Source organism: Methylobacterium sp. E-041 (assembly GCF_022829665.1).
In the GTDB taxonomy this organism is placed as follows: Bacteria; Pseudomonadota; Alphaproteobacteria; order Rhizobiales; family Beijerinckiaceae; genus Methylobacterium.
The window spans coordinates 1-57,671 of record NZ_JAKSYQ010000239.1; the positions used below are offsets into that span (position 1 = coordinate 1).

Sequence of the window (57,671 nt, forward strand, 5' to 3'; positions counted from 1 at the left end):
AGCGTCATAGATATCTCCAAAAGCTTCGAGACCCGAGGATCGTGTGGTCGCGGGGCCGGGGCCGATCGCGTCACACCTTGTTTTGCGGCCCGCTTTTTGGTGCGGGCTCATCGGGCCCGCTTTTGCGATGCCCCCAGTGCCCGAGCACTGTGTGCGAACCGGTCCACCCGAGCAATGTCGAATCCTCCCCGAAGACCTCGTGCGACGCCGCTGTTGCATCACGGCAACGAATCGAGTGACCTTTAGCCAGCTTGCATACGGATGTAGCGATCTGGCCCGCGCAACCGACCACGGAAGCCGTCGAAACACAGATCCTGCCGGCACTTCGCACATGGATTGTGCGCAATGTCGTCAATTCGATCTGCGGCGTGCTTTCGATCGCGGCTTCGCGCATCGCCCTTCGCCTCCGGCGAATCCTGTCTCGCGGTGCGAAGGAGCGAATACCGACTTCCAGCGCGATAGACATCAAAGCTTTAGAATTCACCGATTATTAAGTTAACTTTATTGAAGAGTAAGAATTGACGACGACAGTCCAAGGCTTCAGGTTCGCGATGGATCAGATGGTGTTGCGTGCAATGATTTCCTCTCACGACATTCGCGAAACGCTCGGTGGAATCGAGTCCCTGTCCGGGCAAGTCGACCGGCTCTCGGACGACGACGATCTGTTCGACAAGGGCCTGTGCTCCTTCGGGTCCGTGCAGCTGATGCTCGCGCTCGAGGAGCGGTTCAACATCGAGTTCCCCGATCATCTCTTGAACCGGGCGTCGTTCGCGACGATCCGCGCGATCCGCAGCACCGTCGCGACGATCGCCCAGCCGGTGGACGCATGAGCGCGCTCGCCAAGCGGGTGCCCCCCGAACCGGTTCTCGCCCCGCCGACCTTCGCGGAGCGCATCCGCCGGGTCGCGCAGGTCGCCGCGCTCCATGCGGACGCCGTCGATCGCGAGGGGCGCTTCCCCGCGGAAGCCGTCGCCGCGCTCCGCGAGGAGCGGCTCCTCGGGATCCAGATCCCGGAGGCGTTCGGCGGCGAGGGGGCCGACATGAGCCGGCTGGCCGAGGCCTGCTTCGGCCTGGGGCAGGCCTGCGCCGCGACCGGGATGGTGTTCGCGATGCACCAGATCAAGGTCGCGAGCCTCGTCACCCATGGCGGGGAGAGCGCCTGGCACCGCGCGCTGATGCAGCGGGTGGCGGAGCGGCAGCTGCTCGTCGCCTCGGCGACCACCGAGGGCGGCATCGGCGGCGACCTGCGCAACAGCCTCTGCGCGGTCGAGGCCGAGGGCGACGCGTTCGCCTTCCGCAAGGACGCCACCGTGATCTCCTACGGCGCCCACGCCGACGTGATCCTCGCCACCGGCCGGCGCCATCCGGACGCCGCCTCCTCCGACCAGGTCCTCGTCGCGCTGACGGCCGACCAGATCACCCTGGAGCGGACCAGCCGCTGGGACACGCTCGGCATGCGCGGCACCTGCAGCGACGGCTTCCTGCTCGCCGCCCGCGACGTGCCGATCGCCCAGATCCTGCCGAAGCCCTTCGCCGAGATCGCGGCCCAGTCGATGCTGGCCTCCTCGCACCTGCTGTGGAGCAGCGTCTGGTTCGGGATCGCGAGCCATGCGGTCGACCGGGCGCGGACCTTCGTCCAGGCCGAGGCCCGCCGCCGGCCGGGCACGGTGCCGCCGGGCGCCCTGCGTCTCGCCGAGGCGACGAGCGCGCTGCAGGCGATGAAGGGGACCATCCAGGGCGGGCTGCGCCACTACGCGGAAGCCCAGGGCGCGCCCGATCTGCTCGGCTCGATCGGCTTCGCGGTGGCCCTGAACAACGTGAAGACCACCGCCTCGACCGCGGCCGTCGCCATCGTCCAGCTGGCGCTGGGGATCGTCGGCATCGCCGGCTACAAGAACGGAACCCCGTTCAGCCTCGGCCGGGCGCTGCGCGACGTGATGTCGGCGCCGCTGATGATCAGCAACGACCGTATCCACAGCAACACCGCCAACCTTCTGCTGGTGCAGAAGGGCAACGGCCAATTCCTGAGCGCGTGATGGACAGCTTGGCCACCCCGACCCTCGCCGCGCCGCTCGAGACGAGCCCGTCCCAGGCGGATGCGGCGGAACCGCGCTCGTTCCTCGACCGCCTGTTCGACCGCGGCCACCTGGTGCGCACCGGGATCGACGGGCTGTACGGGCGCGGCGGCGACTTCGAGAGCGTGGTCGAGGCGCTCGACGCCCTCGTCTCGCGCCTCGGCGCGGCCGACGGCGCCGAGCGGATGCGCTTCCCGCCGGGCATGAGCCGCCCGGCCTTCGAGCGCAGCGGCTACCTCAAGGGCTTCCCCAACCTCGCCGGCAGCGTGCACAGCTTCTGCGGCGACGAGGCCGCCCACGCGCGCCTCCTCGCCTGCGTCGAGGCGGGGCGGGACTGGACCCAGGACCAGGCCTGCACCGACATCGTGCTGACGCCGGCCGCCTGCTACCCGCTCTACCCGGTCGCCGCCGCGCGCGGTCCCCTGCCGGCCGGCGGCCTGCTGTTCGACCTGCAATCCTACTGCTTCCGCCACGAGCCCTCGGTCGAGCCGACCCGGATGCAGATGTTCCGCATGCGCGAGTACGTGCGCATGGGCAGCCCCGAGCAGGTGCTGGCCTTCCGCGAGGTCTGGCTGGAGCGCGGCACCGCGATGATGCGCGCCCTCGGCCTGCCCCTGGCGGTCGACCCGGCCAACGACCCGTTCTTCGGCCGCGCCGGGCGGATGCTCGCCAACAACCAGCGCATGCAGGGGCTCAAGTTCGAGCTCAACGTGCCGGTCAACAGCGAGGCCCCACCGACCGCCTGCCTGAGCTTCAACTACCACCAGGACCACTTCGGCAGCACCTGGGAGATCGGCCAGGCGGACGGCGCCGTCGCCCACACCGCCTGCGTCGGGTTCGGCCTGGAGCGGATCACGCTCGCGCTGCTGCGCCACCACGGCCTCGACCTCGCCGCCTGGCCGGCGGACGTGCGCACGCAGCTCTGGGGCTAGGACGGTGCCGGCCGCCCTCGCCCTCGCCCGTGCCCCGGACGCCGCCCCCGAGCCGGCGCCCCACCCGCTCCACGCCCCGGCCCGCGCCTGGCCGGAGACGAACTGCTACGTCGACCTCTGGATCGAGCTGCTGCACGCCCGCGGGCTCGAACCGGAGGGGATGCTCGGCTTCACCCTGCGCCAGGATTTCGAGGGTGACCAGTTCACCTTCTTCAAGCCGGCGATGGCCGACATCGAGGCGCTCTACGGCCTGCGCCTGGAGGAGCTCGCCGTCTACGACGGGCTCGAGCGCCACGCGAGCGTCCAGGTCGCCCGCGGCTGCCCGGTGCTCGTCGAGGTCGACGCGATCCACCTGCCCGACACCGCCGGCACCACCTACGGGCGCGAGCACGCCAAGACGACGATCGCGATCCTCGGGCTCGACCCGCGGCGGCGCACCCTCGACTACCTGCACAATGCCGGCCGCTTCCAGCTCGCCGCCGACGACTACGACGGCATCTTCGCGCCTGCCCTGCTGGCGCCCTACGCCGAGTTCGTGAAGGTGGTCGCCCCGCCCCTGCCGCCCCGCGCGCTGCGGGCGGCGGCCCGCACGCTGCTGTGCGGGCATCGCACCCGCGCCCCGCGGACGAACCCCGTGCGCGCCTTCCAGGCGGCGCTGGAGCAGACCGGCGAGGCCCTCGTGCTGCGGCCGCTCTCGGTCTTCCACCGCTACGCCTTCAACACCACACGCCAGCTCGGGGCCAACTTCGAGCTTCTCGGCAGCCACCTCGCCTGGCTCGACGCCGCGGGGCTGGCCGATCTCGCCACCGCGGCGGAGGCGGCGACGCGGCTGGCACAGGAGACCAAGGCGTTCCAGTTCCAGCTCGCCCGCGCCTTCGGCCGGCGCAACGCCGCGCCGCTGGCGGCCGCGCTCGAGCGCCCCGCCGCGAGCTACGACGCGGTCTTCTCCGCCCTCGACCGCGCCCTGCGCTGAGGGACGGCGCCGTGGCCCGCCTCCACGCCGTCGACGGCATCCCGGCCCGCACGATCGAAGGGCCGTGGTCCCTCGTGGTGACGGCGCCCGGTGCCTGCGCCGGGCCGGGCGAGGCGGCGAGCCTGCCGGGCTGGATCCCGGCGGAGGTCCCCGGCACCGCGGCCGCCGCGCTCCGTGCGGCCGGCCTCTGGTCGGAGGCCGAGCCGACGCCGCTCCACGGGGCGGACGTCTGGTACCGCACCGCGCTGACCCTGCAGGGCCGCGAATCCCTCCGCTTCGAGGGGCTGGCGACGCTCGCCGAGATCTGGGTCGACGGCGTGCTCCGCCTCGAGACGCGCTCGATGTTCCTCGCCCACGCCATCGCGGTCGAGGGGACGGGCACGGTCGAGCTCGCCCTGTGCTTCCGCGCCCTGCAGGCCGAGCTCGCCCGGCCCAACCGGCGCGGGCGCTGGCGCCCTCGCCTGGCGACGCCCGGAGCGCTGCGCCACGTCCGCACCAGCCTGCTCGGCTTCATGCCCGGCTGGTGCCCGCCGATCGACACGGTCGGCCCGTACCGGCCCGTCACCCGGACCGCGATCGGTCCCGGGCGTCCGCACGTGCTGTCGGTCGACCTGCGCGCCGCGCTCGACGGCGGCACCGGCCGCCTGCGCCTCCGCCTCGCCCTCGCCGATGCCGGAGGCTCCCGGCTGACGCTCCGCTGCGCCGGGGCAGAGGCGGTGATCGAGGCCGACGCGGCGGGCGGCTTCGCCGGCGAGGTGCTGATTCCCGAGGTCGCCTTGTGGTGGCCGCACACCCACGGCGAGCCGCGGCTCCACGCGGTCGAGGCCGAGATCGACGGCCATGTGCTGGCGCTCGGTCGCGTCGGCTTCCGCACGATCGCGCTGGAACGGCCGTTCGCCGAGGGCCTGAGCCTGACGATCAACGGCGTGCCGGTGTTCTGCCGCGGCGCGTGCTGGACGCCGGCCGACCTCGTCGGCCATTCGGCCGAGGCGTGCCGCCCGCTGCTGGCGCTCGCGCACGAGGCCGGCATGAACATGCTGCGGGTCTCCGGCATCACGCTCTACGAATCCGACGCCTTCCACGACCTGTGCGACGAGCTCGGCATCCTGGTCTTCCAGGACCTGATGCTCGCCAACTTCGACTATCCCGTCGACGATCCGGCCTTTCGGGAGCTGCTGCTCGCCGAGATCGACGGCTTCCTCGACCGCACCCAGGCCTCGCCCTCGCTCTGCGTCCTGTGCGGCGGCAGCGAGGTCGCGCAGCAGGCGGCGATGCTCGGGTTCCCCCGAGACGCCTGGACCAGGGGCCTCGCCGAGGACGTCCTCGCCGCCCGCGTCGCCCGCCTGCGGCCGGACCTCGTGGTGGTGCCGAACTCGCCCTTCGGCGGGGACCTGCCGTTCTCGACCGAGGCCGGGCTCGCCCACTATTACGGCGTCGGCGCCTACCGCCGGCCGCTGGAGGATGCGCGCCGCGCCGAGGTCGGCTTCGCCTCGGAATGCCTGGCCTTCGCCAACGTGCCCGAGGACGCGACGCTGCGGGAGGCTGACCTCCTGGACCCCGCCGGCCCGGCCTGGGCCGCGGCGATCCCGCGCGACCGCGGCGCGGATTGGGATTTCGAGCAGGTCCGCGACCACTATCTCCGGACGCTGTTCGGGCTCGACCCCGAGACCCTGCGTCGCGACGACCCGGACCGCTACCGCGCGCTCGCCCGCGCGACGAGCGCCGAGGTGATGGAGGCGGTGTTCGGCGAGTGGCGCCGGGCGCGCTCGCCCACCGCCGGCGGGCTCGTGTGGAACTTCCGCGACCTCGCCCCCGGGCTCGGATGGGGCGTCGTCGATGCGGCCGGCCGCCCGAAATCGGCGTGGTACGCCCTCAAGCGCGCCTTCCGGCCCATCCAGCTGACGATCTCGGACGAGGGCCTGAACGGCCTGCACCTCCACGTCCACAACGACGCGGCCACGCCGCTGTCCGCAACGTTGCGGCTCGTCTTCAGCGATGCCGAGGGGCGCGTGGTGCAGCAGGCCGAGCGCGCGATCGCGTGCGATCCGCGCAGCTCGGGAACCTGGTCGAGCGCGACGCTGCTCGGGCGGTTCTTCGATGCCACCGGAAGCTACCGCTTCGGCCCCCCCGCGCACAGCCTCGCCCATGCGAGCCTGATCGGCCCGGACCGCGACGGCGTCCTCGCCGAGAGCTTCCACTTCCCGCAAGGGCGCGATCCGGCACCGCGCCCGATCGGGCTCGCCGCCGCGATCGAGGCCGGCGCGGCCGGTCCCGTCCTCCGGGTCGCGGCGGACCGCTTCGCGCTCTGCGTGCGGATCGAGACCGAGACGGACGCGCGTCCCGCCGACGACGGCTTCCATCTCGCGCCCGGCACGCGGCGGCGCATCGCCCTCGTCGGGGACGGCCGTCCGCGCGGGATCGTCCGGGCCGTCAACACAAACGAGATCGTGAGGTTCTAAAACCTTGATGATGCACGCTCCCTTGCCGCAGCGCCTGTCGCCCCTCGAAGCGGAACCGGTCGTGATCGACGGCCTGTTCGGATGGTTCAGCCCGGGCATCGGCCGGCGCGGCGTGATCCTGTGCGGTGCGACCGGCTTCGAGCAGCTCTCGGCGCATCGCCCGTGGCGGGCACTGGCCGGACGGATCGCCGCCACCGGCTGCGCGACCCTGCGCTTCGACTATCCGGGCGAGGGCGATTCGGCGGATGCGGGCGCCGGGACGCTGGCGGCGTGGCGCGATGCGGTCCGCAGGGCGGTGCGCTTCCTGCGCGAGGAACCGGGGGTGACGGAGGTCGTCCTCGTCGGCCTGCGGCTCGGGGCGACGCTGGCGGCGCTCGTGGCCGAGGAGGGCGGCGTCGACCGGCTCGTGCTGATGGCGCCGTGCCGGACCGGGCGCGGGTACCTGCGCGAGATGAAGCTGCGGGCCCCGGCGGTGAACCAGCTGTCGGACGGCACCGCGCCGGCCGAGATGCCCGGTCGCCTCTCGGTCGGCGGCTTTCCGATCGGCCCGGAGCTCGCGGCCGACCTTGCGCGGATCGACCTCGCTTCGGCGACGGTCCGGCCGGCGCCCGAGATCCTGATCCTCGGCGCGGAGACCGACGCCCTCGCCAAGCGCTACGCCGCGCTCGGCGCCGCGGTGACGGCGGGCGCCCTGCCCGGCCTCGCCCAGCTCGTCGGCAACCCTTTGTTCTCGGAGGCACCCGAGGCGGCCTTCGCCGAGGTGGTCGCCTTCGCGACCGCAGGCGCCCTGCCCCGGCCGAATTCGGCGCGCGCCGTCGCGGCGCCCGCCCATCTTGCCGGAGACGGCTGGCGGGAGGAGGCGGCCCGGTTCGGGCCGGGGCTGTTCGGCATCCACGCCCGGCCGACCGGCCCGTCGACGGGGGCGCCGACGGTCCTGTTCATCGCCGCCGGCCTCAGCGCGCATTCCGGCTGGGGCCGGCAGGCGACGCGGATGGCCCGCGTTCTCGCGGCCGAGGGCGTGCCGTCGCTGCGGATGGATCTGGCCGGGGTCGGCGACAGCGCGGATCGGCCGGGCGGTGCCTCGCCGATGTTCTCGGCCGACACCCTCGACGATTTCCGTCACGCCCTGGACCACCTCGAGGCGCAGGGCGCGAGCCGGGTCGTCCTCGTCGGCAATTGCAGCGGCGCCTACGCGGCGTTCCAGGCGGCGTGGCGCGACCGCCGGGTCGCGGGCGCGCTGCTGGCCAACCTCTACTGCTTCGACTGGCACCCGGACGACGACGTCGACGCCGTCGTGCGCCGGACGGTGGGAAGCGCCGCGACCTATGCCGCCCTGCTCCGGCGCGGCAGCACGTGGCGCCGCCTGCTCAAGGGCGAGGTCGGCGTCCGGGCGATCGGCAGCGTGCTCCTGCGCCGCGGCCTGTGCATGGCCGAACGCCGGTGGAAGGCGCTGTTCCGTCCGGCGCCCGAGGGCGGCAGCGTCGCGCGCCGGATCGCGGCGATGCGCCGGCGCGGCGCGCCTCTGCGCCTCGTCTACGCGGTCGGCGATCCCGGGATCCCCGCCCTGCGCAGGCATGTCGGCCGCACGCCGGAGCGGGCCGCCCGGCGCCTCGGCGCGCCGGTCGCGATCATCGCGGGCACCAACCACAACCTCGCGACGCCCGCCGCGCAGGCCGAGCTGGCCACGATCCTGCGGGACCTCGTCGCCACCGTCGTCGCGAGTCGCCCCTGACGCCCCGCCGGCTGCGCGGCCGCGGGGGCGGCGAGACAACGCAGGCGAGGGGCTTCACAGGGCGGGTCCCACCGCCTACCTTCGGAGTCCCAGCAACGAACGAAAGGAGGTGATCCAGTGTCTCATTGTCATCAGCCGCTGTCTTCGGCTTACCGGACCTGGACCGTCGCCTCCGGCGCCTCCTTCTAAGGGCGCTCGAGCCGCACACTCGGGACAGTTTCGGCCGGACCGCGGTTCGGCAATGGAAGGGCCGCCCTCACGGGCGGCCCTTCGGCTTTTCGGGGGCACGGCGATCGCGTCGCCGTGCCGATGCGAAGCTGGTTCAGCGCTTCTGGAACAGCGGCTGCGCCAGCGCCTCGGTGCGGGCGCGCCAGAGGTCGCGCTCCTCGCGCATCGCGTCGAGCTCGTCGCGGATCTGATCGCGCTCCGCCCGGAAGTGATCGCGCTCGGCGCGGATTTCCTGGAGGGCGTTCATCTCGATCTGCACGTGGTTGCGCAACTCGCGGATCTCCTGGGCGAGCAGGGTCTGCAGCTCGCCGTGGCGGTCGGCCTCGAGCCGAAGCTTGGCCTTCAGCATCAGGTTCTCGGCCATCAGCTCCGAGACGTCCTCGGCGTCCGAGTTCGAGCGCGGGGCCTCGGCCGGCTGCTGCACGATCCGGGGCGACCAGGCCTGCTCGGCGGCGCGGGCCTCGGGGCGCGGCGCCGGGCGCGCCTCGGAATGGCGCGCCTCGACTTGGGGCTGTGCCGGGGCCTGGGCGGCGGGCGCCTGGGCCTTCATGGCGGCGAGCCAGTCGCGCAGCGGGCCCGGGGCCGGGCGTCCGCCGGACTCGTAGGGTGGCAGGTTGCGGGCGGGGTCCGACATCGGCATGTCCTCAACGATCGAGGCCATTCAGCGCCGAACATGCTTAACGATCGGTAAAGGTTAACGCCGTCTCGCCGTCCGATCACGGGAATGTGGGCCGAATCCCGCCCTGCCCCTCAGCCCGCGCCCTTCTCGATCTCCTGGTCGCTCTCCTGGTCGACGTTCTGCTCGCGCTCGTCGAAGGTGTAGCCTTCGAGCCAGTCCGCGCTGTCCTGCGAGCCGGCCGGGTAGGGGTCGGCCGAGAGCGGCGCGCCCTGCTTCTTGGCCGCCCTGCCCTCTTCCACGATCTTGGCCGATACGTATGCCATGCGGGTCTCCTCCTTGGCGCCTTGGTCTTCCGAAGGTGGGAGGACCGTGCGAAAAGGCGAGCCCGGCCGTCGGCGGGGACGACGGACCGCTGCAGATCCGTCGCGAAATTGACTTTTCGCGTGAGCTTCCGTATCGCCCGGCGCATCCGACGTTCTTCGTCGACTCCGAAGCCGACCGGTCCACCGAGACCGGAGGTCAACGCCCGACAGCGCGTCCGCGCCCTCGGGCGTGCTCGGCGTTGGCGGCAGCGTCCTCACGAAGGCCGTCCTTGACCCACGCCATGACCCCATCCGCCGCCCTGCGCATCGAGGATGCCGTGAACGAGGTCTGCCCCTGGTCGGGCAAGCCGATCGCGGCCGATTCGCTGACGCTGTACAACGGCGCCGTGGTTGGCTTCTGCAATCCAGACTGCCGGGACAAGTTCGCCCGCGCGGTCGGCGCCTTCGAGGATGCGTTCCAGGCGCGTCGCGCCGCCGCGTCTGGGCTGGACCAGTAGCGCCATGTTCGAGGGCCTTTCCGACCGCCTGTCCGGCATCCTCTCCGGCCTCACCCGCCGGGGTGTGCTGACCGAGGCCGACGTCACCGCCGCGATGCGCGAGGTCCGCCGCGCCCTGCTCGAGGCTGACGTGGCGCTCGAGGTGGTGCGCGGCTTCACCGACGCGGTGCGCGAGAAGGCCGTCGGCGCCGTCGTGCTGAAGTCGGTGACGCCCGGCCAGATGGTCGTGAAGATCGTCAACGACGAGCTCGTGGCGATGCTCGGCACCGACGCCGCGGTGATCGACCTGAACGCGCCCGCCCCCGTGCCGATCCTGATGGTCGGACTGCAGGGCTCGGGCAAGACCACCACGACGGCCAAGATCGCCCGCCGCCTGTCGGACCGCGAGAAGCGCAAGGTGCTGCTCGCCTCGCTCGACACCCGCCGTCCGGCGGCGATGGAGCAGCTCGCCGTCCTCGCTGGCCAGGTCGGCGTCGCCTGCCTGCCGATCGTCGCCGGCCAGTCGGCGGTGCAGATCGCCAAGCGCGCGATGGATGCCGCCCGGCTCGGCGGCTTCGACGTGGTGATGCTCGACACCGCCGGCCGCACCACGGTCGACGAGGCCCTGATGCAGGAAGCCGCCGAGGTGAAGGCGGCGACGAAACCCCACGAGGTCCTGCTCGTCGCCGACGCGCTCACCGGCCAGGACGCGGTCAACACCGCCCGCGCCTTCGACCAGCGCCTCGGCGTCACCGGCATCGTGCTCACCCGCATGGACGGCGATTCGCGCGGCGGTGCGGCGCTCTCGATGCGCGCCGTCACCGGCAAGCCGATCAAGCTCGTCGGCACCGGCGAGAAGGTCGACGCGCTGGAGGAGTTCCACCCCTCCCGCGTCGCCAACCGCATCCTCGGCATGGGCGACATCGTCTCGCTCGTCGAGAAGGCGGCCGAGACCATCGACCACGAGCAGGCGCTCCGCACCGCGGAGAAGATGCGCAAGGGCAAGTTCGACCTCGACGACCTGTCGATGCAGCTCGCCCAGATGGAGAAGATGGGCGGCATCGGCGGCCTGATGGGCATGCTGCCCGGCATGGGCGCGATGAAGAAGCAGGTCGAGGGCGCCAACCTCGACGAGAAGATGTTCAAGCGCCAGCGCGCGATCATCTCCTCGATGACGGCGCAGGAGCGCAAGAACCCCGATCTCCTCAAGAACTCCCGCAAGAAGCGCATCGCGGCCGGCTCGGGCACCAAGGTCGAGGAGCTGAACAAGCTCCTGAAGATGCACCGGACCATGGCCGACATGATGAAGGCGATGGGCTCAGGCAAGCGCGGCATCGGCCAGGCGCTGGGCTCGATGTTCGGCCTCGGCGGCGGCGGGATGCCGGGCGGCATGGGCGGGATGCCCGGGCTTCCCCCGGGGATGCCCGAGCCGACGCCGGAGCAGATCGAGGCGATGCAGAAGCAGTTCGGCGGCAAGCTGCCGCCGATGCCCCCCGGCCTCGGGGGCGGCGGCAAGATGCCAGGCCTTCCGGGTCTCGGCGCGCCGAAGATGCCGGGCCTCGGCGGCTTCCCGTTCGGGAAGAAGAAGTAGGGCGAATGGGGAGTAGCGAATAGCGAACGGGGCTTTCGGCCATCTGTTCGCTACTCACTACCCACGATTCGCCGATCGATCGAAGCAAATCAGGAGCTGAAGACATGTCCCTCAAGATCCGCCTCACCCGTGGCGGCGCCAAGAAGCGCCCGTACTACCGCATCGTCGTCGCCGACGCCCGCGCGCCCCGCGACGGCCGCTTCATCGAGAAGGTCGGCGCCTACGACCCGATGAAGGCCAAGGACGACCCGGCCCGCATCGTGCTCGAGGCCGAGAAGATCACGGCGTGGCTCGCCAAGGGCGCGCAGCCGACCGACCGCGTCCTGCGCTTCCTCGACGCCGCCGGCCTCGCCAAGCGCCCCACCCGCAACAACCCGCAGAAGGCCGAGCCGGGCGAGAAGGCCAAGGAGCGCGCCGCCAAGCGCGCCGAGAAGGCCGCCAAGCCCGCCGAGGACGCGGCCGCTTAAGGAGCGCCAGCATGCGTCGTCCCGCAGGCCCATCCCGCGGCGACGGCGCGCGCCGCGGCGCCATCGCGCCCGGCACTCAGACCTCGCCGCGGCCCACGCCCGCGGCGAAGCCGGCTCCCGCCGCGATCGATCCGAGCCTCGTCGTGATGGGCGAGTTCGGGCGGGCGCAGGGGCTGAACGGCGAGATCCGCCTGAAATCCTATACCGGCGACCCGCAGGCGATCGCCGGCTACGGCCCCCTCGTCGCGGCCGACGGCCGGACGTTCGAGCTGACGAGCGTGCGCCCGGCGCCCGGCTCCTCGCCCGACCTGCTGATCGCGCGGGTGCGCGGCGTCTCCGACCGGACCGGCGCGGAGGCGCTGAACCGGACCCTCCTCCACGTCCCCCGCGAGCGCCTCGGCGACCCCGATGAGGACGAGGTCTTCACCGCCGACCTCGTCGGGCTGCCGGCGATCGATGCCGCCGGCACCGTGCTCGGCACCATCGTCGCCGTGCCGAACTACGGCGGCGGCGATCTCCTCGAGATCAAGCCCGCGCAGGGTGGCGCCACCGCGCTGCTGCCCTTCACCAAGGCCTTCGTTCCCGAGCTCGACGTGGCGGCCGGGCGCGTCGTCGTCGCTCCACCGGAGGATTTCTTCGCGCCGCCCGGCCCGAAGCCCGCGGACGATCCGGGCTGAGCGGAGCCTCGGCGTGCCCGGCGGCGATCCGCCCTACGCTTCCATCAATCCGCTGAGCGGCGCCGTGACCGTGCAGGTGACGCCGGTTTCCGGGTAGGCCAGCGCCACCGCGCCGCCGATCGCGCCGACGAGGCCGCGCTCGATCAGCCGGGTGCCGAAACCCTTGCGGCGCGGCTCGATCACCGGCGGACCGCCCTGCTCGCGCCAGAGCAGGTGGATCGCCGCGCCGGGCCCCTCGCCCGCGACGTGCCAGCCCAGGGCCACGCTGCCGCCCGGCACCGAGAGCGCGCCGTACTTGACCGCGTTGGTGGCGAGCTCGTGCGCCATCAGCGCCAGCGACAGCGCCGCCTTCGGGCCGACCGCGAGGTCGGGGCCGGACAGCCGGAACCGCTGCGGCCCGCCGTCGTCGTGGATGCTCAGCGCGCCGCTGAGCACCGCCTCCATCCCGGCGCTCTCGCTCTCGCCGGAGAGCAGGATGTCGTGCGCCTTGCCCATGGCCACGAGACGGGCCGACAGGGCCTCGCGCGCCGCGTCCAGATCGGTGACGTTGCGCAGGGTCTGCGTCGCGATCGCCTGGACCAGCGCCAGCGTGTTCTTCAGGCGATGGCCGAGCTCGTGGTGGAGGATGTCCTGCTGCGCCGCGGCGCGCTTGCGGTCCTCGATGTCGCTGATCGCCACCACGGCGCCGATCGTGGCGCCGGACGGGTCCTTCACCGCCTCGCCGACGATCTCGATCCAGCGGCGCGACCCGTCCGGCCGCTGGTAGTGCGCTTCCAGCTCGGCGTGGTCGACCTCGCCCGCGGTGAGGCGGGCGAGCGGGTAGTCCTCCGGCGCCACCGGCGCCCCGTCCGAGCGGAAGGCGCGGTAGGCGCCGTAGCCGGCACGGTCTTCGGCGTAGAGGGTGGCGTGGCCGAGGATGCGCTCCAGGCGCGAGTTGCCGAACACGATCCGGCCGCTCGGGGCCTCGGCCAGCAGGATGCCCACCGGCATGGTCTGGAGCACGGTGTCGAGCTGCGCCTGGTTCTGGCGCAGGCGGCGCTCGGTCTCGTTGCGCCGGGTGATGTCGAGCATCGCCCCGATCATCCGCACCGCCCGGCCCGCGCCGTCGCGGATGATGTAGCCGCGGTCGATCACCGCGGCGTAGCTGCCGTCGCCCCGCCGGAAGCGGTACTCGTCGGTCCAGGTCTCGGTCGCGCCGTCGATCGCCGCATGGATGCTGTGGGCGATCCGGTCGCGGTCCTCCGGATGGATCTGGGCGAGCCACCAGGCGCCCTGCGGCGCGACGTCGGCGAGGTCATGGCCGTGGGCCAGCATCAGCGCCTCGTTCCACCGGACCTGGTCCGCGACGAGGTCCCAGTCCCAGATCGCGTCGGTGGTGGCCCGCGCCGCCAGGCGATAGCGCTCCTCGGTCGCCTTCAGGGCGAGGTCGGCGGATTTGTGCTCGGTGATGTCGCGGACGGTGCCGATGAAGCGGACCGCAACGCCGTCCTCGAGGATCGCCCGCCCGCGGGCGGCGATCCAGCGCTGCGCGCCGGTGTCGGCCGCGATCACCCGGTAGTCGATGTCGAGCGCGCCGGTGCCGGCCGGGTCCATGGCCGCCCGGACCGCCGCGTCCGCGCGCTCCCGGTCGTCGGGGTGCAGGCCGCCGAGATAGGTCTCGGCGTAGGTGACCGGGCCGCGGGCCGGCACGCCGAACAGGGCGCGCACCCGCGCGTCCCAGCGCAGCTCGCCGCTCGCGAGGTCGAAGTCGAAGATGCCGATGCCGGTGGCTTCGACCGCGAGCCGCAGCTGCTCCTCGGCCAGCGCGCGGGCGGCGAGCGCCTGCTCGCGGTTCTCGATCGCCCGGCGCAGCTCGAGCTGGACCATCACCTGGCGCGCGAGGGCGGCGAGCGTCGCCATCTGCCGGTCGGTCAGCCCTTCGGGGCGCGGGACGGAGTCGATGACGCAGAGCGTGCCGAGGGCGAAACCCTCCTGCGTGTGCAGCGGCGCGCCGGCATAGAACCGGATCTGCGGATCGCCCGTGACCAGGGCGTTGTCGCGGGTCCGCGGATCGCGGGTCAGGTCGGGGATGACCAGGATGCCGTCCCGGCCCAGCGCGTGCGCGCAGACCGATTGCGACAGCGGCGTCTCGCACGGGTCGAAGCCGATGCGGGCCTTGAACCATTGCCGGTCCTTGGCGACGAAGCTGACGAGCGCGGTCGGGGTCTTGCAGGCCTGCGAGGCCAGCAGGACGATGTCCTCGAAGCCGGCCTCGGCGGGCGTGTCGAGGATGTCGTAGGTGTCGAGGGCGGCGAGACGCGCGTCGTCCAGCGGGTCGTCCGGCGTCGGTGCGGCGGTCATGGCGCTCAGGCCGCCCTTCCCTGCGAGGGCTGGCCGGCCGCGGACCCGCCGGCCGCGGCCGGGTCGACGGCCACCAGCGTGCCGTCGTCGCGATAGACCGCGCCGAGCACCTCCTCGAAATGACGGCGCACCCGGTCGTGGCACTCGCAGGCCGCCCGCTCCAGGGCCGCCCGGTCGCGGATGGCGATGCGGCCGCGCGACACCGCGATCATCCCGCGGTCGTGCAGGCCGCGCAGGACGCCGGACAGGTAGGTGCGGCGGACGCCGAGCATCTCGGCGAGCACGTCCTGGGTGATCGGCAGCACGTCGGTCGAGAGCCGGTCGTGCAGGGTCAGCAGCCACTTGGCGGCGCGCTGCTCGATCGGGTGCAGGGCGTTGCAGGCCACCGATTGCAGGAGCTGGGCGATCAGGCAGTCGGAGTAGCGCGTGAACAGGTTGCGCAGCGTGCTCGACGCGTGCTTGGCCGCCTGAAGGCGCCCCGCCTCCACGCGCAGCCCCGGGCCGCCGATCTGGACCACGGCGCGGCTGAAGGCCGGCAGGTAGCCCTGGCTGACCACGCCGCCGACCGCGCCCTCCCAGCCGACCGTCGCGGTCTCGGTCATGCGGCCGTCGAGCATGGTGATCGCCAGGGTGACCACGGTGTGGTCGCACGGGAAGGTGACGTGCGAGACCGGATCGCCCGATTCGAACACGATGTCGCCGCGCGCGAACTCGGCCGGCTCGGCGTAGGGCGCGATCAGCGCCCGGTCGGCGGGCTGGAGGGCGCGCAGCAGGAGGTTCCTGCCGAAGGACGTGGCGGCGGTGACGGCCATGGCGGGGCGGTTCGTTTCCCAGGTGCAACAAGGCCATAGCGCAGCGCGAGGCCGCCGTCTGTTCACAAGTCGAAGTTCGCGCAAGTTTTCGATGACGGACGGGCCGGCATCGGCATCCGCTTGATTCCGGGGCGCCGCCGGCCATGTGATCACGGCATGAAACGGCGAAGCCTGCTCACGGCCGCGAGCGCGGCCACGGTGATGACCCTGGGCGGCGTCGGCTACGCCGTGCACAGGCGCGGGCGCAACCCGTACTACCGCGGGCCGGAAAGCGACCACTTCGACGGGGTGCGGTTCTTCGCGCCCGGCCAGGTCGCCGACAAGGCCCTGGCCGACATCCTCCGCTGGAAGGCCGAGCGCGGCGGAACGGCGTGGCCCAAGGCCTATCCGAGCCCCTTCCCGGCCGACCGTCCGCCGGAGCGCGTCACGGGCCTGCGCATCGTGCTGATCGGGCATGCCAGCTACCTGGTGCAGGTCGCCGGCCGCAACATCCTGATCGACCCGGTCTTCGCCACGCGCGCGAGCCCGACGCGCTTCGCGGGCCCGAAGCGGGTCAACCCCCCCGGCATCGCCATGGCCGACCTGCCGCCGATCGACGCCGTGCTGATCACCCACAACCACTACGACCATCTCGACGGGCCGAGCCTCGCGCGGATCTGGCAGGCGCACCAGCCGCTGGTCGTCGCGCCGCTCGGCAACGACACGATCCTGCGCGGCTACGACGACACGATGCATGTCGAGACCGCCGACTGGGGCGGCTCGGTCGATCTCGGCGACGGGGTGGCCGTCCACCTGACGCCGGCCTACCACTGGTCGGCCCGCGGGCTGAACGACCGGCGCATGGCCCTGTGGTGCGCCTTCGTGCTGACCACGCCCTGGGGCGTCCACTACCATGTCGGCGATACCGGCTTCGGCGACGGCGCGATCTTCCGGGACGTGCGTGCCCGCTTCGGGCCGCCGCGGCTGGCGACCCTGCCGATCGGCGCCTACGAGCCGCGCTGGTTCATGCAGGCGCAGCACATGAACCCGGCCGACGCGGTCGCCGCCCTCGACCTGCTCGGGGCGACCCAGGCGCTCGGCCACCATTGGGGCACCTTCCGGCTCACCGACGAGGGCATCGCGCAGCCGGCCGAGGCGTTGGACGCGGCGATGGACCAGGCCGGGCAGCCGCGCGCGCGCTTCCTCGCGTTGCGGCCGGGGCAGGTGTGGAAAGGCTGACCGCGGACGAACCACCCGCGTCGGTCACGGTGGAGACGCACTCCCGATCGTTCGTCAGGCGGTCCGCTCTGTCGCGCTCGCCTTCCGGCCACCGGCGGTGATGCCGGCGGAGGTCGCGATGACGCAGCCGATCGCCAGCCATTGCAGCAGGGACAGGCGCTCGCCGAGCAGGATCAACGCCGCGAGCGCCGCGACCGCCGGCTCCAGGCTCATCATCACCCCGAAGGCCTGCCGCGTCAGCCGGCGCAGGGCCACCATCTCCAGCGAGTACGGCAGCGCGCTCGACAGCACCGCGATCCCGAAGCCGAGCGCCAGCGTCTCGGGATCGAGCAGGGTCGCGCCGGAGCTCGCCAAGCCGAACGGCGCTACCACGATGGCCGCCGCGAGCATGCCGAGCGACACCGCCTGCCCGCCGTCGACCCGGCCCGCGCGCTGCCCGAACACGATATAGAGCGCCCAGGCTAAAGCCGCGACGAGGGCGTAGGCCACACCCGCCGGGTCCAGGCCGCCGGCCTCGCGCATCGGCAGCAGCAACCCGAGCCCGAGCACCGCGAGGCCGATCCAGGCGAAGTCGGCGGTTCGGCGCGAGGCCGAGAGCGCGACCGCGAGCGGCCCGAGGAACTCGATCGCCACCGCGGGCCCGAGCGGGATCGTGCGAAGCGCCAGGTAGAAGGTGAGGTTCATCATCCCGAGCGCGGCGCCGTAGAGCGCGATGATCCCGGCCTCGCGTAAGCTCAGGCTCCGCCGCCACGGCCGCCACACCGCGAGCAGGATCAGGCTCGAGAAGCCGACGCGCAGGCTCGACACGCCGGCCGCGCCGACGATCGGGAACAGGCTTTTGGCCAGGGCCGCTCCGCTCTGGAGCGAGACCATGCCGGCGACGAGCGCAACGACGGGCAGGAGCGTTGCCGACGCGCCCGGCCGTTCGAGGCCGCGCACGGCGCTACAGGATGAACCGGCTGAGGTCGGCGTTGGCTGCCAGGCTCTCGACCCGGTCGCGGACATAGGCCGCGTCGATCGCCACCGTCTCGCCCGAGCGGTCGGTGGCGGTGAACGAGACCTCGTCGATGACGCGCTCGAGCACGGTCGAGAGACGCCGCGCGCCGATGTTTTCGACCGAGCCGTTCACCTCCACCGCGACGCGGGCCAGCGCGTCCACCGCGTCGTCCGAGAAGGCCAGCGTCACGCCTTCCGTCTGCATCAGCGCCACCGTCTGCTTGAGCAGGCTCGCCTCGGTGGAGGTCAGGATCTGCTTGAAGTCCTCGACGGTGAGCGGCTGCAGCTCGACGCGGATCGGCAGGCGTCCCTGCAGCTCCGGCAGCAGGTCGGCGGGCTTCGAGACGTGGAAGGCGCCCGAGGCGATGAACAGCACGTGGTCGGTCTTCACCGGCCCGTGCTTCGTCGTCACCGTCGTGCCCTCGATCAGCGGCAGCAGGTCGCGCTGCACGCCCTCGCGGGAGACGTCGGCCGAGGACCGCCCCTCGCGGGCGCAGATCTTGTCGATCTCGTCGAGGAAGACGATGCCGTTGTCCTCGACCTCGCGGATCGCCTCGCGGATCAGCGCGTCGTCGTCGACGAGCTTGTCGGATTCCTCGGCGAGCAGGGGCGCGTAGGCGTCGCGCACGCTCATCCGGCGCGGCTTGCCCTTGGCGGCGCCGAACGCCTTGCCGAACATGTCGCCGAGGTTGACCGCGCCCATGGAGGCGCCCGGCATCCCGGGGATCTCGAACATCGGCAGGCCGGAGGACGGATTGCCGGCGAGCTCGATCTCGACCTCCTTGTCGTCGAGCTGGCTGTCCCGCAGCTTCTTGCGGAAGCTGTCGCGCGTCGACTGGCTCGCGGTCGGGCCGACCAGGGCGTCGAGGATGCGGTTCTCGGCCGCCGCCTCCGCCTTGGCCTTGACCGCCTTGCGCTTCTCCTCGCGCACGAGCCCGATCGCCACCTCGACGAGGTCGCGCACGATCTGCTCGACGTCGCGGCCGACATAGCCGACCTCGGTGAACTTGGTCGCCTCGATCTTGAGGAACGGCGCGCCGGCGAGCCGCGCGAGCCGGCGGGCGATCTCGGTCTTGCCGCAGCCGGTCGGGCCGATCATCAGGATGTTCTTCGGCGCAACCTCCTCGCGCAGCGGCCCGGTGAGCTGCTGCCGGCGCCAGCGGTTGCGCAGCGCGATGGCGACGGCGCGCTTGGCGTCGTGCTGGCCGACGATGAAGCGGTCGAGTTCCGAGACGATCTCGCGGGGGGAAAACGTGGTCATCGGGCTCCGATCGGGTGCGGCAGCTGGTCTGCCAGGCGCGCGGGCAGGCCGCGCAGGACGACGCCCCGCATCGCGTGCCAGCCGGCGCTGAGCAGCAGGACGAAGGCGCCGAGCGCCAGGAAGCTCAAGGGAGCGGCCCGGTTGCTGAAGCCGGCGTCCCGGATCAGGGTTCCGAACGCGATCCCGGCATAGGTCAGGCCGGCCACGAGGATGGCGCGCCGGTCGGTGACCAGCGCCACCAGCGCCAGCAGCAGCACGACGCCGAGCACCAGGATCGCCGAGACCGTCGACGGCGCCTCGCCGTTCCGGAGGACCGTGGCGAGCATCGGATGCACGATCAGCGGGGCGGCGAGCAGGTGCAGCCAGAACGCGATGTCCGTGCGCCGGGTCTGGCGCTGGCGGTCGCCGAGGTCGAAACGCATCGCCAGGGCGAAGACGGCGAGGCCCGCCGTGACCAGCAGCGCGCTGAAGGCGCCGGCATCGAGGGTCGGGACGAGGGCGAAGGCCAGCGCGAGCAGCGTGCCGGCGAGCGCGGCTGCGCCCGCCGCGATGGTGATCGGCACGGCAAAGCGCCGGTAATGCAGGGCGCAGAGCGCCAGGGTCGCGAGCGCCGCCCCGGCATAGGGAAGCGGTGCCGGCGCGCCCGATCCGCTCGGTCCCGGCAGGGCGCTGCTCCAGCCGATCGCGAGGCCGGCCATCGACGTGAGCGCCAGGAAGGACTCGACCGCGAAGATCGCCAGCAGGGCGATGCTCGGCAGCGCCATCCTGCGGCGGCGGGTAAAGAACTCCGCGAGCGCCCAGGCCAGGGCCGCGACGAGCACCCGGCTGTCCGTCTCGCCGAGGGTGTCGCCGGCCAGGAGCCAGGCCGCGCCCAGGAACAGGCCGATGCCGAGGGTGACGAAGATGTCGGCGAAGCCGGTGATGAAGCGCAGGCGCTCGTCGTCGTCCACGCGCTCGGGCACTGGCACCGCCTCCTCGCGGGCCAGCCGGTCCAGGGCCTCCACCTGCGCGGCGGTGAGGATGCCGCGGGCGACCGCGCGCGACAGGAGCGCGGGGTCGATCACCGGAGGGCCGGCGGGCACGGGGAGGGACGTCGCATCGCCCCGATCTAAGCGCGAAGCGGGACGCTTACCAGGGTCGAACGCGCGGCCGAACGCGCGGCCGATCCGGCGTGCGATCCCCCGGCCGGCGTCAGGCGGCGCGGATCTCGCCGACGAAGCCGGCGACCTCGCCGCCGAGGCCCTCGGAGCGGCGCGCGAGCTCGCCGGCCGCGGCCAGCACCTGCGCCGCGGCGGCGCCCGCCTGCAGGGCGGCGGCCTGGACCTCGGCCATGGTCTCGCTCACCGCCCGGGTGCCCTCGGCGGCGTCGCTCACGCTGCGTGCGATCTCCTGGGTGGCGAGCTGCTGTTCCTCCACCGCCGCGGAGACGCCCATCGCGATCTCGTGGACCGAGCCGATGGTGCCGCCGATCTCCTCGATCGCCGCCACCGCGTCGGCGGTGGCCTCGCGGATCGTGGCGATCTCGGCGGTGATCCGGTCGGTCGCCAGCGCGGTCTGGCCGGCGAGGCTCTTCACCTCGGCGGCCACCACCGCGAAGCCGCGTCCCGCCTCGCCGGCCCGCGCCGCCTCGATCGTGGCGTTGAGCGCCAGCAGGTTGGTCTGGCCGGCGATGCCCGAGATCAGCGAGACGACCTCGCCGATGCTGGCGGCACTGCGGGCAAGCCGCTGCACGGACTGCTCGGTGCGTCGCGCGTTCTCGACGGCGCCGGCGGCGGCGACCGAGGTCTGCGAGACCTGCGCGCCGATCTCGTTGGCGGTCGCGGCCAGCTCCTCGGTGGCGGCCGCCACCGCCTGGACGTTCATCGAGGCCGCGCCGGCGGCGTCCATGACGGCCTGCGACTGCAGGCTGGTGCGCTCGGCGTTGCGCGCCATCGCGCGGGCCGTCTCCTCCATCGTCCCGGCGGACGCGGCCAGGTGGCCGACGAGGCCGCCGACGCTGCCCTGGAATCGGTCGGCGAGGGTGTCCATCTCGGCGCGCTTGACGGCGCCGGCTTCCAGGCCGGCCTGCGCCTGGCTGCGGCGCAGGGCGTCCGCCTCGCCCATCGCGTCGGCGAAGGTGCGCATGCTCGCCCAGATCGCGCCGATCTCGTCGCGCGAGGGCTTCACCATCGGCAGGTCGCGGTCGCCCTCCGCGAGGCGGCGGATCGCGGTCGACACGGCCCACAGCGGCCTCGCGATCATGCGATGGCCGAACAGCCCGCCGATGAGCAGGCCGCCGAGGGCGCCACCGAAGGCCAGCGCCAGGAGCAGGCGCAGGCGCCCCGTGTAGAGCGCGTCGGCACCGGCGTTCAGGCTCTCGATGCGGTCGCGGTTGCGCATCACGAGGGCCTCGATCCCGGCCTGGAAGGCGATGCGGTTGTTGCGGTTCTCCTCAGTGAAGCCCTGCTCGGCGGCGGCCTTCGGCGAGACCTCGGTGCCGAGACGGGCCGTCTCGGTGCGGTGCCGTCGGAAATCCGCGGCGTCCTTCGCCACGCGGTCGAACAGCGCCCGGTCCTCCGCCGGCACCGCCGGGAGCCACTCGGTCAGCAGCGCATCGATCGCCGAGAGATCGCGGACGATGCCGCCGGCGTAGGTCCGCGCGGCCTGCGTGCTGGCGGCGGCGTAGATGCCGCGGGATTCGAGCGCGGTGTCGGTGGTGAGCCGGGTGAGCTCGGCCGCGAACAGCGCGTTCTCGGTGGCGTTCCGCGCGGCCCCGACCGACGCGTTGAAGGTCCGCAGGGTGTCGAGCCCGACGCCCGCGACCACGAGGGTCACGAGGCTGGAGGCGCCGACCAGTCCGATGAGTTTGCCGCCGATCGTCATCGCGTCCACGCCCCGTGCTTGCGTGGTCGAACCTACCCAGAGGTTGTCAAGGACCCGTTAAGCTTGCAACCCGTTCACCCCTGCACGGCCTCGGGGCGCGAAGCCGACATCCTCGATGCTTCGCCACCCTGCGGTCGAAGCTGCGAGAACGACAGCATAAACCCGCGGACCCGGCGGGCATAACCTTGACCGTTCCTTCGTCAGCCCGGATGAGTGGACCCTGCCGGGATCGATGATCGAGCCCGGTCCGGGGGACGTCAGATGAAGCGATGGATCGTGGGGGCCGCCCTGCTCGCCGGGCTGGCCGCGCCGGCTTGCGCCAAGGATATCGTCCTGCCGGCGAAGGAACCCGCCGTCACCGCGACGATGCCGGACGACTGGGACACCAGCGTCTACGAGACCGAGATCGCCTCCGTCTCGGTCGACGGCGACATCGTGGTCAACATCGCCACCGACAGCAAGGCGCGCCTCGACGCGCTGATCAAGGACAGCAAGGCCTACTTGACCAAGAACAAGGTCAAGCTCGTCGGCAAGCCGACCGAGCAGACCATCGACTTCAACGGCACCCCGGGCCAGGTGCAGCGCTACCAGGCGACGGACAAGAACGGCAAGGCGATCATCGACTTCGTCACCCTCGACGCGAGCCGGAACCGGGTGGTCCTGCTGACCGTGTGGGGCTCCGAGGACGACCGCCAGACCAACGGGACCGCCCTGGACGCGATCATGAAGAGCGTGACGGTCCCGGCCGGCGGCGGAGGCGGCGGGTTCTGGTCCGGTGCCGCCGTCCCGTCCGGCAAGGCCGGGACGGGCAAGACGGAAGCCACCGCGCCCGAGGCGGTCAAGCCGCCGCCGGGGGCCGCCGCGGCGGCGCCCCAAGCGCCCGCTCAAGCCCCCGCTCAAGCACCCCCTGCCGCAGCGCCGGCCGCCACCCAGACCCTCGGGGTCCGGCGCGTGCTGTTCGTCACGCGGCCCTCGGACGGCTTCGGCGACGCCGACCCGCGCGCCGCGAGCCCCTTCCTGCCGAGCGAGAAGGTCATTACCTACATGGAGCCGATCGGCGAGACGCTGGTGCCGGTCGCCGGAGGCGACGTGCGGTTCGGCTTGGTCGTCGACTACGCGCTGCAGACCAGGGGCGGCGCGATCCTCGCCGGCCAGAAGGCCGTGATCGACCGGGAGTTCACCGCCGGGAAGGACGCCCTGCTGGACGGCTCCCCGAAGTTCTCCTTCCACGTCACCCTGGGCATCACCGGCGTCGACCCGGGCGAGTACGTCCTCGCCTTCACGCTGCGCGACAAGTTCAGCGACCGCACGACCCAGATCGAGCGGCCGTTCACGGTGGCGGCGGCCCCGGCCGCGCCCGTCCCCTCGGCTCCGCCCTCGCCTGCGGGTGGGCTCTGCGCGCAGGACGCGGTGCGCACGGATCTGATGGCCTCGGTCAACGGCGCCCCCGACTTCAAGGACGGCAAGCGCCGGCTCAAGGCGCTGGTCGAGCCCGAGACGGTCTTCGAGGATCGCAAGGCCAAGCGGATGACCTGCCGCTACACCTCGGTATGGGACGAGACCCAGGACACGGGCACGACCGAGACGCGCATGAAGATGACCTTCAAGGCCAGCGACGACGGCAAGAACGGCATCGACCTCGATTACAGCTTCGACAAGTAGCAGCCGCGCAGCCTCCCGGCGGCCCCAGGGCCGTCGGGACGGAGCCGGTGAGGGCCGGACCTAGCCCGCGTCGAGAGCCTCGAGGACGAGGCTCTCGTTGGTGTAGACGCAGATCTCGGCGGCGATCCGCATGGCCTTGCGCACGATCGCCTCGGCGTCGAGGTCGGTGTCCTCCAGGGCGCGCGCGGCCGACAGCGCGTAGTTGCCGCCGGAGCCGATCGCCATCACCCCGCCCTCCGGCTCGAGCACGTCGCCCGCGCCCGACAGCAGCAGGCTGACGTCCTTGTCGGCCACCAGCATCATCGCCTCCAGGCGGCGGAGATAGCGGTCGGTGCGCCAGTCCTTGGTCAGCTCGACGCAGGCGCGGGTGAGCTGCCCGGGATACTGCTCGAGCTTGGCCTCCAGGCGCTCGAACAGGGTGAAGGCGTCGGCCGTCGCGCCGGCGAACCCGCCGATCACCGCGCCCTTGGCGAGCTTCCGGACCTTCCGGGCATTGCCCTTGACGATGGTCTGGCCGAGGCTGACCTGGCCGTCGCCGCCGATGACGACGCGGCCCCCCTTGCGCACCATCAGGATGGTGGTGGCGTGCATCTGGGCCGGGCCTGAATCGTCGTGTGCCAAGGGTGTCTCCGGGTATCGCTCGGCGTCAGGTAGGGGCTCGCGCCCCGGATTGCCAAGCGGCGCCGCGAAGACCCGCGGTCAGTGGTCGCCGCCGAGATAGGCCGCGCGTACCGCCGGATCGCTCTTGAGCCGGGCCGCCGGCCCCTGGAAGCGGATGCGGCCGTTCTCGAGGACGTAGGCGTAGTCGGCCACTCCGAGCGCCGCCATGGCGAACTGCTCGACGAGCAGCATCGTCACCTGCTCCTCCTTGAGCTGGCGGATGATGCGGAACACCTCCTCGACGAGCTTCGGCGCCAGCCCCATCGACGGCTCGTCCAGCAGCAGGATGTCGGGGCGCAGCATCAGGGCGCGGCCCATGGCGAGCATCTGCTGCTCGCCGCCCGAGAGCGTACCGGCGAGCTGCAGCCGGCGCTCCTTGAGGCGCGGGAACAGCGCGTAGGCGCGCTCGCGGTCGGCGGAAACGTCGCCCTTGGGTCGCGAGCCGGTCAGCCGCGGGAAGGCGCCGAGCGTCAGGTTGTCCTCCACCGACAGGGTCGGGAACACCCGCCGCCCCTCCGGCGAGTGGGCGAGGCCGGCGCGGGCCACGTCGTGGCTGTCGAGCCCCGAGATCTCACGCCCTGCGAGCCGGATCGAGCCGGCGCGCGGCTGGATCATCCCCGAGAGGGCCCGCATCGTCGTGGTCTTGCCGGCCCCGTTGGAGCCGATCAGCGTCACGACCTTGCCCTTCGGCACCTGGAACGAGAGCCCGTGCAGGACCTCGATCTGGCCGTACCCGGCCGACAGGTTGGCGACCTCAAGCATGGGCTGGCTCCGGAGCGGCCGAGCCGCCCATGTCGTCGGGGGCGCCGAGATAGGCCTCGATCACCTTCGGGTCGGCCTGCACCTCGCGGGCCCCGCCCTCGGCGATCTTGTGCCCGAAATCGAGCACGCTGACCCGGTCGCACAGCCCCATCACCACGTCCATGTGGTGCTCGATCAGGATCACGGTGATGCCCGCGTCGCGGATCTTGCGGATGATCGCGGTCAGGTCCGCGATGTCGGGCGCGGTCAGGCCGGCGGCCGGCTCGTCCAGCAGCAGCAGCACGGGGTCGAGCGCCAGCGCGCGGCCGATCTCCAGGAGGCGCTGCTTGCCGTAGGGCAGGTTGCGGGCCTCCACCTGGGCGAGGCTCGACAGGCCCATGAAGTCGAGGATCGCCATCGCCCGGGCGCGGGCCTCGCGCTCCTCGCGGCGGCGCCGCGGCGTGCCGAGGATCGCGTCGACGATGGTGCCGTGGAAGGCGTGGTGCAGGCCGACGAGCACGTTCTCCAGGGCCGTCATCTCGCGAAAGAGCTGCACGTTCTGGAAGGTGCGGGCGACGCCGGCGAGCGCGATCTCGGAGGGCGTGCGCCCGTCGAGGCGCTTCGGCGCGCTGCCGGCCGCGGCCAGCGTCACTGCGCCGGCGGTGGGTTTGTAGATGCCGGTGAGCACGTTCATCATCGTGCTCTTGCCCGATCCGTTCGGGCCGATGAGCCCGTGGATCGTGCCGGGCCTCACCGACAGGTCGACGCCGGCCAGCGCCTTCAGGCCGCCGAACTGCATCAGCGCCTGCTCGACCTGCAGCAGCGGCTCGGTGCCGGCGGCCTTGCCGCGCTGCGCGATCAGCGCGTCGCCGTCGGCCGAGAGCGCCTTGCCCTCCGCCGTGTGGGCCGGGCGGAGCGCCGGGATCTTCTCGCGCAGGAAGCCGACGATGCCGTCGGGCAGGTAGTAGACCACGAACAGGATCAGCAGGCCGAACACGCTGAGCCGGAAGTCGGTGACCGATTGCAGCGCCAGCGTCGCGGGCAGGAACAGGATGCAGAGCACCACCGGCACGAGGATCGCGAAGCGGTTCTCGCGCCGGCGCAGGAAGGCCTGGATGCCGACGACGAGCGCCACGGCGGCGATGAGGCCGGCCATGATCCGCACGAGGTCGATGTCGGCCAGGATGTTGGGCATCATCACGATGATCGCCGAGCCGATCAGCGGGCCGGCCCGCGACTTCCGGCCGCCCATCGTCACCGCGAGCAGGAACAGCACGGTGAGCTCGAAGCCGTAGGAATTCGGGGCGACGTAGCGCTCCGACCAGGCGAACAGCGCGCCCGCGAGCCCCGCCAGCGCCGCCGAGACCACGAAGGCGTAGACCTTGTAGCGGTAGACGCTGACGCCCATGCAGTCGCAGGCGATCGGCGAGTCGCGCAGCGCCTCGAAGGCGCGCCCGAACTGCGAGCGCACGATGCGGTTCACCACCACGATCGTCAGCAGGAGGCAGGCGCAGACGAGGTAGTAGAATTCGAGCTTGCGGCCGGCCGCGCCCCAGGGCGGGCTGATGCCGAAGCTCGCGAAGTCGATGACGCGGGCCGGCGGCAGGGTGATGCCGAGCGGCCCGTTGGTGATCGGGGTCAGCTCGTTGATGAAGATCTGCACGATGGTGCCGAAGGCCAGCGTCACCATCGCGAGGTACGGGCCGGTGACCCGCAGCGCCGGCACCGCGAGCAGCAGGCCGAAGGCGGAGGTGACGCCGATCCCGGCGAGCAGGCCCCACCAGATCCCGAGCTTGAAGTGCAGGAACAGCACGGCCGCCGCGTAGGCGCCGACGCCGAACAGCCCGGCATGGCCGAGGCTGACCTGGCCGGTATAGCCGACGACGATGTCGAGCCCGAGGATCAGGATCGCGTAGATCGCGATCACCAGGAGGAGGTGGATGTAGTAGCTGCTGGTGACCACGTGCGGGAAAGCGGCGAGGAACACCACGAGCAGCACCGCGCCCGCCGCGCCGATATGCCGGCCGAGACCGGCGGAGGCCGAGGGCGCCGGGGCGGCGGCCGGCGCGAAGGTGGAGTGCGCCATCGGCTCAGACTTTCTTGATCACGGCCTTGCCGAACAGCCCCACGGGGCGGATCGACAGCACGACGAGGAGCAGGATCAGGCCCGGCACGTCCTTGTAGCCGGTGGAGATGTAGAAGCCGGTCAGCGTCTCGGCGATGCCGAGGATCAGCCCGCCGACGATGACGCCGAGGCCGGATTCGAGGCCGCCGATGATCGCCACCGCGAAGGCCTTCAGCGCCAGCACCGCGCCCATCGTGGCGCCCGTCAGCGTGACCGGGGCGACGAGCACGCCGGCGAACGCCGCCGTCATCGCGCTGATCGAGTAGGACAGGGTGATGACGCGCTTGGTGTTGATGCCCATCAGGCCGGCGGCATCGATGTCGTTCGAGGTGGCGATCACCGCCTTGCCCCAGATCGACTTGCGATTGAAGATCTCGACCGCGAGCATCATCAGCAACGCCCCGGCGATGATCAGCAGCTCCATCGGCAGCATGCGGATGCCGCCGAGCTGCAGCGCCTCCTCGGGCAGCGGCGACGGGAACTTCAGGTCGTCGCGGCCCCAGATGTTCTCGGCGAGATTGCGAAAGATGATCCCGAGCGCGATGGTGGCCATGATCCACCCGTACTCGGACTTGATCTTCACAGCCGGGCGCACGCCGAGGCGCTCGACCACGGCGCCCAGCGCGAAGCCGAAGACCAGCACCAGCGGGATCATCAGCCAGTAGCCGGTGAACGGCGCCAGCGTCAGGCCGAACAGGGCGCCCAGCGCCAGCGCCTCGCCCTGCCCGAAGTTCAGCGTCTTCGAGGTGGCGAAGGTGAGCTGGTAGCCGAAGGCGATGGCGGCGTAGATCATGCCGACCGCGACGCCGGACGCGACGAGCTGCAGGAAGATGGTCATCGTGTCACCGGCGCCCGTGCGTGAGGGTTTGGTCGTTCATGACGTCCGGTCCCGACTCGATCCGTCGAGGCGCGGGCTCCCGTCCCGCTCGGGATCGGGCCGCGCGACGGGCGACCGGACGGCGTCGGGCCGGCCGTGCCGCCCCGGCACGCGGGCGGTTGCGGGACCTCGCGCGCCGCCGGACGCTCGATAAGCGTTCCGGCGGCGGTGGATCATCCCGCCCGACCGACGAAAATCGTCAGTTGGAGGTCTTTTCCTTGACGCGCACCACGCCGGCGTTCTTGGCGTCCGTGTCCTTGGCGTAGACGATCTTGCCGTCCTGCACCTTCCCGAACACGACCATGTTGCGCGAGATCGCGTTGTGGTCGGCGGCGGTGAAGGGCTTGTCGTAGGTCGTCACCACGCCCTCGACCTTCTCCTTGAGGTTCTCGAGCGCCTCGCGGATCTTCGGCCCGTCGGTCGAGCCGGCCTGCTTGATCGCGGCGGCGATCAGGAACACCGAGTCGTAGCCCTGCGCGCCGGCGACCGGGGTCGGGATCTTGGTCACGCCGTAGGTCTTGTAGTAGTCCTCCAGGAAGGCCTTGCGCTTCGGCAGCGTCTTGTCCTCGATGAAGGTCTGCGGCATCACCACACCGTTGCCGTTGGCGCCGGCGATGTCGATGAAGCTCTGCATCGAGGCCGGCCACGAGGTGATCATCGGCACCTTCCAGCCGAGCTTGGCCATGCCGTTGGCGATCTGCGCCAGCTCCGGCCCGATGCCGTAGGCCAGGATCACGTCGGCGCCGGCCTGCTGGGCCTTCAGCAGCTGGGCCGTCATGTCGACGTCCTTGATGTTGAACTTCTCGACCACCACCGGCTTCACGCCCTTGGTGCCGAGGTACTTCTCGATGTCCTCGCGGCCGAGCTGGCCGTAATTGGTCGAGTCGGCGAGGATGGCGATCTTCTTGTGGCCCTGCGCGACGGCCTCGTCGACCATCATGCCGGCCTGCAGCACGTCGTAGGCCGAGTTCCGGAAGACGTAGTTGCTGTCGTAGTCCGGCGCCTTGAACTGGTTGGTGATGACGGTGCCGGTGGCGACGTTGTTGAACACCGGGATCTCGGCTTCCTGGTAGAAGCGCTGCGCGGCCAATGCCACGCCGGTGTTGATGAAGCCCAGCGTCGCGACGACCTTCTCCTTGCTGATGAGCTCCTGCGCCACCTGGGCGCCGACCTCGTTCTTGGCCTCGTCGTCGCGCTCGACGAGCTGGATCTGACGCCCGAGCACGCCGCCGGCCTTGTTGATCTCGGCGGCCGCCAGCCGTGCGCCGTCGCGCATCGACACCCCCATGGCGGAGGAGCCGCCGGTATAGGGGCCGGTGACGCCGATCTTGATCGGGTCCGCGGCCTGGGACGGCAGGGCGCCGAGCGTGGCCAGTGCCGTCGCGCCGAGCAGGGCGCCGACGAACGCGCGCGTCGTCAGTGTCATGGCTGTTTCCTCCGTGTCCCGATCCGGGCGTTTTTTGTGTCGCGGTGCCTTGAGGCACCGTCGCGGGTTCTGCGGCCCGAAGTCTCGGACCCCTGCCCGGGCGCTGGAATATTGTCGAACGTGCACGCGAACGCAACGCAGGACGCGAGGTCCGGCCTACAAATCCAAAGGGTTGTGGGTTTTACGGCGCGAACCTCGGGCCGCCGCGGCGAGGGTCGGCCAGGCGGCGTCCGTCGCGGCCTCCGCGGGGACCATGCTCCGGCCGATGCGCCCGGGCGTTCCGGAAGCGCCGGGCCGGCCCGGAAATGCGCCGGCGCGGGCAAAGCCTGTTGACCGATCCGCGCTTTCCCCTTAACGGAAGCGCTCCCGAACGACGGACCCCTTCCGAGCGGTCGCCGGCTTCCAGCCGTGCCCGGATCGCGAGCGGTACCCGTCCCTTCGGTGGGGGATAGTTTAACGGTAGAACGGTGGACTCTGACTCCTCTGGTCCTGGTTCGAATCCAGGTCCCCCAGCCACTTAAAGACCTAAACCATTGCAGGCGTGAAACTTTTCGCTGAGTCGCCCTGCGGTCTGAGCCCCTTGCTACACACCGCTGCTACACAGGCCGTCCGCGCGGACGGCGGGAGCGCGGTTTGGGTTCGGTCGCCAATGTCGTCCAGCGCGGACGCACTTTCTACTTTAGACGCCGGGTTCCGGTTGACCTGCGGCAGCGCCTTGGCCGCTACGAACTCGTGTGCAGCCTCGGTACGAGCGACATCCGCACTGCCAAGGTCGTAGCCTGTCGGCTATACGTGGCGGCGGAAGAGCTGTTCTCTACCCTACGCGCCATGCCGATGCTGACCGACGACCAGCTTGCTCATCTCGTCCGTGACTTCTACGACACCATGCTGTCGGACGAGAACGCGGGCCGGCTGCCCCGTGGACCGCTACCCGACGGCGTACGAGAAGCCCGGATCACGCAGTACGCGACAATGGCCGCCAGGGGTCGCGAGGCCCTGGCTGGCAACCGTCTCGACGAGGCGGCATTCGTGGCCGAAATGATGCTAAAGCGTCAGGGGATCGCCATCCGGGACTTGGCACCTGCGGAAGCGGCCAAAGCCAAACAGGCGATGCTGCGCGCCGGTATCGATCTCTCGGAGGCGCTGAAAGCTCGCTACGAGGGCGACTTCAACTACGAGCCGCGCGACAAGCTCCTGAAGGCGACGCTCGCCGACCCGCACGCGAAGCATTGGCCAACGCCCGCGGCTGCCCCGACAACTGCAACCGCCCCCGTCGCCCCACCGGCACCACCGCCGTCTAAGATGGACGAGCCCGCTCCCGCGTCCGAAGTCCGCTTCGAGGACCGTGGAAGAGCCTTTCGCGACCAGCAGGTTCAGACAAAGCGCTGGGACAATCAGACCGCGGCACAGGCTGGCGCCACCTATCGTCTCTTCGCAGACGTATGCGGCGACAAACCCCTCGGCGCCTACACGCGCAAGGATGCCGGACGCTTCCGTGAGCGTGTCGAGCGGCTGCCCAGCGACTACGGCAAGCACCCGCGCTATCGCGGCCTGAACGTTGAGGCGATTCTAGCCACCTACACGGCTTTGTCGAAGGGTTCAGGTGTCAGCGTCATCACGCAGAAGACCATCAAACGGCACTTCTCAGCCCTTTCCACCCTTTGGACGGCAGCGGTGGCGGAGGGTGACGCAGGCGAAAACATTTTCTCCGGCCATCGCTTCGCAGCCACTCGTAAGGCGAGCGAGCAGCGCGACATGTGGGAGCGGGCCGAGCTCGTTCGCCTGTTCGCAACGCCGGTCTGGACGGGCTGTGTGTCACCGACCCGGCGCACCACGCCCGGCAGTCTCGTTGTGCGGGACGAAAAGTTCTGGCTTCCCCTGATCGCTGTGTTCTCCGGCATGCGTCAGGAGGAAATTTGCCAGCTGCACGTCGAGGATATTCGGCAGGACGAGGACGTCTGGTTCATCGACATCAACGACCGGCCTCCGCGCAAGGTAAAGAACGCGACCGCCGTGCGCCGTGTCCCAATCCACTCGGAACTGATCCGCCTCGGCTTACTCGCCCACGTCGACAAGCAGCGGCGCATTCGACAGCCACGGGCTTTCCCCGGCCTGGAACGTGGCGGTGCGGACGAACGGCTCGGCCATGCCTTCACCAAGTGGTTCACACGCTACCGCCGTGACGTCGGGGTCTACCGGGTTGGGCTCGACTTCCACTCGTTCCGCCACACCGCGACAACGCTGATGCATCAAGCTGGCGTGGTGCCATCGGTGATCGACCACGTCACAGGCCACGCGACGGCGGGCGAGACGGCGCGTTACACCAAACGCTCGACCCTGCCGCAACTGCGCGCCGCTATCGAGACGATCGCAATTGGGGTGGATCTGTCCAAACTTCACACCACAGTGCCGAAGTAAGCCCGGCGGGCGTATGGCCGCGGCGTTCCGCCGCCCGGCCGACGCAGTTGCCGACCCAACACCCGACGCTGCCTGCCCCCCCCATCGGGTCGCGTGCGACCGCCGGCCGCGGCAGGAATATGCGTCCGGCGGTAAATCTCCGGGGTGGGCAACGGGAATCCCTCTCCTCGGCCCAACTGGGCCTTCCGCGAGACCCCTTCGTCATGCTCCGCTCGTCCACCGCGGTTCGCTCCCCCGCTGATATCCAGCTGGGCGAACGCCCGACCCTGAGACCGCTAATGACCGCTCTGGTCCATGCGGGCCTCTGGGCTGCTCTCAGCCTCGCCGCTGCCGCGATCGCTCCGGCCCGCGAACTCGCCCCCGCCAAAACTGCGATGGCCCGCTATCTCGGGACCTGGGCGCCGAGCAAGCAAGCCTGTGGCGAGCTCCACAGGACTGCCAACGAGCGCCTCACCATCCAGACCGCCGACGACGGCCTCTACCTCTTCGACGCTCGCGCCGGCGACATCTCCTGTCGCATCGACAAGCAGCGGCACTACCCTGACGGGGTCAACCTCGACACCATCTGCCAGCACGGACAGCAACCGCCGTACAACTTCCGGACGGACTACTCCTTTCGCCTCACCCCTGCCCGAACACTCATGGTCACGAACAGCTTCGTCGACCAGAAGCCCGAAGTTGTCGAGTTCGTGCGCTGCGCGAAGCAGGATCTGCCGGACCCGAGCGATCTGGCGCAGGTCGAGGCCGCCTCGGCCAGTCAGTACGTCCTCCCACCGTTGAAGGATGGCGAGTTCTACGCCGGCCAAGCCTACCCCGCGGACTACGCCGAGCGCCGCATGGAACTCCTGGGCGCGAAGGCAAAGCCGCTTGCACGCGTCGCTGGCGAGACGTGCACCCACGCCTTCTGTAGGCGATACCCGGAGATCCGCGCCTGCTACGCCGACTACTGCGTCGGTCGCTGGGAGCGTGTGGACGGCGCGACGGTCGACTACGTCGTCAAGCCGGACGACCTCACGGTACTTAAGACGGTCTGCCGCGACACCTGCGGCGCGGACGAGATCCGCCCGCCCGCCCGCTGACGATCCACCCACTGGAGGGGCAACGCCATGCGACCCGAAGTCGAGTACGGATCGGAGTACCATGACGGCGAGACAGCGACCGAGCCGAGCGTCGGGATTTTCTGGGGCGTGCCGGACGGCGGGCGCACGGTGCTGGTCACGGACCGCACGACCCTGGCGCAGGCGGAAGTCTACGGCGACTGCCTTACCCACCCACGCGGGCACCACGAGGTCTGGGAGGCATGGCGCCGGCTCGGCGCCACGGTTCTCCGCCGCCGCGGCCTGCCCCCGGCCATCGCGGGCTACGAGTACGAGGCGTTCCCGCGCGGGCGGATGGTCTACATGCGCGGGCCGGGCCTGTTCACCCTCTACGCCGACCGGCGCCTGCAGCGGCCGGCAACGATCAGCGAACTCGTCCAGCTGTTCGGCCTGACTGGCCGGCACCACGCGGTACGTTCGGACGCGCATTACCGCACGCTGGCCTGAGACGGGGGATACTATGGGCGGCAGCTCGGCCGACATCGAGGCGCTGCTGGTCGACATCACCGACCCGGACGACCCGACGCCGGGGATGCTGCCGGCGATCTTCCGCAACATCGTCTGCCGGCTTGACGCGGCCAGCCTCACCTACGCCGTCCTCGGGCGTATCGCCCTGACGCTGCACGAGCAGGCCCGCTTCGTCCGCAACATTGAGATCGACGCCGACCTCGGCACGGACGGGGGCGAGCGCGCCGCGGAGCTCGTACGGGAGACGCGGACTCGGTTCGCGACGCACATGGAGTCGCACCTATGCAAGCGGCCCATCGGCCTGACGCTGCGGCCCTGCTCATACGCGACTGAGACCCGATTGTTAGGCGAGGCGCTCACCCGCCCATGGTTCGGCGTGCCGACGCGGCTGGCGAGCGCGGAGCATCTGCTCTGGCTCTGGTGCCGCTCCGAGGCTCTCGACCACGCCGTGAACGCCAGCGCCCTGGTCGCGGGCGGTACGGTCGACCTCCACCGGGTGCAGGGCCTGATGCGCAAGACGGACGACATCGAGGAGAGCGGCCAGCAGCGGCTGCGGCTGGCGATCGGCGAGGCGGTCCTGTCGACGATGTCCTCGTTCAGCCGGCACATGGCGGAGCGGCGCGTCGGGCTCGACCCTAACCGGGTACCAATTTGGCGACTACAAAAGGCGGAGGCCGAGGACGGCGAGCGCTAAGAGCCCAACCGTCCGACACACTGCGGCTTTGCATCGCTGCGAAGTGCGACGCGAACCACGGCTGCCAAGTGGCTGTCGGGACCACTAAATCAAAGCGAAAATCACTCCACCCGGAGGCAGACGAGCTGGACCAGCAGCCCCCCTGCCGCCTGAAGCCTCCCGGCGGTGGGCGCTGGCGTACCACAGACAGGCAGATGAGTGCCCCCTACCCCAAGCACCCCTGTCACCACACCCGTACGGTTTGGCGCCTCTACGCACTACACTAGGCTGACCTGACCTCAGCACCGAGACAACCCGACCAGGACCATCGCCGGTTTCCCGCCGAACCCGGCCCCGCCAAGTGTCTGAAACTAGACACCTCTGAACGGGCTGGTTCTGCCCATATGCCACCTTCGATCTCGCCTGCGACCTGTAGCTCGCCCCCGCGAGAGAAGCGCATCACGACCCCGCAGAGGTAAGCAAGGCTGACGCGAACTCGTGACCCTTATCAGCCGCTCGGGAAGTCCGCTTTTGGGCTGGCAATCTGAACGAGTCGATTGGCGTCGCTGAAACCAAGTCCAGGGGCACCAGCACCCACAACCGAGCGATCGTCGCGTTATCCTCAGGCACCTACGTCGGAAACCAACAAGTCGTGGGCGGGATCGGCATCCGGTTCCGAGCCCGATTTTCGGAGGCGGCGTGTCAGCATGCAGGGCGGCGTTGCCGCTCCGTGCAGGGTCGCGTCAGCGACTACTGACCGGATCGAAGCGGGTGCTCACCGCTTTCGGGGCATCGAGGATGTGTTCGTCTCCAGCCCAACGAAGTGCGCAGGACCCAGCTATCCCTCGCAGACGCTTGGTGCTCGCCTGGGTACGTCGCTGCTTCGTATCGGCCTTCCGGGCAGTCACAGAATCTCGACGGCCGACCCACCCCCGTGTAGGCTGAAGAGCGCGACGCTGACGCGAGCATGACGTCGCCGGGGGAAGCAGCAAGTTGGAGATCTACCTAGACAATCTGGCCTCCACGCCAGTCGATCCGCGAGTGGCTGCACACCAGGCGGAAGTGGCGGTCGCGTTGCATGGAAATCCCAACAGCGCGGAGCACGCGAGCGGGATGCAGTCCGCCAACGTGCTGACGAAGGCCCGGGAGGACGTCGGGCATTTCCTGGGCGCCGAGCAGGAGGATACGCACTTCCTGCCGAGCGCGTCGTCGGCGCTCTGGCTCGCGCTGGAGGACGCGATTGCGCGACGCGGGGCGGACATGCGCGTGCTCGCATCTGCGATCGAGCACCCCTCGTGCCTGCGGCACCTCGAGACGGCGGCGGCCGCGGGGCGCATCCGGCTCGAGCTATTCCCGGTGAACGCTCTGGGGCAGCCTGACCTCTCCCACCTGGAGCAGATGGCGCAGGGCGGCGTCGACCTGATTTGCGCCATGGCGGCCAACAACGAGATTGGGACGATCGCGCCGATCAATGAAGTGCTCCGCCTGGCCGACCGCCACGGCGCGCTCACCATCGTCGACGCGAGCCAAGCCGCCGGTCGCTTTCGCATCGGCCAAGTCACAGCGGCGGCCGACTACGTCGTCGCCAGCGGAGCCAAGATGAACGGGCCGCGGCGCATCGGCGTCCTGGCGGGCAGGATCAAGGGCGTTACCGCCGGCCTCCTCGAGCCGATGTTCGGCACGCCCGACGCCGCCGCCGCGTCTGCGTTGGCGCTCGCATGCGCGTTGGCGGCGACCGAGATGGAGCAAAACGGAGAGCGCATCGCCGTCCTCCGCGACCGCCTGGAGGCGATCCTCACCGAACGTGTGCCGGGCCTGCGCGTCAACGGGGACAGGGGCGCACGCCTGGCCGGCGCATTGCACGTATCCTCACCGGCGATCCCGGCCGAGGCCCTGGTGGTCCGGCTCTGGGGCAAGGTCGCACTGTCCTCCGGAGCGGCCTGCCAGTCGGGTGTCCCGGGTCCCTCGCACGTACTCACAGCGATGGGGCTGGAGGACTGGGTGGTCGAGGGCGGCATTCGGATGTGCGTGGGCAAGTTCAACGACGCAGCGGAGATCGAGCGCGCCGGCGCCATCATCGCCGAGGCGATGGGCGCGGACCTCGGCATCGGAAGGCAGTCGTGACCATCAACGCGATCAGCAAGCCGCGCTTCAGCGGGCACGAGACGTTCGCCTGCCGGTTCAGCTGGCTGCCAAAGGCCGTCCGGCTCATCGAGAGCGACCCGTCCGCCTTGTCCTCGGACGAGCAGGCGATCCTGTCGCTAGGGCTCGGCAAGAACATGGTGAGGTCGCTCCGGTTCTGGCTCGACGCCTTTGACGTCGCCGCCCCGGCGGCGGATGGCTGGGCGCTGAAGGCGTTCGGAGCAGCGCTGCTGGGGCGTGGCGGAGCCGACCCGTTCATCGAACGGACCGAGACCCAGTGGCTGCTGCACTGGTCGGTGACCTCCCGCGCGCACGCCCCGCTGTTCGCTTGGCGTCACGTGTTCCACCGACGGATGCGTTCCGACTTCACGCGGGGAGAGCTCTTCTCCGAGATGCGCCGTGAGAGTGCCCGCGAGGGTTACGACCATTCCGAGATCACCCTCATGCAGCACATCGACGCGCTGTTGCACACATACGTGCCGTCGCACGCCATGCGGGCGCCGGAGGACGTGCTCGACGGCCCACTGGTGGACCTGAAGTTGATCCAGGCTGCCGGCCGCCGGCGCGGCGCCACCGGCAAAGATGAGCAGGCGTATTCGCTGGCACGCATCCCCGCGAGCAAGGTGGGATCCACGGTGATCGATTACGCCATCGAGAGGTACTGGTCCGAGCGGCGGCCAGGCGAGCGCGTCCTCAGCTTCAGGGATCTCGCCTATTCGGAGGGCTCGCCAGGTGCCACGTTCCGCATCTCCGAGGACGACCTTCGAGTGCACCTGGAGCGAAACGGCGCGGCTTATTCGTTCAGGGCGTCCGGGGACGCCGGCGCGATCAGCCGGAACGACGAACCCGACCCGGCCGCCTTGCTGAGGAGCATCTACGCATGAGGAACGCAGCTCTCACGCGGATCGCGGACTTCCTGGGAAACCCGGGACCATTCTACAGGTCCGTCGCGATCGAGCGCGACCGCGGAGACGCTGCCGCTATGCGCGGCTACGTGCTGACGCCTTGGCTTAAGCGCGTAGCCGCGGAGATCCTTGAGGGCCTCCTCCCGGGCTCCAGGCGACGGGCGTGGCGCGTCACTGGAGACTTCGGCGTGGGCAAGTCAGCGCTCGCGCTGGCGCTACTTCGGACCCTGGACCCGCGTTCCGACGATCCAAAGGCGCCGATGGGCCGCTTCGCGAGGACGATCGGTGGCGAGATGCCGCGGATGTACCCACTGATCCTATCCGGCACGCAAGCCGGGCTCAACGCCGGCATGGCAGCAGCGATCGCAAGCACGGTCGAGCGCGACCGCAGCCTCCTAGACGCCAAGGCGCGCAAGGCGCTCGCCGCCGCAGACCCCTTCGCCAGCATATCCATCTTGCGCGATGCCCTCATCCGCAGCGGACAATACGACGGGCTACTCGTCGTAATCGACGAGATGGGCAAATTCCTCGAGGCCGCAGCCGCCGATCCCGATCAGGCGGACATCTTCCGTCTTCAGGAACTTGCTGAACTCGCCGCCCGCTCGGGCGAGCGCCCGCTCGCGGTGCTGATGATCCTGCACCAGGGCCTGCAGTCCTACCACCGCGAGGGCGCCGTCTCGACCCGGTCGGAATGGGCGAAGGTCGCCGAGCGATACGATGAGCTCGTGTTCGATCACCCACTCTCCCACACCGCCGCGCTCTTGTCGGCGGCACTCTCCCCGGACATGTGTCGGCTGCCGGCCGCCGTGCGCAAATCCTATTCGGAAGCGGAAAGGGCCGCCGCGGCAATGGGCTGGCTCGGTCCGCGCGGAGATGGCGGCGAATCCTGTTACCCCCTCCACCCCGCCGCCGTTCCGGCGATCGCAAGATTCTTCTCCGCCTACGGCCAGAACGAGCGCTCGCTCTTCGGCTTCGCCGCGTCAGGGGAGCCGAACAGCCTGAGGGCCTTCGCCGACCGGCACCTTGTGGACGAGGGCTTTTACACCCTGGAAGACTTCTTCGACTACGTCTCCACGTCCTTCGGGCACCGACTGGTCGCGCGCGGCGGCGCGGGAGACTGGGAGCGCATCCGCACGGTCATGGATGGTGCCGCCGGCTCCGATCCGACCGAGGTAGCCATCCTCAAGTCGATCGGGATGCTAAACCTCCTCGACGCACCCGACATGGTCGCGGACGTCGCCACGATCCAGGCCTGCCTCGCCCCCGGTATAGGGCCGGCCGAGGTAGCGCGGTCGATCACGGGGCTACGCGAGCGGGGGGTGATCTTCGAGCGGATCGGCCGCACCGGTCTCCGACTCTGGACCAGTCGCAGGGTCGACCTCTCCGCCCTGTGGAACGAGGCGGACGCAGCGCTGCCCCAGGCTTCGGCCGACAATGAGCTGGGTAAAGCGCTCAGCCGTCTCCCCGTTCGACCGTTCCTGCTCGCGCGGAGGCACTCGGTCGAGACTGGAGTCACGCGACGGTTCCCGATCCGGATCGTGCCGGCGTCGTCGCTCGCCACGACGACGCTCGCTGCAGACGCGGACGGCCGCATCCTTGCGATCCTGTGCGACGCCGACGAGCTCGCGCACGCCGCCGCGTGGGCCAAGGAGGCGACGGCAGAGGATCCGACGCTCCTCGTCCTGACGCTTCCGCCACGGCCGGAGCTCAGGTCGAACGTTGTGGACCTCCTGCGGCACCGTTGGATCGAAGCGAACGCGTCGATCCTGCGGGAGGACGTGTTCGCGTCGGCTGAGATCGAGCGCCGCATCACGGAACTCGAGTCCCGGCTCATCGATCGGCTGGAAGGATGCCTGGGTCTCGCAGGAGACCCGCCCGCACTGTTCGTGAGCGTCTTCCAGGGCGGACGAGCGCTGGCGGACACGCCCACGCTGCACCTCCTGGTATCGTCGACGTGCGACGACCTCTACGGAAGCGGCCCGCTCGTCCACAATGAACTCATCAACCGGCACGCGCTGACGAGCGCGGGGGCGGCGGCCCGGCAGCGGCTCATTGAAGCTTTGTTCGAGAGGACCCACGACGCCGACCTGGGCTTTACGGGGACCAGGAACCCGCCGGAACGATCCCTCTACCTCTCCATTCTGAAGCTCGGCAGGGTCCATCGGGAGCGGGGCGGCGTCTTCGTCGTGGATCTGCCGGAGCAAGGCGGTGATCCGCTGCGCCTGCGCCCCTCTCTGGAGCGGATCAGGGCGCTTATCAGGACCGCCGCCGGCCGCGTGGCGGTGACGGAAATCTACTCGTGCGTCAGCACCCGTCCATTTGGCGTGCGTGCAGCGCTGGCGCCGCTGCTCCTCGCCATCGTCATGGTCGCGGACCGCCACCGTATGGCGCTGTTCGAACGGGGCACCTACTGCCCCAAGCTCGACGCCCAGGCCTTCATGCGCATCCTGAAGTCGCCGGAGAATTTCACCATCCAGTGGGTGGCACTGGAGGGGGTACGCGCCGAAGTCTACCAACGACTGGTGGCGATGCTCGGCGGCGTGGACGGCGAGGACGGGCTGATGGCGATCGTGGCCCCGTTGGTCCGGTTCGGGGCGGGCCTAAGCCTCCACGCGCAGCGGTCCGCAGAGGTCAGCCCCGATGCAGCCCGCGTCCGCGACGCGATCATGCGCGCGAGGAGCCCGGTAGACCTGGTGTTCACCGACCTACCGACGGCGTGCGGCCTGGAGCCGTTCGACGGCGAAGGCGCGGACGGCGCTGCGCGCGCGGCGGAGTTCGCGGAACGTCTCGCCGACGCTATCGGGGAGCTCGAGAGGTGCTACCCATCGCTGCTCGACAGGATGAGGTCGGAGGTCGGGCGAGCCCTTGGTGCGGATGGCGATCTGCGGGCAAGCGTCTGCGACCGTGCGGGGCCGCTGGTCTTCCGAATCAAGGAACAGGCGCTGCGAACTTTCGTCCAGCGGCTCGCTGACCGGGTGCTGACCGACGACGCCTGGATCGAGGCAATGGGCGGGGCACTCATCGGCAAGCCGCCTTCGCGCTGGCTGGCGCAGGACGTCGCGACCTGGCAAGGCCGATTGGAGGACATATCCGCCACCTTCCTGCGGCTCGAGGCCACGGCGTTCGGCTCGCAGCCCCATCAAAAGGGCGCCGTTCGCCTCGCGCTGACGCGCATCGATGGAAGGGAGCATGTCAGCATCGTCGGAGTAGGCGAGCAGTCGCTCGAAGAGGAGCTGTTCACACGGTCCATCCTCCACCTCATAGAGAGGAACGGAGCGTCGATCGCTCAGGTGGTCGCACGACTCGCCGGCCACATGCTCGAAGCCGATGCAAACGAAGGCGCACAGACGGTGCAATCGGAAGGCGCGTGACTGCCGGACCAGCCCGGGAGTTCCACCATGCCCCGCAACGCCGCATACGCTGCGACGCCACGACCAATGACTTGGGGACCAGTACTGACGATGAGCGAAGTCCGTCACATCCTGAGCCTGTCCGGCGGGAAGGACAGCGCCGCCCTGGCCGTCTACCTGCGCGACCGCGTCAAGGATATGGAGTACATCTTCCACGACACCGGCAAGGAGCTCCCCGAGACCTACGACTACATGGCACGGCTCGAGAGCATCCTGGGCTGCCCCGTCGTGAGGACCACGCCTGACGACTCCTTCGATCACTGGCTCGCAGTGTACGGCGACATGCTTCCTTCCAATCACCGCCGGTGGTGCACGAAGATGCTGAAGCTGCGGCCGTTCGAGGCCTATGTCGGCACCGAGCCCGTCATCAACTACGTAGGGCTCCGTGCGGACGAGGCCCGGACGGGATACATCAGCACAAAACCGAACATTACCGCGGTCTATCCTTTCCAGGAGGACGGCCTGGTACGCGCCGACATCATCAGGATCCTGGAGGACTGCGGCCTTGGCCTGCCTCCCTACATGGAATGGGGCCGGTCGCGGTCCGGCTGCTTCTTCTGCTTCTACCAGCAGAAGATCGAATGGGTGCGCCTGAAGCGGACGCACCCGGACCTCTACGAGCAGGCCAAAGAGTACGAGGTGCGCTCAGCAAACGTCAGCGCTAACTTCACGTGGGCGTCGAGCGAGTCGCTGGCCGAGCTCGAGCGTCCTGAGAGGATGGAGGCGATCGAGCGAAACTGGGAAGCGGCGCGCGCGCGGAAGGCCGCGAAGCGGCAGGATCTTCCCCTCGTCTCGGTGCTCGCCGGCGCGGAGCACGAGGAGGAGGAGCCGGAGGGCTGCTTGATCTGTTCGATCTAGCCGCGGAGCCCGGCGGCAGCATTAACACCAGGGGGAAGCCAGCTGTGCCTTTCAGCCGCCGGCGCACCCGCGATCGGCTGGACTCAGGCCGCCTGAGCCTCCTCCGCCGCGTCCTCCACAGGCAGGATCGTCAGACGAAGGGGGACATGATCGGAGGAGTCGGCGTCGCCCTCGCCGGCGATCACAAGGAGCTCGTCTAGGAATAGGTCGACCTGGTTGGCGAGCGGCACAGCAAACGGCCCCTTCAGCGCGCTTAGGACCTCCGCGTCCTTCCGGGCGGCCGCCACTTTGTCGCGTGCCGCCTGCGCGTTGGCGACAGCGCCTGGGGTGACCTCGTTCGCCGCGCGCTTGGCCTCTATCGCCGTGAACCGTGCCTCCAGGACCTGTTCGGCCCTGCGCAGCATCTCGGGAAGGGCGTCCATGAACGACTCGCCCATGACCAGGCGCATTCCGCGCTCGTCGCCGCTGAGATACCCGTCGCACCGGCTGGCCGCGGTCAGCTCGACCTCCTGCTCCTGGGCGTCCAGGACCGCCAGACGCACCCGCGCCGGATTATAAAAGGGCGGCGGCGTCGGCATGCCGATGCGGGTGAGATCGGCGGCGAAGCTGCGCTGGATCTCCAGCGCGAAGGGCGTGTTCAGGCGGGCGATGCGCTCCACCTTTAGGCCTGTTTTCCAGGTGTGGATCGCGGACCAGTCCGCGCGGGCGACCTCCTTGGGATCCCAGATGATGCGGAATGCCTTGTCGTCGATCCGGACGAGCTCGGTCCGGGGCTGGCGCTGCTCGAACGGCTTCATCGCCTTGTCGATCGGCTGGAGCGTTCCCGGCAGGAACAGGATGCTCCTGCCGCGGCGGATCGGCCGCTTCGGGCCGAAGGCAAGGTCGCACGGCGCGGTGATACACATCCAGACCTGCTTGCCCTTCCCTTTCCTGAAGAGATCGCCGAACTGGAGGTATTCCGCCTGGTCCGTCGCATGCTCCGGAAGTGCTGCCATGGGTCGCAGCACGGCGCTGGAGTAGAGCGTCGCCAGGCTGATGGAGGGCTTCGACTGGGTCGGCGGTAGATCGTCGAACGGCAGCGCGTTCACCTTCGTCTCGACCGCCCGGACGCCGTCAGAGCCGAGCAGCTCCTTCACCAAGTGCGCGTTCATCAACCAGAGCAGGTATTCTCCCAGCGGCTGCCCGTCCTCGTGGAGTCGGAGCTTCTGAAGAAAGGCAAAGTCACCTATGCTCAGCGACCTGACATCAGCGAACACCTTCGCCTGAATAGTATTGAGCTCGGCCTCGACCGCCGTCACGAAGCGCTGCAGGGTGCGGCCGGTGGCAAGCGACTTGGCGAACGCCGCCAGCCGGTAGTGGCGCTTCTCCTTGTCGAACAGCTCCTCCTTGGGGACGAAGTAGAACATTCCGCTCAGCACCTTGGTGCGCCGCTGGAAGGCGGCGAGCGCTTTCTCGTCGAGCTTAATGGACGACATCAGGATGACGAGCGGTGCCTTCTCCTTCCCGGCGAACTGTCGATAGATCCGATCAACGATCTCTGAAGAGAGCGCTCCCTCCTCCTCACCCTCCTTCAGCTCGTAGTCTAGGAAGACGACGTCCACGGCGTCGTCCACCACATCCTTCGGCCTAGACCGGGCGCTGCCGGACCGCAGCGAGGCGGCGCTGATCTTCTTGACCTTAACCTTGAGGTCCTTCGATAGCTCGACCGCGAAGCCGTCCAGCGCCGTCCGACGCGTCTCCGCGAAGGCCTTGACGTGGTTCCACGCTGCTAGGGCGGCAGGATGCTGCTTGGCCTTCGCCTTGACCGCGACGATCGCCTCCAGCGTCAGGTGGTCGATCGTCTGGAGATCGTGATCGGCCGCGGCGAAGCCGGCGAGCAGGTCCTGGTCGCCCGAGAGCTCATCGAAGAGCGCCTCGGTCGCGGCGGCGGTCATCGACTGCTCAGGCCCGTCGAACGCATCGTCGATGATCGCGACCTTACCAATGCTGCTCTGCTTGAAGATCTCTGCCACTGAAGATGCGCTGATCATCATTATGCCTTGCGGAAGGAGAGAGCGAACGTGGTCGAGAAGCCCTCCACGGTGCGACTCTCGGGCAGAAGAGAGATTGTTGCGTCGCTGTAGGCGGCGATCTCACGCGAGATGAAGAGGCCTAGGCCCAGGCCCGCACCAGGCGGCTTGGTCGTGACGAAGGCCTGGAAGACCGTATCTCGCATCGTGGGCGGAACACCCGGGCCATTGTCGCTGACACGGATCTCCCGCCGGTCAACATCGACCTCGACGAGGGCTTTGGCTTTAAAGGAGGGGTTCTCCAGGACAGAGCGCCCGAGCCAGTAGCGGGCATTGTCCAGCAGATTGCCCACCACCTGCACGATCATGCCCTGGACGACCCGCGCCTCGAAGGTCGCCGCGTCGTTTAAGCGCCTCACGGCGAACTCGATGTCCATCCCGACGTTCTGGAAGGCCGGGCGCGCCGACTCCACGATCGTTTCGGTCCACTCGACAAGGTCGGTCGAAGTCTTCACCTGCCGCCCGGAAGTCACCAGCGGGTCGAGCACCCGCAATCTGGTCAGCAGAGTCTTCAGCTGGGTGCCCAAGGGCGCCAAGGCAGTCGGCAGGTCCGTCGTGGAACGCCGTCGCCGCAAAGCGTCAACCGACGCCATGGCGTTAGCTGTAACCTGCCGCAGCTCGTGCGCTACCGCCGCAACCGAAAGGCCGATGCCGGCGAGGACCGTGAGCTCGGTCCGACCCCTCTGATAGGAGGCGCCAAGCTCCTCGAGCGAGCGCATCATCTCGCCGATGCTCGCGAGCGCCTCCTCGATCTTGCCGCCGATGTCGGGATCGTCCTTCACCTGCGGATACCGCTGGTAGAGAAGCCGGATCGTCGCCGATATTGAGCGACGCTGGTTCAGCACGCGCTCGGCCACACCCTTAAGGTCGACCGGCTCGCGGGCCCGGATCTCCTCGTCGACCGCATTTAGAAAAGGTCGGAAGACCCCCTCGATAACATGCTTAAGGAGCGCGACGAGCGCGTCCTTCTCCGGAGAGTCGCGTAGGCCCTCGCGATTGGTCTGGTCCATCAGGTCGGGGTTTGCCAGCGAGGAGATTCCCAGCCCGCCGATGAGCTGCGCCCGGTTGACCTTGTAACCTCCGGACGCCAGCGCCTTGCGGTCCAGGCCCAGCCAGTCGTCGGCGCCGCTGCCATAGCTCCCAACACGGAAGCCGTCGCGGTAGACCGCGACCCCGCCACTCCACTCGTTGACCAACTCGCGCACCTGCGTCTTGGTGCCGATCGTGTCGACTTCCTCGAGCAGCGGCCGGTTGAACCAGTAGATCTTCAACTCGAACGGGCCGAGCTCCCTTAGCGTCGCGTCGTCGGCCACGCCCGCAGCCGTCCGGAGATGCACGCCGGAGAGATCGATCGGCAGCGAGCGGCTTCTTAAGACGTAGTCGACGCTTCCCCGCAGCCTCAGCTTAGCTCCTCTGGAAATCCGGCCGTTTGGGAGCAGTTCTGCGGGATCGTCCGGACCGAACGACGCGGTCACCACGGCGTGGGCATGCTCGAGCAGGAGACGGCGGAACGCCGGGATCGCGACCTTAGACTGGTTGAACGTCAGGTCGATGGGGAACCGCGAGGCAGCCTCGAATGGATCGTTCAGCCTGCTGAACTGCGCCTTGGCGATGTCCTCCAACTTGGTGACCGACCAGTTGGTGGAGAGCTGACGGATCGATAGCAAGGTGCCCTTCGGGCGTGACTTGGGAGGCCCCGCTCGGGGGACGATGTCTATCTCCTCCAGGCGCCGATCGGGATGCCTCGAGAATAGGGACCAGTCGATGTCGAGCAGCGAGCTGTTCGCGTCGGCAAGGCGCGCGGTCTCGACCCGGAGAAGCGAGCCTAGGCGCATCGCACTTAGGCGACCGACGCCTTTCTCGCCCAGGATCGGCCGTTCGCCCGGATCCACGCCGTCACGTCGGCGCTCGTTCACCTTCTCCGTCCGAAACGTCGTGCCGACAGTCAAGAAGATAGTCTCAAGATCGTTCAGCGACATGCCGTGGCCCGTGTCGCCAACCACGATCTCGTTCACCGGTGCATACGCCTCGAAGAGCCCCCGTAGGCCCTCGGCGGTCCGTACCGCCTTCACGAACTCGATCTCGGCGCCGTCGAGAAGCGTCGCGAGCGCCTCCTCGCGCAGCTGCTCGACGAGCGGCTCGTCGATGACGACCGAGTCCTGTACCTTGCTCTCGCCTTCCCCGGCGGTCTCGGAGTCCTGATCGGCCCCGTCGTCCTCCGGCGCGGGAGGCCTCTCGGCCTCCTCCAGCGCTACGGCGATCCGCTCGATCACCGGGTTCGACAGCCCCACCGGGCAGCGCTGCCGGATGGAGATCGCCACGCGTTCGGAGCCGGCGTCGAAAGCGTTCTTCACGAGTTCGTAGAGCGCCATTGCGTCGGAGCTGATCAAGTCCGCGCCCAGGTGGAACAGCGTCCGCGCGGAGACCTTGAATCCACTCACCTGCGGCGCCCAGGGATCGATATCGCGGACCCGCGTCCGGGCCGGCGAGGCCCATCACTGTCGCCCATGCGCAGTCGCGGATGCGCCATCCAGTCCGTCCCACGGAAGCGGCGGAGGTCAATAAGCATCTAGAACGTCTCCCAAGCACTTAGCTGGCATGGTCGGCGGTCGAAGGGAAGGGGAGGTTGGACCAAGCTTGAGCGACCACGCCGCCGGCGGAGCGGTGAAGGCGATGCGTCGGGTTGCGACGCCGTGGGGTGTCGGCCTCCTACCAAAGGCGATCGGCCCGTTCAGATGCAGAGAGTGCGGGATTGGCATTCAGGCCATGCAAGAAGAAAACGTTGGACGACGTCGAACAGACGGTCGAGGTCACCGTGACGCGCGACGCGGGCGGACAGGACCTCGTCACAGATCGCCGCCAGCGCGTCTTTAAGGTGCCGCTCCGCAGGTCCTGCGTCGCCCAGGCCCGGAGAACGCAGCGCTTCAACGCGGCCTGGGCGGCGCCAGTGCAGAAGGGTCGTCAAAGTCGAGATCACCGGCCGCAGCGCGGACGCATCGCACCATGTGGCCGCCGGGCGCATGCTAGGCTGGTTCGGCAAGGTGCACGCCCGGGAGGATGTCTTCGTGAGGTGACATGGCCGGACTACACCGGGTTTAGCGAAAGCAGACGCGGGCACAATCTTGAGCGACCGCATCCGCGTGATGAACGGCCGTTCCTGCCGAGATCCGCCTCATGCGAAACCCCATCAAGTGTAAGGAGCAAGGCCGACGTCGCACATGCGAACCTGGCAGGGTCGCCGACGAGGCGCCTCGGCCGATTGCAGCCCGCCGAATCCAGCCGCAACGCGTGAACCCCATCTAAACGCAAGTTGGCGAGTGACTTACCCGCGTGCGATGTGCTGAGATCGGCCCAGGCTACGAGGGGAACGACGTGTCGGGATTGGGCGAACGGTGGGTGCGGTTCCTGCGCCAGTACGGGCCCATCTCGCAGAACGAGAACATGTACGATGAGCACATCCAGCGGGCCGCCCGCCGGCTCGGCGTCCGGCCCATCGACTTCCCGCATCCGATCGAGACGGAACTGCTCGGCCTGCTCACACCCGAAACCCCAACGGCGACCAGCATTGTGCTCACCGGGACTGCGGGGGATGGTAAGAGCCGGCTCTGCGGCAAGGCCTGGCAGGCGCTGAACGGCGACGAGGCGTCCTGGGCCTCGGATGAGATCTACCACGAAGTCCTCGCGAAGATCGCTGGCCGCTCCCGGACGGTCGGCGTTGTTCGTGACCTGACCGGCCTTCCGCCAGATGGACCGCACGGCGCGTATCCGGACAAGGGGACGCTGCTGGCAGCAATAAGCCGGTCCTTCCTCGAGGAGGATCCAGACCACATCTTCATCGTGGCGGCGAACGACGGGCAGCTCATGGAGGCCTGGAGGCGCCTGGAGGACGACGCGTCGGTGGCAGCGCAGCGCATCCTGGAGGCACGCCTCGTCGGGGACGCCACAGTGCCGGGCCGGGTGGCGTTCTTCCATCTCAGCTACGTGCCCTGCGCCGAGCTTCTCGACCTCGCCCTGGACGCGATTCTCTTCCACGAGGGGTGGGCCGCCGCATACGCGGAAGGGGAGGCGGACGGCTTCTTCGGCCCCGACTGCCCCATCCGGCAGAACTTCGAGCTGATCTCGCACCCGTCGTTCCGGACGCGGCTCAGGCAGCTCTTCGAGCTTCTCGACCTGAGCGAGCTGCACGTGCCGATCAGGCGCGTGCTGCTGCTGCTCGCCAACGCGATTCTGGGGCATCCGCGCGCGAAGGATCGCCTGCTCTCGCCGTCCGACATCCGGCCGCGCCTCAAGCAGGGCGACGCCCACTTGGGCGACATCCACCAGAACCTCTTCGGAGCCAACCTGACGCAGTCGCGCCGCGAGAGCCTGGAGATCATGGAGTTCCTCAACCGCTTCGGCATCGGCGAGGAGACGACCAACAGGGTCGACAACATTCTGCTCTTCGGCGCGGAGGACGACGCGCTCAGGCCCTACTACGACGCATTGCTGGTGGACCGCATGCCGGCGTCGCGGCTCGAGCACCTGCGCGCCCTCCGCAACTCTTACCTCGAACGGCCCGAGGTGGACGCCGACGGCGAGCATCCTTTCCTCAACCTCATGGCAGGCCAAAGACGCGCGATGTTCTTCGCCATACCTCTCGATCAGGTCGAGGAGCTCCGCCTGTGGAGCCTGACGGTGTTTAGCCACGCAGGCCAGTTCCTCGACCAGGTGGCGACGCCGCTGCGGAGGGGCGAGCGCGTTCCGCGCCACATCCTCGCGCGGCTCGTAAACGGGCTGAACCGAGTGTTCACCGGGATGCTCGTCTCCACAGACCGCGAGCTCCTCCTCGCGACCAGCCTCTCGAATTCCGGCGCCGGCACCAGCCAGCTCCTCGAGGACCGCGTCTCGGTCGCGCCACGTCGCGGCGAGCGCGTCGACGTCGTTGCCGGCGGCCGGCTACCTGCCCTCACCGTCCAACTCGACGCTGGCGTCGAGGGCAGCCTCTCGCTCAACTTGGTCAGGTTCGAGTTCCTGATGCGCGTCGCGGAAGGGGCGCTTCCGAGCAGCTTCTCCCGCGAGTGTCACGAGGACATCCTGGCCTTCAAGAGCAAGATCCTAGCCGCGCTGAACCAGCTGCGCGAACCATTCCCTGCGGACGATCTAAGCTTCCGGCTCCTCACGCTCAACGCCGCCGGCGAGCCGGCGGACGAGGTGATCGAGGTCGCGTATGCTTGAGACGCTACCCCCGCCCCCGGTCGGACATCACCCCAGCAACGCGATGTGGGTGGACGAGCAGATCTGGGGCCACCGGCTGTGGGACTCCACGACCCCTTGGCTGATATTCCTGGAGTTCCTCGGCGTGGCCGAGGCCCGGGAACGAGAAGGCGACCTCTTCGGATCCGAGGGCAGCCCCTACCCGCTGGTCTTCAAGCCCGCCCAGCGGATGTTCGCCCGCAACATCCTCTACAACAACGAGGCACTCGTCCGGATCGCGGCGGAGGGGCTGTCGGACACGGCGGCCTGGGACAAGTGGCTGCCGCTCATGGCGCGGGCAGCGCAGGGGATAGCCAAGGGCGACTTCGACTACCTCCGGAGCAGGTTCGCCTCGTTCCGCGACTTCGCAGCGCTCGTGGGGATGCTGCGCAGCTCGACGATCGAGAACGGATCGAACAAGCGGTGGAGCTCGCGCTTCGTGTTCCCGTTTGGGCGGCACGCTCTCTACGAGGACCTCAACCCGAAGGGCTCGCGGGAATACATCAACTTTGGGCTTCCGGGCGAGCTACTCTACCAGATGATCGCGCGCTCCGGCCTGGCGGACCAGCTAAGGCCCCACCTCGCCGCTACCTTCGATGGCGACCCGTGCGACAAGCTAATGGCCCTGCTGGAGCCGCCATACTCCGAGGACCGCCAGACCCGCGGCAACAGCTACCTTCCCTACACTTTCCACCAATCCTTTGACGACGTGGCGCGCGACTGGCTGGCAATCTTCGTGCAGCGTCTGCCGCGCTTCGACGCCTATCCCCACCTCGCCCGCCTGGGCGCCCTGCACTTAATGAAGTATCAGCTCGACGTCGCCGCCGAGACGGCGGGAATGGCGAAGCCGGCCTTCATCTGCGAGGTCATCGCCTCGCGCCGGACGCCGGTGCGCGAACTCTCCATCTCGAGCTTCCAAACTAACGACGCGCTGCCGCAGCGCGCCGTGGAGGCCTACGTCGCCGCCATCGGCTCCAGTGCCGCATGGACCGAAGCGCTCGAGGGGGACTCCCCCTTCCACGACTGCCGCTCGGTCATGGCCGAGAAGGTGCGCTGGCCCGACGGGGACGATTACAGCGGCCCGCAGGAACCCGCCGAACTCCTCGCGTCGCTCCGGCGCGCCGCCGTCGCGCGCCATCGCCAGCACGTCTCGAACGTGCATCGCTCCTACGGCGCCGGCGCGGGCCTGGTCTCGCGAAGGGGGACCACCCAGCTCCGCTATGCCCCAACCGATGGGCTACTGAAGACACTGATCCTGGCGAACGTGCCCGTCAGGATGAACTTCGCCGAGTTCCTGGAGCTGCTCTTCGAGCGTTACGGCATGGTGATCGGCGAGCGGGAGGCCGCGCGGGTCCTGGGTTCGGAGGACTTCGACAAGAAGTCCTTCCAGAGCAACTCGGCGCGACTTCAGCGAAGGCTGCGGACACTTGGTATGCTCCGGAGGCTCTCCGACGCTTGCGCATACGTCGAGAACCCCCTCGCGCGCGGGACCGTCAGATGAGCGAACTGGATCCCCGGCTAAACGGCGACCGCCTCCTTGGCCGCGTTGCGGCCGTATTCCTCCACGAGGTCCTTGCCGACGCCGAGGCGTCAGGCGGGACGGCGCGCATCCTGCTCGACGGGCTGAGCGTCCCGCAGACCGTCGCGATCACGCGGGCGGTGCTGGACGACCCGCATCTCGCCCAGCGCATCCACGTGCGCCTGCCCGAGTCTCTCTTCGCGGACATTGGCCTGCCTGCAGACGTGCTGACGTCCCGCAATGCCACCTATTACCGAAGCGCCCGCTGCGACCGGAGCGCATACCTCATCACCAACGCCACTCCTCCCGGCGAGGAGACGGAGGACATGTCGCTGCACGAGCTCACCCCGCTCGGTGTGGCGCAGCTCCTTGAGCGCATGCCAGTCTGGGTGCGGGAGGCCGGACGCGGCCTGGCCCTCACCGACGAGGCCGCCACATGGTGGGAGCGGGCGCTGGTGGGGCTGGTGCACCTCTCGATCACCTCACTCGACAGGTTCGCCGGATACGTCCTGGCGGTCCGGCAGGCCGTCGAGTTGGAAGGCAATCCCATCATCGACGCGTTGGGCTACGCACTGCCGCAACTCCAGATGCCCCGCGACCGGACCGCCTTCCTCAACGTGAAGGAGAGATCGCGCAACTTCCCCTCCACCTGGCGACGCGAGTACGCGGCTCTCCGAAGGCGACGGCGTCCCTTCCTACTCAAGGAGACCCAAAACCAGATCATGCTGAACGAGGACGACCTCGCGGCGGCGTTCGCGAAGGTGCGGGACGCCATCCCCGAGGTGATCCATGGTACCATCGCCCGCTTCATCGCGGCGCCACCTGGATGGAACGCCCGGGCCAAGGAACTCGCGGAGTGCGAATGGGACCACGTCCGCACGCTCTTCGAAGGGCTGGCCCGCGAGAAGCTGAATCTAGGTGGAGAGACCATCCGCTTCTACGAGGAGGGTGAGTCGGGCCGCCTGTCAGCCGAGGACGCGGAATACCTCAGGGGGCTCAAGGCGAGGATGCCGGTCGAGCCGCGCGAGCAGGACCTGGCCTTCCACGAGGACCACCGGGACGAGATGCGGGCCGACCGCAAGCTCAAGTCCGCCTGGGACAAGTTCATCTTTGGGCGACCCCGCGAAACCGATGACTTCCTGGCCGGCCTGGCGGCAACCATGGAGACGCTGCTCGTCAGGGCCTCCCTGGGGTCGAGCCGCACGCTCCGGGTGCGCTGCGACCAGGCCACCAAGCGCGACCTGAAGGGCATCAACACCGACGCGGGCCTCTACTTCGCGCTCCGCTACGCCGGGCTGCCAGCGCTGTTCGGTCCACGGGTGAAGTGGGAGCTCGGGTCCCTGCCGAACTTCGCGGAGGTAGTGGCCGAGTGGCGGCGGACAAAGGACAAGGCCGCGTCGAACCGATCCATCGCTAAGCCCGCCCTGCAGCTGAAGTTTCAGATAGAACTGGAGACGCTGAGCGCAACCGGGGATTCGAGCGTCGTCTCCGCACAGCTGATCTGGCGCTACCAACCCGACAACATCGCCTCGCAGCTCGTCGACGACTGGGAGCGCTTGGAGGCGCACCCGCTTTTGCTCGGCAGAGCGGCGCGGGAGGCAGCGTTCGCAGGACGGCGCGCGGGGGCCATCGACCTCGACAACGTCCGATCACTCGTGCCGACATACGACCGCGACCGTGGCTCGCTGCTACCAACATACCGGCGCGAGAGGGACATCGGGGTGCTCTGGCCCGCGAACCTAACCGCGACGCGGCGGGACGCTCTCATCGACGGGGCAGCCGCCGACGCGCTCTTGCGCGCCTTCTCGAGGTTCCAGCAGGCCTACGCCCTCGCGATCGGCGGCTTCCGAGCGGGAGGTGTAGGTGCGCCCGCCGCGCGGGAGCAGGCGAAGGCGTACGCGGACCTCCTCGACGAGATCGTCAGGCTCGCGACCGGGGACCGCAACCGCGAACTCCTCCTCCGGCCGATCCTGGAACTCGGACAGGCGACGGTCGACGATGGCTCGCCGGCGGCGATCATCGCGCCGTGGCACCCCCTCCGCCTCGCCGCGATGTGGCGCAAGGCGCACCTCGTCGCGGAGGTCGTAAACATGGTTCTGGATGGGGCTGAGGGCCTCGCCGGCGACACAAAGCTGTTCTTCAAGGACCTGGCCACCGACCTCGAGCACCCCTTCTACCCCGAGGTCACGCTCACGTGGAACTCGCGCAAGCCTGAGCTGCTGTCGCTAGTCGGCCAGCGGGGAGACTACACGCTGCATGAGCGGCCTGTACTCGCGCCCGATGGACCCGCCGACGCCGGCGACGACGCCCAGTCCGGAGGGGAGTGCCTGCTCGGACTGGTCGAGCGATACCTCGCGCTCAATCCCCACGAGCGCTCCAACATGTCGGTGGTGCTGTACAATTGCGAGTCCACCCGGCTCCCGCACCAGGTGGTCGCGGGCCTCGGCAACATGCAGGACGAGACCAACGACCTGCGATGCCAAGTTATGCTCCGCCACACCGACCCGGGCAGACTGCGCGACACCTACCGCGCGATCCTCGCCGCGGACGACGACACCCCGGACGCCTACTCCTCCTCGGAGGCGACCCAGGACTTCATGGCCCGCCTACGGATCAGCGTGATCGCGGACCAGGCTCCCCCGCCCGACCCGCGCGACGGACGCCCCTACGACGTCGTCTTCAGCCAGGATGTCATCTCCCGGCACGCCTCGCTGGAATGGTATTCGGTCGACGCCACGCCGGCCACGCTGGAGACGCTCCTGCCGGCGCGATGGTCCAGGCGTCGGCCCGCCGCCGCCGACGACCTCAAGTCGACGGCCTACCTTTGCTGCCCGGTGCAGACCACGGAGGGCTGGGCATACATCTCCGCGCTATCCTCCTTCGTCCGGCACGAAGTCCCCGGCCTGGGTGGGAACCGCCCGCTTCCAGTGCGTCAGCTGGACTTCCGCGACGAGCGCACCGCGCGCATCTTCGACGAGACGCACGACCTGGGCGTATGGGTGGTTAACCACGACGAGCTCCTTGACCGCCGTCAGCTCCAGAACCAGGCGGTGCGCGTCATCCGCTACAAGCAGGCGGCCGCGCAGGGAAGGAACACGATCATCTCGTCCCGGGCGCCGCTCAGCCTACTGCGTTCGATGATCGTCCGGCGGCTCGAGCTGCTCCACCTCGACCTAGAGCGGGCCGCCCTCGAACGGCTCGCGGACAAGCTGATCGCTGACGCCAACGACGTATCAGGAGACATCGTCCTGCGCGCTGCCAAGCGCGGTGAGTCGGCGAGCGAGCTGATCGGCGTCGTCCTCAGCCGATACCTTACCCACCACTGGCTCGGTCGGGACCAACTGGTGGGTTGGTACTTCCTGGACGACTACGCGGCGTGGCTAGGCGCGCGAGAGGAGACCCAGGCTGACATCGTTGCGCTCGCGCCGTCAACCGACGTCTCCGGTAGGATGCGCCTGCAGATCGTGGTGACCGAGGCGAAGTACGTAGACGCAGGCTCCCTCTCGACGAAGCGGCGGGAGTCCGAGAAGCAGCTGCGCGACACCGTGCACAGGATCCGAGACGCCCTAGAGGGTGAGCACCGCCTAGACCGGGAGTCCTGGCTGTCGCGGCTCGGCGACCTCATGCTCGACGGGATCCAGGTGCCCGCGAGCAGCCATGTCCCGCTCGGCGAGTGGCGCAGGGCCGTCCGCGAAGGCGAATGCAACATCGAGATCGAAGGCTTCAGCCACGTGTTCGTGCCGACGCCCACCGAGACGAGCGTCTCCCACCATGCGGACATCCCGAACGCGACCGGCTGCACTCAGAACATCTACGGCCGGCATGAGCTGCGCGACATCCTCTTGGCCTACCTTGAGGGTGCGCGCCCGGGCGTCGCCGACCATGATGCCGTAGCCGTCTTCAGAGGGACCGTACATAACTCCGGGGCGGCGTACGACGCGGGCACCACGGGCGAAGCCGAGACCGATGCAGGGGAGCCGGTCGGCGGCGCGGGGATGAGGCAGCCGCTAACCGGGCAGACCGCCCACGGGGCCGCACCCGACGAGCCGGCAGCCGTCGAGCGACCGCAGAAAGGCGTCGCCGGCACCATCGAGCGGCTCATCGCAGCCGCGCCGGCAGGAGAGGAGGACGACGCCGCGTGGCTGGGCACCGTCGCAGTGGCCACGCGGAGCGCCCTCCAGGAGCTCGGCTTCCGGGCGAAGCCACTTGACCAGACGCTGACCCCCAACGCGGCGATCCTGCGCTTCGCCGGCAGCTCCAACCTGACGGTCGAGCAGGTCCTAAAGAAGCGCTCGGAGCTTCTCACCACGCACGGGCTAAGCATCATTTCGGTCCGGCCCGAGGCGGGCGCCGTCGCCATCTACGTCGCGAGGCCCCGCCGGCACGTCGTCTCGATCGAGTCCCTTTGGGACCGCTGGCGTCCATCCGCCTCCGACCACGGCAACCAGGACCTCGTCGTCGGAGTACGCGAAGGGGACAACGAGTTGCTCGTCTTCTCGCCCGGCCGGCTCCACGCGCCGCACACGCTGGTCGCGGGCAGCACCGGATCCGGCAAGTCGGTGCTCGTCCAGTCCATTATCCTTGGTCTGGCGGTCACCAATACCCCGGCGCAGGCGCGCATCGTGCTGATCGACCCGAAGCAGGGCGTCGACTACTTCGCGTTCGACAACCTGCCGCATCTGGACGGGGGCATCATCGATGAGCAGTCCGCAGCGGTGGAGAAACTCGAGGAGCTGGTCGAGGAGATGGACCGGCGCTACCGCCTCTTCAAAGCCGCCCGCGTCGCGAACTTAGCGGCCTACAACGCGAAGGCGGCTTCCCCGGCGGAGAAGCTTCCCGCCTACTGGGTGATCCACGACGAGTTCGCCGAGTGGATGCTCACCGAGGAGTACAAAGCGGCGGTGACCTCGACCGTAGGCCGGCTCGGCGTCAAGGCGAGGGCTGCAGGCATCTACCTCATATTCGCGGCGCAGAGGCCCGACGCGAACGTCGTGCCCGTCCAGCTACGCTCCCAGCTGGGGAACAGGCTGATCCTCCGCGTGGACTCCGAGGGCACGTCGGAGATCGCGCTGGGCGAGAGGGGCGCCGAGCGCCTGCTTGGCCGCGGACACATGCTCGCCCGACTGGAGGGCGAGAGCTCGCTTGTCTACGCGCAGGCCCCGTTCGCCAGCGAGGCCTTTATCGAGAGCGTGGTCGCGGCGATCGTGGCCGAAGGCTGACGTGTCCATCATGAGGTCGCGCGGCCGAAATCTCGACTGGTCGCGCGACGAGACCATCCTGCTGCTGGACCTCTACCTCCACCACCCGTCGGCCGAGGCGCGCCACCCCGAGGTCGCGGCACTCTCCGCTACGCTGCGCGACCTCGCCCGCGCCACGAGAGCGCCCCGACCGGAGAACTTCCGCAACCCGGTCGGCATCGCCATGAAGCTGCGCAACCTTGCACAGCATGACCCCGCCTTCCAGCGGAGCGGCAGGGCAGGCCTGGGTCACGGCAACCGGCTGAACGCGGAGGTCTGGGATCTGCTCGCGAACGATCCAGGGGCGCTGGCGGCCGAGGTTCAGCGTGTCCGACGCGGGGTCGAGGGATCGATCGACGAGATGGACAAGAGCGCGCCTAGTCGAGGCCCGGTCCCGAGCTTCGGCTCGTTCGACGTGCTCCGCGCGGACGGAAAGACGGAGATCTACGTCATGATCCTGCAGGGCAGCCGACGGTGGCTTCCTGAAGGAAGCTCTGTGGCCGACGGGCACGACATCCTCAAAGTGGGGTTCTCGAACGACGTTGATCGGCGCCTAGGCGAGCTCAACGCCGGCCTCCCCGTTGTGCTTGACCTCCGGTGGCGCAGGTACTGGTCCGTTCCCGTAGCAGCAGGGTCCGCGGCCCACATGGTAGAGCAGGCCGTGCTCAGGAGGGTCGAGGAACGAGGCTGGTCCGGTAGCGGTGAGTTCGTGATTGCGCCGGCGAAGTCACTCGTAGCTGAAGTCCTGGCTACGCTGCCCGAACTCGCTCCGGAAGGTCCGACCGCGAAGACTTGATTCCACGCGTGCCGTCAGCGAGCTTGATCTTCATGAAGGGCAGGCTCGTGGAGGCCTCACGATTTATGGCCATCTTTGACGCACGAGTGCGTCTCCGATCGCGGGAACCGCACCTGACGCATGGCGCTTCGTAACTGGCGGTGCGATGAAACCGCATTACACGCTGCGAAAACCCGCGCTTACGCGCTTTTTTTGTCCGCCTCCCGTCAAGCACTCAAATTCTGCTTCTGGCGCATCTCGGAAGCGCAACGGCTCTTTGACGCACGGTAGTGAGTGCGCTCCAGCTGTCGGACCCGCTATCTTCGCGAAAACATCAGCCAGACCAGGGACGAGGTGCACCCGGCCGAGTGGTGGCGGTGGTGCCCCACCTGCCCTACCACCCCTACGCCGACGCCCGCCGGCATCCCACCATACCTCCACCGACGTGGACAACGGCGGCTGCGACCACCCCCTGGCGGACCGGCACCTCGACCAGCGACTGCGCCTAAGCACCAGCCCGGCCACATCGGTGCGCACCGGCCGCCCGGCAGGAGGCCACGCCGCACCGTCCTCCTCTGTCGTTCATCCCGCTGTCCCTTCCGGGAACCCTGGTTCAGCCGCACCCCCGCGGCCGTGACCCAGGACCGCTCCGATGGACATCACCGCCCCCCTGCCGCCCGCCTCCGCCGACGACCCCACTTTTCTCGCGGCCGCCGCCTGCGCGCTCCTCGACCCAAGTGGCCTCGGCCCAATCGACTGCGTACCCCTCATTCCCGAGGCTGCCCGCCGCCGACACCGCGTCTTCGTCCCCGCCGACCACCGCTTCAAGGCTGCCGCCCGCTTCCTGCAGGCGCTCTGGCGCGAGGACCGTGGCCTGGCGATCGGCACCCACGTCGACCGCCGCGAACCGCACCGCCCCCGCCGCCTCGGCTCGCGCGTATCGACCGCGGCCGGTACGCTCGGCGCCAACTTCCTTCATCCGGACATCGTCCCGGTGGTCGCCCGCGCGCTGGCCTACCGCGAGCCTGGCGCGGCCTACGGCGTCGACCGGCTGAAGACCAACCTGCTGTCCTCGCAGCCGCTGGCCTTCAATCTGTTCGGCCTCCTCACCAGCAATCCGACGCTGGCGACGCGCTTCGTCAACGAGCTGCTGCCAGGGACCATGACCCACGTCACCGACATCCTGTTCGAGCATAGCCCTGGCCGCGGCGACCCACGCTTCACCGCCGATCGTACCGCCTACGATGTCGTCCTACGCGGCCGGGATGCGACCGGCGCACGGGTCCTTCTCTGCATCGAGATGAAATACAGTGAGGCAGGCAACGAGCCCGCGCCGC

42 protein-coding genes and 1 tRNA gene (1 of these 43 running past the window's edge) are annotated in these 57,671 nt (G+C 69.6%); 26 read left to right on the plus strand and 17 right to left on the minus strand.

Going from position 1 to position 57,671, the window contains the following annotated elements:
• Positions 1–70: 70 nt before the first annotated feature.
• Positions 71–394: a hypothetical protein gene (locus MKK70_RS22320; RefSeq protein WP_243949989.1), complete on the minus strand. Its 324-nt coding sequence runs from the start codon at positions 392–394 to the stop codon at positions 71–73.
• A gap of 166 nt (positions 395–560) precedes the next feature.
• Between MKK70_RS22320 and MKK70_RS22325 the strand changes: the two genes are divergently transcribed.
• From MKK70_RS22325 to MKK70_RS22350, 6 genes are read left to right on the plus strand one after another with little or no spacing between them, the layout of a single operon-like run.
• Complete coding sequence (locus tag MKK70_RS22325; protein ID WP_409567138.1) at positions 561–830, plus strand: acyl carrier protein; 270 nt, start codon at positions 561–563, stop codon at positions 828–830.
• Positions 827–2,035 carry an acyl-CoA dehydrogenase family protein gene (locus MKK70_RS22330; RefSeq protein WP_243936699.1) on the plus strand — a complete coding sequence of 403 codons (1,209 nt, stop codon included), beginning with the start codon at positions 827–829 and terminating at the stop codon, positions 2,033–2,035. Before MKK70_RS22325 ends, MKK70_RS22330 begins: the two co-directional genes overlap by 4 nt.
• On the plus strand, positions 2,035–3,006 hold the full coding sequence (locus MKK70_RS22335) for an amino acid--[acyl-carrier-protein] ligase (protein ID WP_243949991.1): 972 nt from the start codon (positions 2,035–2,037) through the stop codon (positions 3,004–3,006). Before MKK70_RS22330 ends, MKK70_RS22335 begins: the two co-directional genes overlap by 1 nt.
• A gap of 4 nt (positions 3,007–3,010) precedes the next feature.
• Positions 3,011–3,979, plus strand: a complete 969-nt coding sequence (locus MKK70_RS22340; protein ID WP_243949993.1) for a DUF1839 family protein — start codon at positions 3,011–3,013, stop codon at positions 3,977–3,979.
• 11 nt (positions 3,980–3,990) lie between these two features.
• Entirely contained in the window at positions 3,991–6,438 is a 2,448-nt protein-coding gene (locus MKK70_RS22345) for a glycoside hydrolase family 2 protein (protein ID WP_243949995.1), read from the plus strand.
• Positions 6,439–6,445: 7 nt separating this feature from the next.
• The gene (locus MKK70_RS22350; RefSeq protein WP_243949996.1) at positions 6,446–8,170 is read left to right on the plus strand and encodes a thioesterase; all 1,725 of its coding nucleotides are present in this window, start codon (positions 6,446–6,448) and stop codon (positions 8,168–8,170) included.
• A 322-nt stretch (positions 8,171–8,492) separates the two neighbouring features.
• Here the strand turns inward: MKK70_RS22350 and MKK70_RS22355 are convergent, their stop codons facing one another.
• Positions 8,493–9,032 (minus strand): ATPase, encoded by a 540-nt coding sequence (locus tag MKK70_RS22355; RefSeq protein WP_243949998.1) that lies wholly within the window; start codon positions 9,030–9,032, stop codon positions 8,493–8,495.
• 116 nt (positions 9,033–9,148) lie between these two features.
• Positions 9,149–9,340 carry a hypothetical protein gene (locus MKK70_RS22360; protein WP_243933742.1) on the minus strand — a complete coding sequence of 64 codons (192 nt, stop codon included), beginning with the start codon at positions 9,338–9,340 and terminating at the stop codon, positions 9,149–9,151.
• 281 nt (positions 9,341–9,621) lie between these two features.
• Between MKK70_RS22360 and MKK70_RS22365 the strand changes: the two genes are divergently transcribed.
• From MKK70_RS22365 to rimM, 4 genes are all read left to right on the plus strand, one after another.
• Positions 9,622–9,837 carry a glutathione S-transferase gene (locus MKK70_RS22365; protein ID WP_147844508.1) on the plus strand — a complete coding sequence of 72 codons (216 nt, stop codon included), beginning with the start codon at positions 9,622–9,624 and terminating at the stop codon, positions 9,835–9,837.
• A 4-nt stretch (positions 9,838–9,841) separates the two neighbouring features.
• Positions 9,842–11,407, plus strand: coding sequence for a signal recognition particle protein (ffh, locus tag MKK70_RS22370; protein WP_243949999.1), 1,566 nt, complete (start codon positions 9,842–9,844; stop codon positions 11,405–11,407).
• Positions 11,408–11,511: 104 nt separating this feature from the next.
• On the plus strand, positions 11,512–11,874 hold the full coding sequence (rpsP, locus tag MKK70_RS22375; protein ID WP_147728730.1) for a 30S ribosomal protein S16: 363 nt from the start codon (positions 11,512–11,514) through the stop codon (positions 11,872–11,874).
• A gap of 11 nt (positions 11,875–11,885) precedes the next feature.
• On the plus strand, positions 11,886–12,551 hold the full coding sequence (gene rimM / locus MKK70_RS22380; protein ID WP_243950000.1) for a ribosome maturation factor RimM: 666 nt from the start codon (positions 11,886–11,888) through the stop codon (positions 12,549–12,551).
• 33 nt (positions 12,552–12,584) lie between these two features.
• Here rimM and MKK70_RS22385 read toward each other — a convergent pair whose 3' ends face one another.
• Entirely contained in the window at positions 12,585–14,891 is a 2,307-nt protein-coding gene (locus MKK70_RS22385) for a PAS domain-containing protein (protein WP_243950001.1), read from the minus strand.
• A gap of 5 nt (positions 14,892–14,896) precedes the next feature.
• Positions 14,897–15,703 carry a Crp/Fnr family transcriptional regulator gene (locus MKK70_RS22390; RefSeq protein ID WP_147727551.1) on the minus strand — a complete coding sequence of 269 codons (807 nt, stop codon included), beginning with the start codon at positions 15,701–15,703 and terminating at the stop codon, positions 14,897–14,899.
• 156 nt (positions 15,704–15,859) lie between these two features.
• On the opposite strand from MKK70_RS22390, the gene MKK70_RS22395 reads away from it, so the two are divergent.
• On the plus strand, positions 15,860–16,921 hold the full coding sequence (locus tag MKK70_RS22395; protein WP_147843260.1) for an MBL fold metallo-hydrolase: 1,062 nt from the start codon (positions 15,860–15,862) through the stop codon (positions 16,919–16,921).
• A 54-nt stretch (positions 16,922–16,975) separates the two neighbouring features.
• Here MKK70_RS22395 and MKK70_RS22400 read toward each other — a convergent pair whose 3' ends face one another.
• From MKK70_RS22400 to MKK70_RS22415, 4 genes are all read right to left on the minus strand, one after another.
• Positions 16,976–17,860, minus strand: a complete 885-nt coding sequence (locus tag MKK70_RS22400; protein ID WP_409568312.1) for an EamA family transporter — start codon at positions 17,858–17,860, stop codon at positions 16,976–16,978.
• Positions 17,861–17,864: 4 nt separating this feature from the next.
• The gene (gene hslU, locus MKK70_RS22405) at positions 17,865–19,178 is read right to left on the minus strand and encodes an ATP-dependent protease ATPase subunit HslU (protein WP_243950002.1); all 1,314 of its coding nucleotides are present in this window, start codon (positions 19,176–19,178) and stop codon (positions 17,865–17,867) included.
• Positions 19,175–20,260 carry a hypothetical protein gene (locus MKK70_RS22410; protein WP_243950003.1) on the minus strand — a complete coding sequence of 362 codons (1,086 nt, stop codon included), beginning with the start codon at positions 20,258–20,260 and terminating at the stop codon, positions 19,175–19,177. The genes hslU and MKK70_RS22410 overlap by 4 nt, the downstream gene beginning before the upstream one ends.
• Positions 20,261–20,369: 109 nt before the next feature.
• Positions 20,370–22,040, minus strand: a complete 1,671-nt coding sequence (locus tag MKK70_RS22415; RefSeq protein ID WP_243950050.1) for a methyl-accepting chemotaxis protein — start codon at positions 22,038–22,040, stop codon at positions 20,370–20,372.
• Positions 22,041–22,301: 261 nt separating this feature from the next.
• Here MKK70_RS22415 and MKK70_RS22420 point away from each other — a divergent pair, with 261 nt between their 5' ends.
• Positions 22,302–23,702: a hypothetical protein gene (locus tag MKK70_RS22420; RefSeq protein ID WP_243950004.1), complete on the plus strand. Its 1,401-nt coding sequence runs from the start codon at positions 22,302–22,304 to the stop codon at positions 23,700–23,702.
• A gap of 60 nt (positions 23,703–23,762) precedes the next feature.
• Here MKK70_RS22420 and hslV read toward each other — a convergent pair whose 3' ends face one another.
• From hslV to MKK70_RS22445, 5 genes are all read right to left on the minus strand, one after another.
• Complete coding sequence (gene hslV / locus MKK70_RS22425) at positions 23,763–24,293, minus strand: ATP-dependent protease subunit HslV (RefSeq protein ID WP_147844277.1); 531 nt, start codon at positions 24,291–24,293, stop codon at positions 23,763–23,765.
• A 108-nt stretch (positions 24,294–24,401) separates the two neighbouring features.
• On the minus strand, positions 24,402–25,124 hold the full coding sequence (locus MKK70_RS22430) for an ABC transporter ATP-binding protein (protein ID WP_147728685.1): 723 nt from the start codon (positions 25,122–25,124) through the stop codon (positions 24,402–24,404).
• A complete protein-coding gene (locus MKK70_RS22435; protein ID WP_243950005.1) occupies positions 25,117–27,189 on the minus strand; it encodes an ABC transporter permease subunit in 2,073 nt (690 codons plus the stop codon). The genes MKK70_RS22430 and MKK70_RS22435 overlap by 8 nt, the downstream gene beginning before the upstream one ends.
• 4 nt (positions 27,190–27,193) lie before the next feature.
• Complete coding sequence (locus MKK70_RS22440) at positions 27,194–28,066, minus strand: branched-chain amino acid ABC transporter permease (RefSeq protein ID WP_147728683.1); 873 nt, start codon at positions 28,064–28,066, stop codon at positions 27,194–27,196.
• A gap of 238 nt (positions 28,067–28,304) precedes the next feature.
• Complete coding sequence (locus MKK70_RS22445) at positions 28,305–29,531, minus strand: ABC transporter substrate-binding protein (protein WP_147727533.1); 1,227 nt, start codon at positions 29,529–29,531, stop codon at positions 28,305–28,307.
• Between the two features lie 442 nt (positions 29,532–29,973).
• Here MKK70_RS22445 and MKK70_RS22450 point away from each other — a divergent pair.
• From MKK70_RS22450 to MKK70_RS22490, 9 genes are all read left to right on the plus strand, one after another.
• Positions 29,974–30,047 (plus strand) — tRNA-Gln (locus tag MKK70_RS22450).
• A gap of 117 nt (positions 30,048–30,164) precedes the next feature.
• The gene (locus MKK70_RS22455) at positions 30,165–31,949 is read left to right on the plus strand and encodes a site-specific integrase (protein WP_243950006.1); all 1,785 of its coding nucleotides are present in this window, start codon (positions 30,165–30,167) and stop codon (positions 31,947–31,949) included.
• Between the two features lie 278 nt (positions 31,950–32,227).
• On the plus strand, positions 32,228–33,028 hold the full coding sequence (locus tag MKK70_RS22460; protein ID WP_243950007.1) for a hypothetical protein: 801 nt from the start codon (positions 32,228–32,230) through the stop codon (positions 33,026–33,028).
• Positions 33,029–33,055: 27 nt separating this feature from the next.
• A complete protein-coding gene (locus MKK70_RS22465; protein WP_243950008.1) occupies positions 33,056–33,493 on the plus strand; it encodes a hypothetical protein in 438 nt (145 codons plus the stop codon).
• A gap of 13 nt (positions 33,494–33,506) precedes the next feature.
• Positions 33,507–34,208 carry a hypothetical protein gene (locus tag MKK70_RS22470; protein WP_243950009.1) on the plus strand — a complete coding sequence of 234 codons (702 nt, stop codon included), beginning with the start codon at positions 33,507–33,509 and terminating at the stop codon, positions 34,206–34,208.
• A 972-nt stretch (positions 34,209–35,180) separates the two neighbouring features.
• Positions 35,181–36,311, plus strand: a complete 1,131-nt coding sequence (locus tag MKK70_RS22475; RefSeq protein ID WP_243950010.1) for a cysteine desulfurase family protein — start codon at positions 35,181–35,183, stop codon at positions 36,309–36,311.
• Positions 36,308–37,213 (plus strand): DUF4007 family protein, encoded by a 906-nt coding sequence (locus MKK70_RS22480; RefSeq protein WP_243950011.1) that lies wholly within the window; start codon positions 36,308–36,310, stop codon positions 37,211–37,213. The genes MKK70_RS22475 and MKK70_RS22480 overlap by 4 nt, the downstream gene beginning before the upstream one ends.
• A gap of 98 nt (positions 37,214–37,311) precedes the next feature.
• Complete coding sequence (locus MKK70_RS22485) at positions 37,312–40,605, plus strand: hypothetical protein (RefSeq protein WP_243950012.1); 3,294 nt, start codon at positions 37,312–37,314, stop codon at positions 40,603–40,605.
• A 90-nt stretch (positions 40,606–40,695) separates the two neighbouring features.
• Positions 40,696–41,502, plus strand: a complete 807-nt coding sequence (locus MKK70_RS22490) for a phosphoadenosine phosphosulfate reductase family protein (protein ID WP_243950013.1) — start codon at positions 40,696–40,698, stop codon at positions 41,500–41,502.
• Positions 41,503–41,585: 83 nt separating this feature from the next.
• On the opposite strand, the gene MKK70_RS22495 is transcribed toward MKK70_RS22490, so the two are convergent.
• From MKK70_RS22495 to MKK70_RS22505, 3 genes are all read right to left on the minus strand, one after another.
• Positions 41,586–43,535 carry a hypothetical protein gene (locus MKK70_RS22495; RefSeq protein ID WP_243950014.1) on the minus strand — a complete coding sequence of 650 codons (1,950 nt, stop codon included), beginning with the start codon at positions 43,533–43,535 and terminating at the stop codon, positions 41,586–41,588.
• Positions 43,535–46,012 (minus strand): sensor histidine kinase, encoded by a 2,478-nt coding sequence (locus MKK70_RS22500; protein WP_243950015.1) that lies wholly within the window; start codon positions 46,010–46,012, stop codon positions 43,535–43,537. The genes MKK70_RS22495 and MKK70_RS22500 overlap by 1 nt, the downstream gene beginning before the upstream one ends.
• Positions 46,013–46,302: 290 nt before the next feature.
• Positions 46,303–46,593 (minus strand): hypothetical protein, encoded by a 291-nt coding sequence (locus MKK70_RS22505; protein WP_243950016.1) that lies wholly within the window; start codon positions 46,591–46,593, stop codon positions 46,303–46,305.
• Between the two features lie 350 nt (positions 46,594–46,943).
• Between MKK70_RS22505 and MKK70_RS22510 the strand changes: the two genes are divergently transcribed.
• The 5 genes from MKK70_RS22510 to MKK70_RS22530 all read left to right on the plus strand — a co-directional run.
• Positions 46,944–48,785 carry a hypothetical protein gene (locus MKK70_RS22510; RefSeq protein ID WP_243950018.1) on the plus strand — a complete coding sequence of 614 codons (1,842 nt, stop codon included), beginning with the start codon at positions 46,944–46,946 and terminating at the stop codon, positions 48,783–48,785.
• 49 nt (positions 48,786–48,834) lie between these two features.
• Positions 48,835–50,304 carry a hypothetical protein gene (locus MKK70_RS22515; RefSeq protein WP_243950020.1) on the plus strand — a complete coding sequence of 490 codons (1,470 nt, stop codon included), beginning with the start codon at positions 48,835–48,837 and terminating at the stop codon, positions 50,302–50,304.
• Positions 50,301–55,541, plus strand: coding sequence for an FtsK/SpoIIIE domain-containing protein (locus MKK70_RS22520; protein ID WP_243950022.1), 5,241 nt, complete (start codon positions 50,301–50,303; stop codon positions 55,539–55,541). The genes MKK70_RS22515 and MKK70_RS22520 overlap by 4 nt, the downstream gene beginning before the upstream one ends.
• Before the next feature lies 1 nt (position 55,542).
• Positions 55,543–56,355, plus strand: coding sequence for a GIY-YIG nuclease family protein (locus MKK70_RS22525; protein ID WP_243950025.1), 813 nt, complete (start codon positions 55,543–55,545; stop codon positions 56,353–56,355).
• Positions 56,356–56,986: 631 nt separating this feature from the next.
• Positions 56,987–57,671: the 5' portion of a PGN_0703 family putative restriction endonuclease gene (locus tag MKK70_RS22530; RefSeq protein WP_243950026.1), read on the plus strand. The gene runs 533 nt beyond the window's last position; only the first 685 of its 1,218 coding nucleotides appear in the window; the start codon lies at positions 56,987–56,989; its stop codon lies beyond the right edge, outside the window.

Bases quoted from the DNA above. Each gene is read 5' to 3' on its own strand.
- rimM (WP_243950000.1), top strand. From the start codon at position 11,886: ATGCGTCGTCCCGCAGGCCCATCCCGCGGCGACGGCGCGCGCCGCGGC.
- MKK70_RS22395 (WP_147843260.1), top strand. From the start codon at position 15,860: ATGAAACGGCGAAGCCTGCTCACGGCCGCGAGCGCGGCCACGGTGATG.
- MKK70_RS22350 (WP_243949996.1), top strand. From the start codon at position 6,446: ATGATGCACGCTCCCTTGCCGCAGCGCCTGTCGCCCCTCGAAGCGGAA.
- MKK70_RS22365 (WP_147844508.1), top strand. From the start codon at position 9,622: ATGACCCCATCCGCCGCCCTGCGCATCGAGGATGCCGTGAACGAGGTC.
- MKK70_RS22445 (WP_147727533.1), bottom strand. From the start codon at position 29,531: ATGACACTGACGACGCGCGCGTTCGTCGGCGCCCTGCTCGGCGCGACG.
- rpsP (WP_147728730.1), top strand. From the start codon at position 11,512: ATGTCCCTCAAGATCCGCCTCACCCGTGGCGGCGCCAAGAAGCGCCCG.
- MKK70_RS22325 (WP_409567138.1), top strand. From the start codon at position 561: ATGGTGTTGCGTGCAATGATTTCCTCTCACGACATTCGCGAAACGCTC.
- MKK70_RS22390 (WP_147727551.1), bottom strand. From the start codon at position 15,703: ATGGCCGTCACCGCCGCCACGTCCTTCGGCAGGAACCTCCTGCTGCGC.
- MKK70_RS22495 (WP_243950014.1), bottom strand. From the start codon at position 43,535: ATGATGATCAGCGCATCTTCAGTGGCAGAGATCTTCAAGCAGAGCAGC.
- MKK70_RS22330 (WP_243936699.1), top strand. From the start codon at position 827: ATGAGCGCGCTCGCCAAGCGGGTGCCCCCCGAACCGGTTCTCGCCCCG.
- MKK70_RS22430 (WP_147728685.1), bottom strand. From the start codon at position 25,124: ATGCTTGAGGTCGCCAACCTGTCGGCCGGGTACGGCCAGATCGAGGTC.
- MKK70_RS22335 (WP_243949991.1), top strand. From the start codon at position 2,035: ATGGACAGCTTGGCCACCCCGACCCTCGCCGCGCCGCTCGAGACGAGC.
- MKK70_RS22485 (WP_243950012.1), top strand. From the start codon at position 37,312: ATGCGCGGCTACGTGCTGACGCCTTGGCTTAAGCGCGTAGCCGCGGAG.
- MKK70_RS22415 (WP_243950050.1), bottom strand. From the start codon at position 22,040: ATGACGATCGGCGGCAAACTCATCGGACTGGTCGGCGCCTCCAGCCTC.
- MKK70_RS22355 (WP_243949998.1), bottom strand. From the start codon at position 9,032: ATGTCGGACCCCGCCCGCAACCTGCCACCCTACGAGTCCGGCGGACGC.
- MKK70_RS22385 (WP_243950001.1), bottom strand. From the start codon at position 14,891: ATGACCGCCGCACCGACGCCGGACGACCCGCTGGACGACGCGCGTCTC.
- MKK70_RS22490 (WP_243950013.1), top strand. From the start codon at position 40,696: ATGAGCGAAGTCCGTCACATCCTGAGCCTGTCCGGCGGGAAGGACAGC.
- MKK70_RS22505 (WP_243950016.1), bottom strand. From the start codon at position 46,593: ATGCGCCCGGCGGCCACATGGTGCGATGCGTCCGCGCTGCGGCCGGTG.
- MKK70_RS22460 (WP_243950007.1), top strand. From the start codon at position 32,228: ATGACCGCTCTGGTCCATGCGGGCCTCTGGGCTGCTCTCAGCCTCGCC.
- ffh (WP_243949999.1), top strand. From the start codon at position 9,842: ATGTTCGAGGGCCTTTCCGACCGCCTGTCCGGCATCCTCTCCGGCCTC.
- hslV (WP_147844277.1), bottom strand. From the start codon at position 24,293: ATGCACGCCACCACCATCCTGATGGTGCGCAAGGGGGGCCGCGTCGTC.
- MKK70_RS22360 (WP_243933742.1), bottom strand. From the start codon at position 9,340: ATGGCATACGTATCGGCCAAGATCGTGGAAGAGGGCAGGGCGGCCAAG.
- MKK70_RS22520 (WP_243950022.1), top strand. From the start codon at position 50,301: ATGAGCGAACTGGATCCCCGGCTAAACGGCGACCGCCTCCTTGGCCGC.
- MKK70_RS22435 (WP_243950005.1), bottom strand. From the start codon at position 27,189: ATGGCGCACTCCACCTTCGCGCCGGCCGCCGCCCCGGCGCCCTCGGCC.
- MKK70_RS22320 (WP_243949989.1), bottom strand. From the start codon at position 394: ATGCGCGAAGCCGCGATCGAAAGCACGCCGCAGATCGAATTGACGACA.
- MKK70_RS22420 (WP_243950004.1), top strand. From the start codon at position 22,302: ATGAAGCGATGGATCGTGGGGGCCGCCCTGCTCGCCGGGCTGGCCGCG.
- MKK70_RS22470 (WP_243950009.1), top strand. From the start codon at position 33,507: ATGGGCGGCAGCTCGGCCGACATCGAGGCGCTGCTGGTCGACATCACC.
- hslU (WP_243950002.1), bottom strand. From the start codon at position 19,178: ATGACCACGTTTTCCCCCCGCGAGATCGTCTCGGAACTCGACCGCTTC.
- MKK70_RS22440 (WP_147728683.1), bottom strand. From the start codon at position 28,066: ATGACCATCTTCCTGCAGCTCGTCGCGTCCGGCGTCGCGGTCGGCATG.
- MKK70_RS22465 (WP_243950008.1), top strand. From the start codon at position 33,056: ATGCGACCCGAAGTCGAGTACGGATCGGAGTACCATGACGGCGAGACA.